The sequence below is a fragment of the Streptomyces sp. NPDC043853 genome (assembly GCF_056436025.1).
On record NZ_JBWKDJ010000001.1, the window covers coordinates 1 to 55,999 of the forward strand.

A 55,999-nucleotide genomic window follows, 5' to 3' on the forward strand; every position below is an offset into this window, starting at 1 on the left:
CACCGGCGAGAACACCATCTCCTGGCGCGACCCGAAGAAGGCCACCAAACAACCCATCCCGGGATGAAACATCGGACGAAAACGACCTCTAAGGCGGCAGTCGCGGAGGATCTTCCAGGTCTTCATGCGGGCGAAGACGTGCTCGACACGAGCCCGGACCTGCTTGTGGGACTTGTTGTGCTCCTCTTTCTAGGCAGGGAGTTCGACCTGGCCCCGCTCGCGGCGGTGCGGGATGACGAGTCCGGTGCCCGGGTGGCCGCCGTCGGCGATCGTGAGGGTCTTGCCGACTGCGGCCTTGGCGCCGGATTCCTCCCACGCCTTGCAGTCGTTGCGGTTCCCGGCGAGCGGTCGGCCGACCACGACGACCAGGCGGGTGTCGGCATCGATGACGACCTGGTGGTTGGTGGAGTACCCATAATTCTTCGACCGCTCGGCCACGGTGTGGTCCCGGGTGGGGACCAGGGTGCCGTCCACGATCAGCGCCGTGTCCTTGGCGAACCGCTTGCGGGGCTGGAGAGCGAGCATCGGCCCGAGGTGGTCGATGATCCGGTCCGCCGCCGACTTCGAGACCCCGAACAGCGGCGCGAGCTGCCGCATGGTCAGGTTCGTGCGCCAGTACGCCGCGACCAGCAGGGCCCGGTCCTCCAGAGGAAGGCTCCACGGCCGGCCCTTGCGGACCGCATCCGCGCCCTCCCGCCGCAGCACCGTCACAAGCTTGCCGAAGTTGCGCGGGCTCAGCCCGGTGAACGGGGCTATCCAGGACGGCTCCGACGCCGTGATCACACCAGCCACATCAAGATCATCCCAGTTGTGCCACTGCCCCTTGCCCTCGATCCTGTGTGCTCGACAAGCAGGGAGGGCACATGGGGCTGGTTCCCTTCCCGGGCGACGGAGACAACAGCAGTCCGGACGTCTCCTGGTCCTACAGCGGCTTTGCCGCGTTTCGGCGACGTCTGGCCGAGGCCGAGGGGTTCGTCCTCTCCGAGATGTGGGGCTTCGGCGGCGAGCGTCCGTGGAGCGAGGTGTCCACCACTCTGGAGCCGCTCCTCGATCACCCGGATGACGGCGGTGACGACCTCTCGCCTGCCGAGTGCACGTCGATTCTGGTCCGGCTGGAGGCGATCACCGACCAGTGGGCACGCGAGGGCGGCGACCAGTTCCTCCGGCAGCACATCGAGGACGCCCGCCAGCTGGCGGGCGTCCTGCGGCCCTGCATCGAGAAGGACGTCCCGCTGGCCTTCCTATGAGCCCCCGGGACCACGGACCCAATTACGGGACAACCCTTAGGCGCTGCCGCCGAAATGGCGGCCAGGAGGCGGCCCGAGCAAAGATCAGGGGCGGGCCGCCAACGACTCCCGTGACGAGGCAGTCGTTCGCCACCTCACGGCGAATGCGGGCGAACAGCCTGAGATGCGGCGCCTCTATTGCTCCAGGGCGGATATCTCTTCGAGCAAGGCGATAGCCTCCTCCTGCCGCCCCCTGACCCTCAGCTTCTCCTTCATCGATACGACGAGCAGCTGCGCCCGCCCGGGATCCAAGCGGAACATCCGCCGTGTGGCGGCGACGCATTCGGCACGAAGGGCCAGCGCTATCGCGGGCTGATCGGCGAATTCCTGATGGCTGTAGTCGATGAGTGCCACTGCCAGACGCGGTAGATAGGCCAACGGGCTCACCTCGGCGAGCAGGCGGTATGCCGCAACCCGCTTCCCGACCGGAAGTTCCTCCGATCCAAGCAGGGCGACCCGTGCACGCAGAACCGCGTCGTGATTGATGTCCGCTGAGTGATTCATGACGGAGATTCTGGAATCCCGAGACTCTCCGAACAAGGAGAAGAGACTGTGCCCTTCGCCCTACGAAAACGCCGCCGAAGCTGTCATGATGGGTATGTCTTAGCCTCCTCTCGACTTCGGCTTCTCTTATCCGGAGTTGCAAGTTCGAGAGGCCTTGAGAAAGATCCACTTTGATGATATGCTGCGTCAGCGATCGTCGTCTCGGGTCGTATGGAAATGCGAAGAGCGCTGCAGTGGCGGCCGCCATCGCGCGCACCCCATCGGCCGTCCGGCCGCCATTTCTGCGGCAGCGTGTAGCGATCGGTGGCGGCCTCGGCCGCCGGCGGGCCGCATCCGCCAATCAGCAGGAGTGCCTAGCGATTTGGGGCGCCCGGACCGGCTTGGATTACGTAGATCTGATCCACTTCGATCCGGCTTCCCGCCCGGAGGGCGGCTGGCCGGGCGGGAGCCGCTGCTCGTGCCCGCCAACGCCACAGCGCCAGGATCCGAAGGCTCCTCCTGTGCCATCCCCCGGGGGCCGCCCGACAGTCCTTGTCGTTGCGTGACGGTCGTCGGCGTCAAGGGTGGCCCGAAGGGCCATCGGCTTGCCGACGCGACCGGAGGGAGCGCCCTTGACGCCGGCGGGCGGCGCGTAATGACACTGGGACTGACGGGCAGCCCCCGGGCACCTCCCGGATTCCGCCCAGCCGGAGCAGGCTCCGTACACGCGGCCGGGGTCCCGGCTGGGCATCACCCCCACCCCGCTCCTCCCCCTCCGCCTCCCTCCCCGGCAGCGCCGAACTGCGGCTCCGCCGCACAGGGCTCCGCCCCCGATCCCCACCGGGGCCCCACCCGCCCCATCCCCGGGGCTCTCCCCCGACACGCCCGCCCCCGACCCCCTCCTTCTCCGCTCCCCGCCCCCTTTCGGCGTACCGTGGCGCGGATGACGCCCTATATCCCCTCCGCCGGCGCTTTCCCCGGACGGTACGGAGACAACGCGACCGCCGAGGCCGATCCGCGGGCCGTCGGGCCCGTTCGGACCTCCTACGCACCTGTGCACGACGGCGATCCCGACCCTGGAGAGATCGTCTGGACCTGGGTTCCCTATGAGGAGAACGACGGGCGCGGCAAGGACCGGCCCGTGCTGGTCGTGGCTCGGGAAGGAAGCGGCCCAACGCTGCTCGCCGTACAGCTGTCGAGCAAGCGGCACGACCACGACCGGGAATGGGTGGCCATCGGCTCCGGGCCTTGGGACAGCGCCGGGCGGGAATCCTGGGTGGACGTGGACCGGGTCCTGCGCGTGCACGAGACGGGCATGCGCCGGGAGGCGTGCGCACTGGACCGCCGGCGGTTCGGCCTGGTCGTCGACCGGCTGCGTCAGCTCTACGGGTGGCAGTAGGGACTGTCTCTTCGATCAGGTGGTGGTCGTTCTGGCCGGTGCCCGAGCCTTGCTCCTGGACCGACCTCCCGGCCAACTGCGCTGATAGCGTTGCCCCTTGAGCCAGGGGGGAAGGCGGCACGTGACATCGAATGCGTTTCGTATCGGCGGAGATCTGAAAGTACGGCGGCTTGGGTTCGGGGCCATGCGCTTGCCGACCGAGCCAGGCCCGGCCCGTGAGACCTCTCTCGCGGTCGCCAGGCGGGCCGTCGAGCTGGGCGTCACGCTGATCGACACTGCGTATCTGTATGGCGGGGGAGCCAACGAAGAACTCCTGGCTGAGGCCCTGCACCCTTACCCGGACGGGCTGCTGATCACCACCAAGGTTGGTGTCGCTCGATCGGGTCCCTCAGGTGAGTGGAAGCTCGACGGGCGGCCGGCTGTTCTGCGCCATCAGGTCGAACAGGCACTGGGCCGACTGCGCGTCGAGCGGATCGAGCTGCTGCAGCTGCACCGGATCGATCCGGAGACGCCGCTCGCCGACCAGCTCGGCACGCTTCGGAACCTGCGGGACGAGGGCAAGATCGGCCGGATCGGCCTGTCCGAGGTCACCGTCGACGAACTCCATCAGGCGCGGCAGATCGTCGACGTCGCGAGTGTGCAGAACCGCTACAGCGTGCTGGACCGCGAGCACGAACCTGTCCTCGCGGCCTGTGAAGCGGCAGGGACCGCGTTCCTGCCGTGGCGCCCTGTCGCCTGGGGGGAGTCTGGGGCGAGGGCTGAAATCGCCGCCGTGGCGACCGAGCTCGGTGCCACTCCCACCCAGGTTGCCCTCGCATGGCTCCTGGGCCACTCGCCGGTCATCCTCCCGATCCCGGGCACCGCCCGGGTGGACCACCTGGAGGAGAACCTTGCTGCCGAACGTCTCCACCTGACGTCAGCCCACCGCGATCGCCTCGACGGGCTGGCCGGCCTGGCATAGGGAAGCTCGAAACCCGCTTCGGCTCGTTGATCGCTCGCTCGACGGTTGACGGTGGTCCCGGCACAAGAAGTGAGCTGATCGGAGAGACACCGTCTCATACTCCGGTGTGACTTCGCGATCTCCGCGCTGGAGGGGGCGGAGAGCCGCTGCCGGTAGTGGCTGCGACGTGCCGAAGCTTGGTGGCTTCTGCGCCAGTTCGGCCAGTGCAGGAGTGCGTTCAGGGATGTGATCGGCGGGCTGAACAGTGCGCCGATCAGGCGGCGGATCTCCGGGACGGCCAGGTCGACCGGATCTCCGCTTCGGGCCGGGCGGGTCGGATCCGCACGTCTGGTCGGCCTCGCGTCGTCGACTGCCGCGGCAAGGAGCGCGAGTGCGGGCATGGCCAGGGTGACGTGCCGGTGCCAGGCTGTCCAGTTGCGGACCTGGTAGTGGTCCAAGCCGACCTGACCCTTGGCCGCCTCGAAGCACTCTTCGATGCACCAGCGAGTACCGGCGACGCGCACGAGCTCCGGCAGCGGCACGATCCGTGGCGACCAGCACAGGTAGAAGGCGAGCTCGCCGGTGGTGGGATTGCGGCGAATCAGCAGTGGCGGTGCTCGTCAGTGCCGATGTGCACCCACGCCCAGTCGTAGGAGCGGGCCCCCTCGCCCCGGAGCCGGCGCTCTGCCGGTGCCAGGCCGAGGCGGGCAGGCGAACGGCGGCCTCGTCCCCGCGGATCGCCGTGCGGCCCTGGTTGATCCGCACTCTGGTCGCGCAGGACACCGCCAGCACGTAGCCGACCCCGCGGGCCTCCAGCCCGGCCCGCAGGCCGGGCTGGAGGCGTAGGCGAGGAAGACGCCCACCTGGCTGTTCTCGATCCGCCCGGCGGTTCCGGTGTACTGCCGCTGGACACCCGCCGAACCGCGCCCCTTCTTCAGGAAGCCAGTCTCATCCACGATCAAAACACCGTCACCGGCGCCGAGATGGTCCAGGACGTAGCGGCGGACCTCGTCGCGTGCTGCACCCGCGTCCCAAGAGGCGCACCGCAGCAGCCGCTGTATCGGACGGGACGGCTATGGCCGGCGTGCTCCGTCGGCTGCGAGCAGTTCTTGCGCTCGGTCCCGGACGGCAATCCGAGCAGATAGGCGCGGGCCGCGGCCCGAGGTTCCACTCGCCCGAACAGGCCCGCAATCCGAGCCATGGCCTGATCGAACAACGCCATCGAGCGGGGTCTACGCTACGGCCCGCGGCCACCGCACGATCTTCAAGACTCCACCGCGAGGCCGGGATCGGCAGCGACCACCACTTCCCAAACCACTGCGTTGATGTCCTGGCCCTCACCGTCAGTTGTATCCGCGTGGTTCGCCGCCTGCCGTCTTGACCTGCTTGCGGTAGGCCCCCGGCGGCGATCCGAAGTGTCGTTTGAAAGCTTTGGCGAAGGCGAACTCCGACGTGTACCCCGTGTGCTGCGCGATTGTGCTCAGCGGGGCCGGCGATTGGTGCAGCAACCGCGCCGCGGTGGCCATCCGCCAGTTGGTCAGGTAGGTCAACGGCGGCTCGCCGACCACCGAGGCGAAGCGGCGGGCGAACGCCGCGCGGGACAGCCCGGCGCGGGTGCCCAGCGACTCCACGGTCCAGGGATGGCCGGGATCGTCGTGGATCGCTTTCAGGGCCGGGGCGACTGCCGGGTCGGTCAGCGCGGCCGTCCAACCCCGGGTCCGCTCCTTCGGCAGTTCGGCGTACCACGACCGGAGGATGTACAGCAGCAGCAGATCGATGAGCGCCGTGACGACCGCGTCCGAGCCCGGCTGCGGCGCGTGGAACTCGGCGCACAGCTGATCGACCGCCGAGCGCAGCACCGGGTGGCGGCCCGGAACCGCGGGAAGGTGGATGACTTCCGGTAGATCGCTGAACAGCGGATGCGGGCGATCAACGTCGATCGCGTACGCGCCGCACACCAGCACCGTGTGCGGCCCCGGTCCGTCCACGGTGACCTGGCCGATCGGCGAGGAACGGTCCACACGCTCCGGTACGAAGTCCACCGGATCGCGGCCCGGCACGTCGCACAGGGTGTGTCCGCTGCCGCGCTGCAGGAACACGATGTCGCCGGGGCCGAGCGCGAGCGGTTGGCCGTGCGGTGGCAGCAGGTGGCAGTGTCCTTCCACGACCACGTGGAATCCGGCTCCTGAGATGGGTTGGAACTTCAGGGCCCACGGGGCGTGCGCGTCGGTGCGAGTCACCATCGGGCGTCCCGTGCGCAGGACTTCGAGGGTGTCGCTCAGGATGTCCATAGCGCCACTCTAGTGCCTGCATGGCGAGACGATATGACAGGGAATCAAGATTTCAAGTCATTCACCGTCTCGATGTGGGGGCGTACGTTCTTGCCATGGCGGTTGCCGAACCCCGGCACTGCATCGACGAAGGAATGGATCCCATGTCTCTGGCCGGCAAGAAGATCGTGATCATCGGTGGAACCTCCGGCATCGGCTTCGCGGTAGCCCAACAGGCCGCGGCGGCCGGCGCGGACGTCGTGGTCGCCTCCAGCAATCAGGACCGCGTGGACGCCGCGACGAAGCGGCTGGGCGAGCCGGCCGAAGGCCGCCGCCTGGACGTCGCCGACGGCAACGCCATCGCCGCGTTCTTCGAGCAGGTCGGGGAGTTCGACCACCTCGTCTACACCGCGGGCGAATCTCTGCTGATCAAGCCGTTGGTCGACACGACCCCGCAGGAGGCCAGGGCCGTCTTCGAGCGCCGTTTTTGGGGCGCGTTCCTCTCCGCCAAGTACGCTGCACCGCGACTGCGCGACGGCGGCTCGATCACTTTCAGCTCCGGCGTCCTCGCGATCCGCCCCCTGTCCGGAACCGCGCTCACGGCAGGTATCACGGGCGGCATCGAGGCTCTGTCCCGGGCACTCGCCGTCGAACTCGCCCCTCTGCGCGTCAACGTGATCCAGCCCGGTGTGATCCGCACCGAGCTGTGGGACGGCAGTGTCGCGGACCCGGAGGCTTTCCTCCAGGGCGCCGGGTCCGAGCTGCTCACGCGGCGTGTCGGCACTGCCGAGGAAGCCGCGGCGGCCTATCTCTTCGTCTTGTCCAACGCCTACGTCACCGGCACCACGCTCGCGATAGACGGCGGCGCGGCACTGGTGTGACATAGGCGCCACGCATCCGCCGTCTGATCGGCGCACTGTTCAGCCCGCCGATCACATCCCTGAACGCACTCCTGCACTGGTCGAACTGGCGCACAAGCCACCAAGCTTCGGCACGTCGCAGCCATTGCCGGCAGCGGCTCTCCGCCCTCTCCAGCGCGGAGATCGCGAAGTCACACTGGAGTACTGACCCGCAGCCCGCAGCCCTGCGCAGGCCGAAGCGCCGGAAATTATTCGAAAGCCTGCTCGAAAACCCGCTGCACCCCCGGATCCCGGTCCAGGATTCCGAAGACCACCCGCTCGAAGACCCCCGCGAACCGCCCTCCCGCCGCCTCGCGCAGCAGGCCGGCGAAGGCTCCCGCCACTTCGGCCGGGTCGTTCCGGAACACCCCGCACCCCCAGGCCCCCAGCACCAGCTGTCGGTAGCCGTGGAGTGCGGCGGTCTCCAGGACGCGCTCCGCGCGTCGGGTGAGGGCGGCCGGGATCTCGTGGGCGCGGTCGGGCTCCTGGCGGCGGATGGTGCCCGCGTTCGGGGCCGGGGAGGTGAGGAAGGAGGCCCGGAACGGGGTCTCCAGGAGTTCGCCCCGGTCGTCCCGGAAGACGGGGACGCCGGGTGAATGAATCACCCGGTCGGTGTAGAACGTGCTGCGTTCCGCACGGTGGGTCGCGTAGTACTCCGGGGCCTCCAGCAGCGTCTCGTACAGCGCCGAGGCGCGGCACAGCGCCTCCTCCTGCGCTTTGGCCCCGCGCAGGTAGCCGCCGCCGGGATTCCGGGCCGAGGCGAAGTTCAGCACGGCCACCGGGCCCGCGGCGGCGAGCCTGCGGGCGGCGGCGGTGCTGCTCTCCCCCGTGACCTCCACCGATGTTTCGAAGGGAGCAACCAGAACCTTTTCGCCTGGAATGACCGACTCGGGCCCATATATTCTGGTTCCGGCCTTGGCTTCCGCCACGGCGGCGGCGAGGGACACCTCCCGTCCCGATCGCGTCCGGTACCGGCCGGCCGCCACAATCTCCGTGTTCTCCTGCGCGATGGCGCGCAATCTACTGCTCATGTCTCACATCCTGGTGATTGAGATTGACAGGCGGCAACGCAATTTCCTTGCGGTTCATTGCGTGTCTCTGCGTGATCGTCGCATCACAGGATTTGATCACCGGCACGGGCGGGTAGGCACGGGTGACCTCACGGTGTACGACGGGAGACGAGGATCCGGTCATGCCACAGGACGCACCCGCACCGCACGCCCAGAGCACCATCTCCGAACCCGAGGCCGAGGAGCTGATCCACGGCATCTGTTTCAAGACCGGGCCGCCCCGCCTGCTCGGTGCCGAACTCGAATGGCTCGTCCTGGACGCCGAGCAGCCCGGCAGCCCGGTGGGCCCGGACCGGCTCGGGGACGCCCTCGACGCGGTCGGCGCGCTCACCTCCCTCCGCTCCCGGTTCACCGTGGAGCCCGGTGGCCAGCTCGAACTCAGCTCGGCACCCGCCGCCTCGCTCACCGAGTGCGTGGACGGTCTGCAGGCCGACCTGGCCGCGGTCCGGTCGCTGCTCGGCGAACGCGGACTCCTCCTCCACGGCAGCGGCCGTGACCCGCGCCGCCCCCTCCGCCGGCTGCTCCGCGGGACCCCGCGCTACGAGGCCATGGAGACCTATTTCGACCGCACCGGCCCGGGCGGGCGCACCATGATGCGCGGCTCCGCCTCCGTGCAGGTGTGCGTGGACGCGGGCTACGACGAGCCCGGCCCGCTCGGCTACGGGCGGCGCTGGCGGCTGGCCCACCTGCTCGGGGCGGTCCTGGTCTCGGCGTTCGCCAACTCCCCCGCGCCGGACGGCCGGTACGCCGGCTGGCGGTGCTCCCGCCAGGGCGTGTGGGGCGATCTGGACCCCCGCCGCACCCTGGCGCCGCCGCTCGACCTGGAGCCCCGTACGGCCTGGACCGCGCACGCGCTGGACACCGAGGTGATGTGCGTACGCTCCGCGGCAGGAGCCGCAGGAGCCGCGGGAGCCGAGGGAGCCGGAGGGAAGGACGGCGGAGCCGCCTCGCCCTGGACCGTCCCGGAGGGGCTGACCTTCCGCGAGTGGCTGCGCGGCCGCGGGCCGCGGCCGGCGACGGTGGAGGACCTGGAGTACCACCTGACGACGCTGTTCCCCCCGGTCCGGCCGCGCGGGCACCTGGAGTTGCGCATGATCGACGCGCAGCCGGGAGACGACGGCTGGCTGGTGCCGACGGCCGTGGTGCACGCGCTGTTCGATGATCCGGAGGCCACCGAGACGGCCTACCGGGCGGTGAAGGGACTGGCCGACGAGTACGGTCCGCATCCCGCGCCCCGCAACCCGCTGTGGCGGACGGCCGCCCTGCGGGGCCCGGCCAGCCCCGAGCTGCGGACCGCGGCCGTCACCTGCTTCCGGGCCGCGGCCGAGGCGCTGCCGCGACTGGGTGCCTCGCGCCAGGTCCTGGACGCCGTCGGCGGTTTCACCGAGCGGTACGTCCTCCGGGGCCGCTGCCCGGCCGACGATCCCGGTCGGACGCGGCTCGCTCGGCCCGCGCGACCCACTCGGCCCGCGCAGCCCACACACAAGGCGCAGCCGACACACAAGGCGCAGCCCACGCAGAAGGGGCAGCCCACGCACAAGGCGCAGCCCACACAGCCGGTGCGGCGCGCACGGACGGCACCGACCCCGCTTCCCGGGAAGGATCCGCACCAGTGACCACCAGGAACCATCCCACCGCCGAAACGCCCGCGGCCCCCACCACCCCGGCGCCCCCGGCCCCCCACGCCTCCTTCACCCCCACCCCTCTCCGCGACCAGGCGCTCGCCGAGCTCACCGCCGCCCGGGCCCGCACCGCCGCGCTCACCGATGCCGTCACCGACGCCGAGCTGACCGCGCAGCACTCCCCCCTGATGTCCCCCCTGGTCTGGGACCTCGCGCACATCGGCAACCAGGAGGAGCTCTGGCTGCTGCGCCGGGTGGGCGGCCGTGAGCCGCTGCGGCCCGAGATCGACCCGCTCTACGACGCCTTCGCGCACCCGCGCGCCGACCGGCCGAAGCTGCCCCTGCTCGGTCCCGCCGACGCCCGCACGTACGCCGCCGAGGTGCGCGGCAGGGTCTTCGACCTGCTGGAGCGGACCCCGATGGAGGGGACCGGGCTGCTCGCCGACGGGTTCGCCTTCGGGATGATCGCGCAGCACGAACAGCAGCACGACGAAACGATGCTGATCACCCATCAGCTGCGGGCGGGTGCGCCGGTGCTCTCCGCCCCGGACCCGGCCTCCGAGGCGCCGTTCGAGCCGCCCCCGGTTCCCGAAGTCCTCGTCCCGGCGGGCCCGTTCAGCATGGGTACGTCCGCGTCCGCGGAGCCGTGGTCGCTGGACAACGAGCGGCCGGCGCACCGGCGCCAGACCGGGGCCTTCTTCATCGACACCCTTCCGGTCACCAACGCCGCGTTCCAGGCGTTCATCGAGGACGGCGGCTACGAGGAGCCGCGCTGGTGGGCCGCCGAGGGCTGGGAGCAGATCCGCAGACACGGCATCGGCGCCCCGCTGTTCTGGCACCGGGAGGCCGGCGAGTGGCTGCGGCGCCGGTTCGGGGTGACCGAGCCGGTCCCGGCGGACGAGCCGGTGCTGCACGTCAGCTGGTACGAGGCGGACGCCTGGGCCCGCTGGGCGGGGCGGCGGCTGCCGACCGAGGCCGAGTGGGAGAAGGCGGCCCGGTTCGACCCGGTGAGCGGGCGGTCGACGCGCTATCCGTGGGGGGACTCCGCGCCCACGCCGGAGCACGCCAACCTGGGTCAGCGGCACCTGCGTCCGGCGCCGGCGGGCAGTTACCCGGCGGGGTCGTCCCCGCTCGGGGTGCGGCAGTTGATCGGTGACGTGTGGGAGTGGACGGCCAGTGACTTCCTGCCGTACCCGGGCTTCCGGGCGTTCCCGTACCGGGAGTATTCGGAGGTGTTCTTCGGGCCGGCCCACAAGGTGCTGCGGGGCGGTTCCTTCGCCGTGGCTCCGGTGGCCGCCCGGGGTAGCTTCCGCAACTGGGACCTGCCGGTCCGGCGGCAGATCTTCTCCGGATTCCGCACCGCGAGGGACGTCTGATGTGCCGTCACATAGCCTACGTCGGACCGGCCGTGCGGTTGGGGAAGCTGCTCACCGACCCCGAGCATTCGCTGGTCCGGCAGGCGTGGGCGCCGCGCAGGCAGCGGCACGGCACGGTCAACGCCGACGGGTTCGGGCTGGGCTGGTACGCGGACGGGGATCCGGTGCCGGCCCGGTACCGGCGCGGGAAACCGGTGTGGGGCGATGCCGCGTTCGCGGATCTCGCCCGGGTGGTGCGCAGCGAGGCCCTGCTGGCCGCCGTACGCGATGCCACGCACCCGTCCTCGGACGGGGAGGCCGCCGCGGCGCCCTTCTCGGACGGTCCGTGGCTGTTCAGCCACAACGGGGTGCTGCGGGACTGGCCGGCGGCCCTCGCCCGGCCGGCGGGTCCGGCTGCCGGGCTGCCGCCGGCCGAGCTGTTGTCGCTGGCGGCGCGGTCGGATTCGGCGTTCGTGTGGGCGCTGGTGCTGCGCCGGCTGCGGGCCGGTGAGGGGCTGGGTGGGGCGCTGTCCGGGACGGTGCGCGAGCTGTGGGCGGCCGTGCCGGGTTCGCGGCTGAACATGCTGCTGACCGACGGGGTGTCGATCGCGGGCACGACCTGCGGGGACTCGCTGTGGTACCTGGCCGAGCCGGAGGCTCCGGGGGGCGGCCGGACGGTGGTGGCGTCCGAGCCGTACGACGACGATCCGCGCTGGTGCGAGGTGCCGGACCGGAGCGTGGTGACCGCATCGCGGAGCCGGGTGGCGGTCGATCCGCTGCCGGTGGCCCCGCTCGCCCCCTTCCAGGAGCATGAGGAGAACGGCCTGTGAACGACTTCGAGTTGACCCGCACGCTGGACGAGCACGCCGCGGAGCGGGCGTTGCGCGAGGACGTGCTGCACGGTCTGACCCGCTTCCCCAAGGTGCTGCCGCCGAAGTGGTTCTACGACGCCCGGGGCAGTGAGCTCTTCGAGGAGATCACCCGGTTGCCGGAGTACTATCCGACGCGCGCGGAGCGGGAGATCCTGCTGGAACGGGCGCAGGAGATCGCCGCGGTGACCGGTGCGCGGACGCTGGTGGAGCTGGGGTCGGGGTCTTCGGAGAAGACACGGCACCTGATCGAGGCGCTGCCCGCGCTGGAGGCGTACGTACCGGTGGACGTGAGCGAGAGTGCTCTGACGGGGGCGGCGCACGCGCTGCTGGCGGAGCATCCGGAGCTCCGGGTGCACGCGCTGCTGGCGGACTTCACCAAGCCGCTCGCGCTGCCGGACACCCCGGCCCCGCGGCTGGTGGTGTTCCTGGGCGGCACGATCGGGAACCTGCTGCCTCCGGAGCGGTCGGTGTTCCTGCGGGCGGTCCGGGCGATGTTGTCGCCGGGTGACGCGCTGCTGATGGGGACGGACCTGGTGAAGGAGGAGTCCGTGCTGGTGGCGGCGTACGACGACGCGCAGGGGGTGACGGCCGAGTTCAACCGGAACGTGCTGGCGGTGATCGACCGGGAGCTGGGCGCGGATTTCCGTCCGGGCGACTTCGACCACGTGGCGGTGTGGAACCGGGAGGAGGAGTGGATCGAGATGCGGTTGCGGGCCCGGTCGGAGCTCGCGGTGAAGATCCGGTCCCTGGACCTGGTGGTGCCGTTCGGGGCGGGTGAGGAGATCCTGACGGAGGTCTCGGCGAAGTTCCGCCACGAGGGCGTTCAGAAGGAGTTGGCGGCGGCGGGGCTGGAACTGGTCCAGTGGTGGACGGACGCGGCGGGCCGGTTCGCGCTGTCGCTGTCGGTGGCCGACGGCGCGGGTCCGGCGGCCGTGGGCAGGGGTCCGGTGGCCGGTGAGGCGGCCCGGTCGGTGTCCGGGGAGGGGTAGGGGATGAAGGGCACTCCGGCGGCGGTGCCGACCGCGGTCTGCGCGGCGGCGGTCAGGGACCGCCGGTCGGGGTGCCGTCCGGGCGGAATCCGCGGCAGCAGGGTGACCTCGGCGCGGATCCCGCGGGCCCGGAGTATGCGCCAGAGGGACGTGGTGAGGGGGTCGTCGCCGACGAAGGCGGATGCGGTGGCCGGGCGTCCGTCGGGCAGCGTGTAGGCGAGGTGGAGGGGCTGTACGGGGACCCGGGCGTCGAGGGCGGCCTGGAAGGCGGCCCGGCGGAACCGCCCCTGGGCGCGGCCGCACCAGGTGCTGCCCTCGGGGAACACGGTCACCCGGTCGCCGGCGAGCAGGGCGCGGGTGAGGGTGGCGACGGTGTCGGGGAGGGAACGGATCCGGTCGCGTTCGATGAAGAGGGTGCCGGCCCGGGCGGCGAGCCGGCCCATGACGGGCCAGCGGCCGATCTCGCTCTTGGCGAGCATCCGGCTGGGCACGGCGGCGGCGACCAGGGGAATGTCCAGCCAGGAGATGTGGTTGGCGACGAGCAGCCGGGCGCCGTCGGAACCGGTGCTGCCGTGGACGGTGACGCGGATGCCGAAGGCCCGGAGCAGTGCGGTGCACCAGGTGCGGGTGACCGCGTGGCGGGGGCGGGCCGGGAGCATCCGGACGGGTGTGGCGCCGGCGATCCCGAGGAGGAGCAGGGCGAGGGCCGCGGCGAGCCGGAGCAGGGCGCGCGGCACGGCCGCGGCCCGGCCGGTGTGCGTGGCACAGGCCGCGGGGGTGCAGGGGGCGGTGGGCAGCCAGGCGCTCATGTGGTGGGGACGAGCGAGAGGAAGTGCTTGAGGTAGCGGGGGTTGGTCCGGCGCAGGGAGAGCAGGACGTAGAGGTCGGCGCAGCCGAAGTCGGCGTCGAAGGCGGGCTCTCCGCAGACCCAGGCGCCGAGCCGTACGTAGCCGCGGAGCAGTGGGGGCAGCTCGACCCGTTCGGGGAAGGTGATCCCCTCGGGGTTCCAGGGCCGGTGCGGGGTGACCCGGTACTCCTGGGGCGCGAGGTTGCGGGCGAGGACGGTGTCGCGGGTGGCGGCGGCGAGCACACCGCCGTCGTCGAGGGGTACGGAGCAGCATCCGGCCAGCCAGTTGTGTCCGGTGCGGTCCATGTAGCGGGCCAGGCCGGCCCAGATCAGGGCGATGACGGCGCCGTTGCGGTGGGCGGGGTGGACGCAGGAGCGTCCGACCTCGACCAGGTCGGGGCGGATGGGGTCGAGGGCGGAGAGGTCGAATTCGCCGTCGGAGTAGAGGCGGCCGGCGACGGCGGCGCGCTCCGGCGGCAGCAGCCGGTAGGTGCCTACGACCTGCTCGGTCTCCTCCTCGATGACGAGGAGGTGGTCGCAGTAGGCGTCGAAGGCATCGATGTCGAGGCCCGGCTCGGGGCCTTCGAGGCGGGCGCCGAGCTCGTCGGCGAAGACCTGGTGGCGCAGCCGCTGGGCGGCGCGCACCTCGGACTCGTCGCGGGCGAGCCGGACGGTGTACCTGGGGGTGGTGGGGGCGAGCGGCTGGACTGGGGACAGGGGGGCGATGGTCATGGCGGCTCCTGGTCCGGACGCGGAGAGCCAGGCAGGCGGTCTCTGGCCTGGCTCTCCCTACTTTTTCCGTGACCGGCTGGATTCGACGTGACCTCGTAGCGGCAGTTGGATGTGCGGACGCTGAATGCCGGGGGTTGGCCCCGGTGACGGCGCCGGTGGGGGTGCCGGGGAGGGTGTCCGCGGGGGCGTCAGCGGTCTGAGCTGAGGATCTTGCCGATCGTCTCGGAGGCCGATGCGGCCGCCCGCTTGGGGTCCTGTCCGGAGAGTACGGCGGTCATGTAGGGCTTGATCGGGTTCTTGGCCTCGACCTCGGCCCAGCGGGCGGACTTGGGGGTGGCCCGGCCCTGGGCGGCTCCGGCGGTCATGGCGGTGGCGCCGTCGTTGCCCTGGACGGCGTGGGCGAGGGATGCCTTGTTCGGTACGTAGCTCATCGTCCGGGCGAGCTCGGTCTGCCACTTCTCGCTGACCAGGGCGGTGATCACGTCGATGGCGGCGGCCCGGTGGGGGGTGTTCTCCGGGATGATCAGGTCGGAGCCGCCGGTGAGGACGGCGCCGGGCCGGTCGGCGGTCTTCCCGGGGATCGGGAAGTAGCCGAGTCTGCCCTTGAGTGCGGGGTTGAGGGATTCGATCTGGGCGGCCTGTCCGGGTGGGGCGATGATCTGGGCGACCTGCCCGTGGGCGAAGACCTCGGCCTGCGGGGGCGTCTCCTCGTCGGCGGCGGCCGGGCCCTCGCCGAGGGTGTGGAGCTCCTTGTAGAAGTCCATGGCGGCCAGGGCCTGCGGGGTGTCGAGGGTTCCGGTCCACACGCCGTTGCCCTCGACGGCGATTTCGCCTCCCTCGTCCCAGATGAAGCCGGCGAGGACGTACCAGTTCCGGCCCGGCAGGTAGATGCCCTGTCGGTCGCCCTTGTCGAGCTTGCGGGTGGCGGCCAGCCATTCCTGGCGGTTGTTCGGCGGGTTCTTGATGCCGGCCTGTTCGAACAGGTCCTTGTTGTAGATGACCACCCGGTTGGCGGCGTACCAGGGGATGCCGTACTGGGCGCCGTTGATGCTGCCCGGGTCGGCGAGGCCCTTGAGCCAGTCGCGGCTGCCCCAGGACCGCAGTCCTTCGAGGGTGAGTTCGGAGAGGCCGCCGGTCTCGATGTACTGGGCGACCTGGGTGTTGCCGACCTCGATGACGTCGGCGCGTTCCGGGCCGGTGCCCTTGAGGACGGAATTGACCTTGTCGCCGATGTCGGTCCATTCCTGGATCTTCACCTCCAGGTCGACGTCCGGGTGCTCGGACTCGTAGCTGTCGGTGAACTTCTCGATGAACGCGTCCGAGGCACTGCCCTTCATCAGCCAGAGGGTCACCCGGGTGGACCCTCCGTCGGATCCGGGCAGGGCGCCGCATGCGGTCAGGGAGGTTGCCGCGACGAGGGCGGTGCACACGGCGAGGAAGCGTCTCTTCACGAAGGTCACCTTCTGGTCTGTACCAAAGCTGGCTTGAAATTGGCATAGACCACGTGACCGGATCAAGGGGCTGACGCCGGGGATTCTCTTCGCAAATATCGCGGAGCCGCCCGTACTGGGGCACGGTGGAACAAGGCATCGCTCACACCGTGGAGAACACATGTCGAACCACACCTATCGCGTGACCGAGATCGTCGGAACCTCGACCGAGGGCATCGACCAGGCCATCCGCAACGGGGTCGCCCGGGCCGGGCAGACGCTGAGGAATCTCGACTGGTTCGAGGTGGTTCAGGTGCGCGGGCACATCGAGAACGGCCAGATCGCGCACTACCAGGTGGGGCTCAAGGTCGGCTTCCGCCTCGAGGGCGAGGACTGAACGACCCGAACGACCCGAACGGGCTGAACGACCCGAACGGGCTGAACGGGCTGAACGCACGGCGCGGTTGCGCGGGCTCGGCCGCGCGAGGTGCGGCCGGGCCCGCACGCCCTCAGGTCCGGCCCGCGCCTTCCTGGGCCAGCCGCAGCTCGGGGGCCTTCTCCGCCCAGTCGGCGAGCAGCACCGGGAACCCGGCGGCCTTGGCCGCCCGGCAGACCAGTTCGTCGTCGTCGACGAGCATCCGCAGCTCGCGGCCGCGGGCGATCCGCTGCAGCGCCTCCAGCTTGGTGAGCCGGGCGGGCCTGCGGTCCGCGTTCCCGCGCATCCACAGCGGGCCCTCGGGCAGCCCGTGCCGGGTCAGCCAGTCCAGGGTGTCGGCGCGGCAGTGCTCCGGGCGCCCGGTCAGGTACACGACCTCGCACGCGGCGGCCGCCTCCAGGGCCAGGGCCACGCCGCGTTCCAGCGGCGGGTCGGCCGGGGCGGCACGGAAGAAGCCCTTCCAGTCACGGGGGCGGCGCTCCAGGTAGTGCTGCCGGTGCCCGGTGTCGGCCAGGGTGTTGTCGATGTCGAAGACGGCCATCGGCCGCCGGCTGCCGCTGGAATCGCTCATGTGTGCAGCCTAGGGCCTGGGGGTGACAACGGCCGCCCGGGATTCCCGGCCGCCTGCCCGGGAATCCCGGCCGCCGCCCGGTGTTGAGATGCGTATGACACCGATGATCCCGAAGCTGTCGATCCTCGACCGGTCCCGCGTCCGCCGCGGCTCGGACGGGCCGCAGGCGCTGCGCGACACCGTGGACCTGGCCCGGCGGGCCGAGGCGCTCGGCTACCACCGCTTCTGGGTCTCCGAGCACCACGGCGTGCCGGGCGTGGCGGGTTCGGCGCCGACCGTGCTGGCCGCCGCCGTGGCCTCGGCCACGGACCGGATCAGGGTCGGCACGGGCGGGGTGATGCTGCCGAACCACCAGCCGATGGTGGTCGCCGAGCAGTTCGGGGTGCTGGAGTCGTTGTTCCCGGGCCGGATCGACATGGGGCTGGGCCGGTCGGTGGGTTTCACCGGCGGCGTCCGGCGGGCCCTGGGGCGGGACCGGGCCGATGCCGACCGCTTCGAGGAGCAGCTGGCCGAGCTGCTCGGCTGGATCGACGGGACCCAGACGGCCCATCCCCGGGTGCACGCCCGGCCCGCCGAGGGCCTGCGCCTCCCGGCGTTCGTCCTGGCCACCGGGGAGGGCGCGGGCATCGCGGCGCGGGCCGGGCTGCCGCTGGTCGTCGGCGACCTGCGGGACCGGGACCGGGTCCTGAAGATCGTCGACGGCTACCGCCGGGAGTTCCGCCCGTCGGCGCGGTGCGAGCGGCCGTACGTGATCGCCTCGGGCACGGTCGCCGTCGCGGCCACCGAGGCGGACGCCCGGCGGCTGCTGGTGCCGGAGGCCTGGTCGGTGGCGTACTCGCGGACCCATGGCAGCTTCCCGCCCCTGGTGCCGGCTGAGGAGGTGGCGGAGCCGGCGATGTCCGCGAAGGAGCGGGAGTTCTACGAGCGGGCGCTGGCCGGGCACGTCCACGGGACGGAGGAACAGGTGGCGGCGGCGCTCGCGGAGGTGGCGGAGTCGACCGCCCCGGACGAGCTCCTGGTGACCACGTCCTCCTACGACCGCGAAGCGCTGGTGGACTCCTTCACCCGGCTCGCCCGGCTGGCCGGGCTGCCCGGATCACGCTGACCCCCGCCCCCTAAACTGGGACGAATGCAGCAGCCCGCCGACTCCTACATCCGCGTCCGGGGCGCCCGGGAGCACAACCTGCGCGCGGTGGACGTGGACATTCCGCGTGACGCGCTGACCGTGTTCACCGGGGTCTCCGGGTCCGGGAAGTCCTCGCTCGCCTTCGGCACCGTCTACGCCGAGGCGCAGCGCCGCTACTTCGAGTCGGTGGCGCCGTACGCGCGGCGGCTGATCCACCAGATCGGCGCGCCGAAGGTGGACTCGATCAGCGGGCTGCCGCCGGCCGTGTCGCTGGAGCAGCGACGGTCCGCGCCCGGGGAGCGGTCATCGGTGGGAACGGTCACCCGGCTGTCCAATTCGCTGCGGATGCTGTTCTCCCGGGCGGGCCGGTATCCGGCGGGGGCCGCGCGGCTGGATTCCGACGCGTTCTCGCCGAACACGGCCGCCGGAGCCTGCCCTTCCTGTCACGGGATCGGCCGGATCCACCGGACCAGCGAGGAACTCCTGGTGCCCGACCCCGCTCTGTCGATCCGTCAGGGTGCCATCGCTGCCTGGCCGGGTGCCTGGCAGGGGAAGAACCTGCGGGACGTGCTGGAGGCGCTGGGCCACGACGTGGACCGGCCATGGCGCGAGCTGCCCGCCGGGGAACGGGAGTGGATCCTGTTCACCGAGGAGCAGCCGGTGGTTACCGTGCACCCGGTGCGGGACGCGGACCGGATCCAACGCCCCTACCAGGGCACGTACATGAGTGCGCACCGGTGGGTGATGCGGACCTTCGCCGACAGCAAGAGCGCGACCCTGCGGGCCCGGGCGGAGAAGTTCCTCACCGACGCGCCGTGTCCGGGGTGCGGGGGTGCGCGGCTGCGGCCGGAGGCCCTCTCCGTCACCTTCGCCGGGCGGACGATCGCGGAGCTGGCGGCACTTCCGCTGACCGGTCTGGACGCCGTACTGGCCGGGTCCGAGGAGGCGGGGGGCGACCCGGCCCGGCCGCCGGGACCCACAGGACCGTCGGGGCCGGCGGCGCCGGCGGGACCGTCGGGGTCCGGCGAGGCGGCCCGGGTGCTCGCGGCCGATCTGCGGTCGCGGATCGGGGCGGTGACCGAGCTGGGGCTGGGGTACCTCAGCCTGGACCGTACGGCGCCCAGCCTGTCGGCCGGAGAGCTGCAACGGCTGCGCCTGGCCACGCAGTTGCGGTCCGGGCTGTTCGGGGTGGTGTACGTGCTGGACGAGCCCTCCGCGGGGCTGCACCCGGCCGACACCGAGGCGCTGCTCGGCGTGCTGGACGGACTGAAGGCGGCCGGGAACACCGTGTTCGTGGTGGAGCACCACCTGGACGTGGTGCGGCACGCGGACTGGCTGGTGGACGTGGGCCCGCTGGCCGGGGAGCACGGCGGGCGGGTGCTGCACAGCGGACCGCCGGCCGCGCTGGCGGAGGTGGCGGAGTCGGCGACGGCACGCCACCTGTTCGCGGCGGACGGGCGGGGGCGTGCGCGGCGGGAGCCGCGGCCGGTCCGGGACGGGGCGGGTGCGTCGGTGCGGTTGTCCGGGGTCAGCCGGAACAATCTGAGGGACCTGTCGGCGGAGTTCCCGCTCGGGGTGTTCACGGCGGTGACCGGGGTGTCCGGGTCGGGCAAGTCCACGCTGGTCGGCGGGGCGCTGGCGGACGCGGTCCGGGGACGGATCGCGGCGGACGGGGAGTTCGCGGTATGCCGGCTGGTGGCGGTGGACCAGAAGCCGATCGGGCGGACCCCGCGGTCGAACCTGGCGACGTACACGGGGCTGTTCGACGTGGTGCGGAGGCTGTTCACGGCGAGCGAGGAGGCGCGGGCGCGCGGCTGGAAGGCGGGCCGGTTCTCGTTCAACGTGCCGGGCGGGCGGTGCGAGGAGTGCCAGGGCGAGGGTTTCGTGGCGGTGGAGCTGCTGTTCCTGCCGAGCACGTACGCGCCCTGCCCGGTCTGCGCCGGGGCCCGATACAACGAGGAGACCCTGCGGGTGCGGTACCGGGGGCTGGACATCGCCGAAGTACTGGGCCTGACCGTGGAGTCGGCGGCGGAGTTCTTCGCCGATGTGCCGGCGGCGGCGCGCAGCCTGGGGGCGCTGGCCGAGATCGGGCTGGGGTACCTGCGGCTGGGGCAGCCGGCGACCGAGCTGTCGGGCGGCGAGGCGCAGCGGATCAAGCTGGCGGCGGAACTGCAGCGGCTGCGCCGGGACCACACGCTGTACCTGCTGGACGAGCCGACGACCGGGCTGCACCCGGCGGACGTGGAGGTGCTCCTGCGGCAGCTGCACGGGCTGGTGGACGCGGGCCACTCGGTGGTGGTCGTGGAGCACGACATGGCGGTGGTGGCGGGCGCGGACTGGGTGGTCGATCTGGGTCCGGGCGGTGGCGCGGCGGGTGGCCGGGTGGTGGCGGCCGGCCCGCCGGCGGAGGTGGCCCGCGCGCGGGGCAGCCGTACGGCGCCGTACCTGGCGCGCGCTCTGGCGGGGGGCGGGGGGCCGGCGGGCGGGTGACCGGGCTGCTCGGCTACGGTGCACGGCCGGACGGGCTACGGTGCCCGGCCGGACGGGCTACGGTGCACGGCCGGACCGCCCGCGCCGCGCGGTATGCCCCGCCCGACCCGGTCAGACGTCGCCGGGCAGCAGGTGCTGGCCCTGTTCCCGGAAGGTCCAGGTGCCACGGCGCCGGGTGAACAGCCAGACCAGGTCGTAGCGGTCGGGCCAGGCGGCGGGGACCCCAGGGGCGCCGGCGGCGCCCAGGGCCTGGATCAGGCGGGGGAAGCCGTGGTGTTCCCAGCAGATCAGGACCGGGGCCGGGGCGGCGAGCGCGGCCCGGGCAAGCGCCGTTTCCTTGCCCACGGCGATCCGGTCCCGGATCGGGAGGCGGAGCGCTTCGGCGAGCGGGGTCACGGTCTGCCGGGAGCGGGCGACGGGGCCGCCGCACACGAACACCGAGGCGGGCCGGGGCAGCGGGACCCGGGCCGTCGGCCCGAAGAGGGCGGGCAGGGCCTCGGCCCGGCGGCGGCCCCGTCCGGCCAGCGAGCCGGGGTCGTCCTCGCCCTCGTCGTCCTCGCCGACGTCACCCGGGTAGGGCTTCTCCGCGTGCCGGATCAGCATGACCAGCGTGTCGGCGGCCGACTGCGGCCCCGGGGCAGGCCCGTGCCGGGGTTCCTCGGCGGAGCAGCCCGTGAGGCCGGCCGCCGCCGGGAGGCCCGCGATGCCCGCCGCGAGCAGGGTTCTGCGCGTGAGTGCCTTCGGTGCCACGGGTGCCATGGGTGCCACGGGTGCCATGGGCGACACTGTCGCTCATGGCCCGGGCGCGGGTCCGGTCCGGCACGGGCCGGAGGGTGCCGGTCAGCCGATCGGCTCAGACCCCCGGGGCGGCGGCGTAGCCGGGTTCGGTCCGCGCCTCGCCGGGCAGGGCGTCACCGGGGTGCTCCGGCCGGTGCTCGTACGGCGAGGGGACCGGAAAGTACGCCTGGAGGAAGGCGGCCACGACACGGTGCTGTTCGGCCGCGCTCAGTTCGTCCCCGTCGTCGTCGGCGAGGCAGAAGGCATCGGCCCAGCGGTGGTGGACCAGCTCGGGCAGGCGGTGGACGGTGTCGTTCCAGCCGGTGCCGAAGTACTCGTGGGCGAGGTCGCCCTCCACGGCCCGGCCGGTGGCGAGGGCGAGGTGCGCGGCCAGGGTGACCGGGGCGAGGTCGGTGGCGCTGCGGAACGCGGAGCGGCCGGTGGCGGCCAGTTCCTCGGGGAAGCGCTCTTCGGCGGCGGCGCAGAGGGAGCGGCTCAGCGGATAGGGGGTGTGCGCGAGGATGCGGACGTAGGTCCGGCCGGAGGCCTCTTCGACGGCGCGGCGGGTGGCCTTCTGCGAGGCGGTGTAGACGTCGTCCTCGGAGCCGGGGACGTCCGGCGGGATGGCCCGCCAGTCGTGGAACACCTTGGGCAGTCCGGAGGGCAGGAAGTACGCGCCGGGCAGCTGGGGGCGGCCGAGGAAGATGTCGTCGTTGAAGTAGAGGAAGTGCTCGGCGAGGCCGGGGATGCGGTGCAGCTGGCTCTCGATGGCGTGGGAGTTGAAGACGGGGAGGGCGCCGGGGTCGGCGAACAGCTCCTGGTGGGTGATGACGGTGAGGCTCGGGTGGTCGGTGACCAGCCAGGCGGGTACCGGGTTGTCGGTGACCAGGAAGATCCGGCGGATCCAGGGGGCGTGGGCGGCGATGGCGCGCAGGCAGTAGCGGAGTTCGCCGCGGTCGCGGTAGCGGTGCTCGGCGTCGTCGACGGGGGCGGCAGTGCCCCCGTCCAGAGCGGCGCGGGCCTCGCTGCGGCGCCGCCTCCAGTCGGGGTCGGCGGCGTCGACCCAGGTGATCACGGCGTCGACGGGGAAGTCGACGTCGGGCGCGAAACTGCGGGCGAAGGCGTCGACGACGGGGTAGTCGCGGTCGCCGACCCGGGTGGTCGTGGTCGCCGTGAGGGAGGGGACCCACCAGCCGTACGGGGTCTCGCGGAGCGCGGCGACGCCGCCGGTGCCGTCGTTGTCGGGGTCGTAGAACTCCAGGTCGCAGCCGTGGTCGGCGCCGTAGTGGACGGTCCGGCCGGAGGTGACCACGGGCCGGTGGAGCCGGATGCCCCGCACGCGCCGGTCGGGATCGACGAGGGCGGGGCCGGTGCCGGCGGCATCCTCCTCGCTCGGGTCGGCTCCGGCGGTGGCCGGGGCGGCGTCCCCGTCGGGGCGTTCGGTCTCGGCGACCGCCTCGGGGAGCCGTTCGGCGAGGACCTCCGCGAGTTCTTTTCCGTCGCCGAGCAGGACGGCGTACACCGGCAGGCCGGCGCACGCTTCCGCCAGGGCCTTGAGGGCCGGCTCCCGGTCACCGGGGGCGACCGCGACCCGGTGCAGCAGGCCGCCGTCGGGCACCAGTCCGTACGGGAGCCCGGCCGCTTCCAGGGCTTCGGCGGCCGTGCGGAGGTTGGCCTCGCGGGCCCCTGCGGGCAGCAGGTCGTCGCGGACCAGGGCCAGTCGGCCGCGGTGGCGGACCACCCCGGTCAGCGTCTCCAGCAGTTCGTCCTCGCGGGTCCGGGCCGGGGCGGCGGGGGCCGCCGGAGCGGCCTGGTCGTCGAGCCGTTCGCGCTGGTTCGGCGCGGGCTGGCGGGGCACGCCCGGCCGGAGCGGGGTGCGGCGCAGTGCCGCCCGCGCCACGCGGCGCAGCTTCTTGGGCAGCGGAATGCGGGACAAATGGAATCACCTCATGGGGTAATCCTGTTGCTGGGCACCCGAGGTGACGGGACCTGGCAGGGCGGTCGCCTTGTTTTCACCCCAACCTTTCCTGCCGTTCAGGATTCACGCAAGTGGCCGGAGCACACCTGTACGGATCTTCACCCGGAGATCTTCGCGGGCGCTCCGTTTCGGGCGTGCTCCGGCTGGTGTGCCGAGGTCAGCGGTGGGAGGAGGGGGTGTCAGCGGCTTCCCTTGCGGACCGCGCGCAGCCATTCGCGGTTCATCGCGGCGATCGAGGGCAGGGGGATGCCCTTGGGGCAGGCGGTGGCGCATTCGCCGGTGAGGGTGCAGCCGCCGAAACCCTCGTCGTCCATGGCCGCGACCATGTCCAGGACGCGGGTCTCGCGCTCCGGGGAGCCCTGGGGCAGCACGTTGAGGTGGTTGATCTTGGCGGAGGTGAACAGCATCGCTGAGCCGTTCGGGCAAGCCGCCACGCAGGCGCCGCAGCCGATGCACTCGGCGTGCTCGAATGCGGAGTCGGCGTCGGCCTTGGGCACGGGGGTGGCGTGCGCCTCGGGCGCGGATCCGGTGGGGGCGGTGATGTAGCCGCCGGCCTGGATGATGCGGTCGAAGGAGCCGCGGTCCACGACCAGGTCCTTGACCACGGGGAAGGCGGCGGCCCGCCAGGGCTCGACGTCGATGGTGTCGCCGTCGCGGAAGGACCGCATGTGGAGCTGGCAGGTGGTGGTGCGTTCGGGGCCGTGGGCGTCGCCGTTGATGACCAGGCTGCAGGCGCCGCAGATGCCCTCGCGGCAGTCGTGGTCGAAGGCGACGGGCTCCTCACCGCGCAGGATGAGGTCCTCGTTGAGGGTGTCGAGCATCTCCAGGAAGGACATGTCGGGCGATATGCCCTCGACCTGGTACGTGACCATGGTGCCGGGGGCGTCGGCGTTCTTCTGCCGCCAGACGCGCAGGTCGATCCTCATGCGTAGCTCCGCTGGGTGGGGTGGACGTACTCGAAGACCAGGTCTTCCCTGTGCAGGACGGGGGGCCTTCCGTCGCCGCCGAACTCCCAGGCGGCGGCGTAGCCGAACTCCTCGTCGCGGCGGGCGGCCTCGCCGTCCGGGGTCTGGGACTCCTCGCGGAAGTGGCCGCCGCAGGACTCCTCGCGGTGGAGCGCGTCGAGGCACATCAGCTCGGCGAGCTCCAGGTAGTCGACGACGCGGTTGGCCTTCTCCAGCGACTGGTTGAAATCCTCGCCGCTGCCCGGCACCTTGATCCGCTGCCAGAACTCGGCGCGGATCTCGGGGATGCGGGCGAGTGCCTTGCGGAGCCCGGCGTCGGTGCGGGCCATGCCGCAGTACTCCCACATGAGCTCGCCGATCTCGCGGTGGAAGGAGTCGGGGGTGCGGTCGCCGTCGACGGCGAGCAGCTTTCCGAGGCGCGCCCGGGTCTCGTCCACGACGGAGCGCACCTCGGGGTGGGCGGCGTCGAGCGTGTCGTGGTGCGGGTTGCGGGCGAGGTAGTCGTTGATGGTGGACGGCAGGACGAAGTAGCCGTCGGCGAGTCCCTGCATCAGCGCGGAGGCGCCGAGGCGGTTGGCCCCGTGGTCGGAGAAGTTGGCCTCGCCGATGGCGAAGAGGCCCGGGACGGTGGTCTGGAGGTCGTAGTCGACCCAGAGTCCGCCCATCGTGTAGTGCACGGCGGGGTAGATCCGCATCGGGACCTCGTACGGGTTCTCCGCGGTGATCCGCTCGTACATGTCGAAGAGGTTGCCGTACTTCTCGGCGACCTTGTCCTTGCCCATGCGGCGGATGGCGTCGGCGAAGTCCAGGTACACGCCCTGGCCGCCGGGCCCGACTCCGCGGCCCTCGTCGCAGACGTTCTTGGCGGCACGGGAGGCGATGTCGCGGGGCACGAGGTTGCCGAAGGAGGGGTAGATGCGTTCCAGGTAGTAGTCGCGCTCGTCCTCGGGGATCGCGGCGGCGGGGCGGGTGTCGCCCTTGGCCTTGGGGACCCAGATCCGGCCGTCGTTGCGGAGGGACTCGCTCATCAGCGTCAGCTTGGACTGGTGGTCGCCGGTGCGCGGGATGCAGGTGGGGTGGATCTGGGTGAAGCAGGGGTTGCCGAAGTACGCGCCGCGCCGGTGCGCCCGCCAGACGGCGGTCGCGTTGGAGTTCATGGCGTTGGTGGAGAGGTAGAAGACGTTGCCGTAGCCGCCGGTGGCGAGGACGACGGCGTCCGCGAAGTGGGTGGAGATCTCGCCGGTGATCAGGTCGCGCGCGACGATGCCGCGGGCGCGGCCGTCGGTGACGACCAGGTCGAGCATCTCGGTGCGGGCGTGCATCTCCACGTTCCCGGCGGCGATTTGCCGGGACAGTGCCTGGTAGGCGCCGAGCAGGAGCTGCTGACCGGTCTGGCCGCGGGCGTAGAAGGTGCGGGAGACCTGGACGCCGCCGAAGGAGCGGGTGTCGAGCAGTCCGCCGTACTCGCGGGCGAAGGGGACTCCCTGGGCGACGCACTGGTCGATGATCTCGACGGATATCTGGGCGAGGCGGTGCACGTTGGACTCGCGGGCCCGGAAGTCGCCGCCCTTGACGGTGTCGTAGAAGAGGCGGTGGACCGAGTCCCCGTCGTTGCGGTAGTTCTTCGCGGCGTTGATGCCGCCCTGGGCGGCGATGGAGTGGGCGCGGCGCGGCGAATCGCTGTAGCAGAACTGGACCACGTGGTAGCCCTGCTCGGCGAGGGTCGCGCCGGCGGCACCGCCCGCCAGGCCGGTGCCGACGACGATCACGGTGTGCTTGCGCCGGTTGGCCGGGTTGACCAGCTTCGCCTCGAAGCGGCGGCGGTCCCAGCGGTCGGCGATGGGGCCCTTGGGGGCCTTGGTGTCGGCGAGGGGCTCGCCGACGGTGTAGTGCGCGTAGGAGGGGGTGTCGGTGGACATGGTCAGCTCACCACTCCGGTCATGACGGCGACCGGGACGGAGACGAAGCCCGCGGTCAGGACGAGGGCCAGCAGATTGGCCAGGGTTTTGAGCACCTTGTCGCGGCGGGCGTTGCCGGCGCCGAGGGTCTGCGCGGCGCTCCAGAAGCCGTGCCGGACGTGCAGGCCCATGGCGGCCATCGCGGTGAGGTAGATCGTGTTGCCGTACCAGGTGGAGAAGGAGGCGACCACGTTCTCGTACGGGTGGCCCTCCAGGGCGCGCTCGTTCACGGTGAGCGTGGTGAGGTCGAGGATGTGCCAGACGATGAAGAGGCCGAGGATCACCCCGCCCCAGCGCATGGTGCGGGTGGCGTAGCTCGCGCGGCGCCGCTTGTGGGCGTACTTCACCGGGCGGGCCTTGATGTCGCGACGGCTGAGCTGGTACGCGGAGACGGCGTGCGCGATGACGGCGGCGAGCAGCACGATCCGGGCGGTCCACAGGCCCCAGTGGCTGTGCAGGAACGGTTCGCCCATGTGGCGCAGCCAGCGGCCGTAGGCGTTGAACTCGTCCGGCCCGAAGAAGATCTTGAGATTGCCGAGCATGTGCACGACGAGGTAGCCGAGCATGATCAGCCCGGAGACCGCCATGACGGTCTTCTTGCCGAGGGTGGAGTCCCAGAGCGAGGGGACCGTCCGGGTTCCCGTCCGAGTGCGCGTTGCCAGAGCCATGCCATTGACGGTAGGGACCGAAGGCCTGAAAGGTCCAAGACATGATGACGGTCATCTTGATAGGAAGGATCTATGCAGTTTCAGCAGCTCGTCTACTTCGTGGCCGTCGCGGAGACCCGGCACTTCACCCGGGCCGCGGAACGCGTCCATGTCGCCCAGCCCTCGCTGTCGCAGCAGATCAAGGCGCTGGAGCGGGAGCTGGGCGCGGAGCTGTTCAGCCGGGCCCGGGGGAACATCGCGCTGACCGACGCGGGGGAAGCCCTGCTGCCGCTGGCCCGGCGGATCCTGGCGGACGCGGACACCGCGCGGCTTGAGGTGCAGGAGCTGGCCCGGCTGCAGCGGGGCCGGGTGCGGCTGGGGGCCACGCCGAGCCTGTGCACGGGCCTGCTCCCGGGGGTGCTGCGGGACTTCCACGCCGCGCATCCGGGGATCCAGCTGCTGATCGAGGAGAGCGGTTCGCACGACCTGGTGCGGGAGCTGGCCCGCGGCGCGCTGGACCTGGCGCTGATCGCGCTGCCGCTGCCGCCGGCCGCGCCCGCCCTGACCACAATGGAGCTGCTGACCGAGGACCTGGTGGTGATCTCCTCGGAGGCCCTCCCGGCTCCCGGGGGCGGCGGGCCGCTCACCATCCCCGCGCTCCGCGAGGAGCCGATGGTGATGTTCCGGCACGGCTACGACCTGCGGGAACTGACCGTGGCCGCCTGCCGGGCGGAGGGCTTCGAGCCGTCCTTCACGGTGGAGGGGGGCGAGATGGACGCGGTGCTCGGCTTCGTCCGGGCCGGACTGGGGCTGGCCGTGGTCCCGGCCATGGTCGCCGGGACCACCGGGCCGGGCGTCCGGGTCACCCCGCTGGCCGGGTCGCCACTGCGGCGCACCATCGCGCTCGCGCACCGCACGGACGTGGCACCGCCGCGCGCGGCGCGCGAGCTCAAGCGGATGCTGCTGGCGGGGTCAGGAGGCGGGTGAGGAGACGGGGGACGCGGCGGGGGTGGAGGCGGGGGACGAGGGCGCGGGGCTCTTCTGGGTGATCGGCGGCAGGTTGTAGACGTGGGCCGGGGTGACGATCTCGGTGATGGCCTGCCCGAAGACGGTGCTCGGCTCCTCGTTCTGCGGGCCGTACGGGATGTCGGTGTTGAGCAGCACCACCAGAGTGGCCCGCTCCTGCGGCAGGTAGATGGTGAGCGACTGGTAGCCCGGCAGTGAGCCGTTGTGGCCGATCCAGCCCTGCACGTCGAAGATGCCCAGGCCGTACCCGGCACCGGGGATCGCGGTGGGCGGGGTGGTGAGCCGCTGATTCTGCATGTCGGGGCTGACCATCCGCTTCCCGTCCGGGAAGGTCCCGGTGGCCACCGTTTTCGCCCAGATCCTCAGGTCGCGCAGGTCGGAGACCATGGCGCCGGCCGCCCAGCCCCAGGAGGGGTTCCAGTCGGTGGCGTTCTCGGTCTTTCCGGACGCGGTCTGGTTGGTGTAGCCCTGGGGATGCGGCGTGGGGAACTCAGGGCCCTTGGGGAAGCTGGTGCGGTTCATTCCGGCGGGCTTGAGGATGTGGTCGCGGATGTAGTCCCCCAGCGGCTGCCCGGACATCTTCTCGACCACCAGGCCGAGCAGGATGAGGTTGGTGTTGGAGTAGTTGAACTCCGCGTTCGGTTCGAAGATCACCGGCTCGGGTGCCGTGAAGGCGTAGTCGAGCAGCTGGCGGGGCGTGAAGTAGCGCGTCGGGTCACTGGTGAGCGCCTTGTAGAAGGGCTCCGTCTGGGTGTAGCTGAGGAGCCCGCTGCGCATGCCGGCGAGCTCCCTGAGGGTGACCCGGTCCCCGTTGGGGACGCCTTCGACGTACTTGCCTATGGGGTCGTCAAGGCCGACCTTGCCCTCCTGGGCGAGCTGGAGCACGGCCGTCACGGTGAAGGTCTTGGTCTCGCTGCCGATCCGCCAGTAGAGGTTGGGCGTCACTTCCTTGCCGGTGGCCTTGTCGGCCACTCCGAAGGCGCGTGTGTACTCACCCTTGCCGGGAGCGGAGAGACCCACGATGGCGCCGGGGACGCCGGTCTTCTTCAGCGTGTCCTGGATCGCGGCGTCCAGCCTGGCCTCCATCGCGTCGTCGAGGACCGGGAAGCCACCGGCGGGAGAGGGCTTCGCCGAGGCGGTCGGCTGCGGGGTGGGTTGCTGCGCGGCGTAGGCGGCGGCGCCGGCTGTCGGTACGGCCAGCAGGCCGGCCGCGGCGAGCCCCACGCACGCCTTCCGGCACACCATGCGATGACGCTTGTGCGAAAACCTCACGGCAGCCTCCTGCCAGACGAGGACGACGGCCCCCGTACCAGGCTAGGCGGGGCCGCACACCCCCGCACGGCGGAACGGGTGACGGCCGCACGGGGGAACGAGTGGACAGGGGACGGGAGACGGGGCGCGGAAGGTCGGGTCAGAGCCCGTCGGCAAGCATTCCGAAGGCCCGGTCGGCATCGCTGACCGCGTCGGCGTAGCACCCATCGGCGCTTCGGCCCGCCGCTATCCGGCGCCAGTTCTCGTGGCCGAGCTCGTGGCGGGTCGTCACCATGTGCACGGCGGCGAGGCGAGCGGCGAACGGTGTGTCGTACCCGGCCCCCGACCCGAGGACTTCGGCGAGGAGTTCCACCTCGCGGGCGGTGTAGTGCGCGATGCGCGAGGACAGCCCCGGCGAGGAGTACAGCAGCCGCTGGAAGGCCACCACCTCCGGGTGATCGTTGAGCCCTGTGATGGGGTCCCGTTCGCGCAGCGCCTGCAGGAAGTGGCGATGCAGGGCCTGGACCGGGGCCGTGCCCGCGGGGCGGTCGCGGACGATCCGGGCGGCCTCGTCCTGGTGATCGGCGAACCGGTCGAGGACGAGGTCCTCCTTGGTCGGGAAGTACCGGAACAGCGTCGGCTTGGAGACCTCGGCGGCGGCGGCGACGTCCGCCACCGAGACGGCCTCGAAGCCTCGCTCGAGGAACAGCTCCAGTGCGGTCGCCGCCAGCTGGCGGCGGGTGCGCAGTTTCTTGGCCTCCCGGAGCCCGGGTGCAGTCGTGTCCATGCGACGAGCGTAGCACGAATGGTGACCGGGTTAATTTTTTTACCGGGTTGCATTTTTGACCGGGGCACGCTTTCCTTGACCCAACGCCGACCGGAGGGGGAAGAAGATGACGGACACGTCAGCAGAGGTACTGGTCGTGGGGGCCGGGCCGACCGGCCTCGCCCTGGGCTGCGAGCTGGCCCGGCGCGGGGTCACCGTCCGGGTCGTCGACGGGCGGGACGAGCCGCACCGGGAGTCGCGCGGCAAGACGCTCAACGCGGGCGGCCTGGCGATACTGGAGCAGGCCGGCGTCGCCGACCGGATCAGGGCCGTCGGCGATCCGGGGCTGGTCTTCCGGAAGTACTTCGACGGCGAGCACATCGACGACACCACGGTGCCGGGAACCCTGTTCATCGGGCAGTGGCAGGTCGAGGAGGTGCTGCGCCGGCGCCTCGCGGAGCTCGGCGCCGGGGTCGAGTACGGCGCCCGGGTCTCCGGGATCGCCCAGGACGGACGGGGGGTCACGGCAAGCCTGGCGGGCGGCCGGACGGTGCGCGCCGCATGGCTGGCCGGGTGCGACGGCGGCGGCAGTACGGTGCGCGGGCTGCTCGGCATCCCCTTCGAGGGGTACATCGACGAGGAGCAGGCGATGGTGGTGGGCGACGTCCGGGCGCCGGGGCTGAGCCGCGGGTTCTGGCACCAGTGGTTCACCTCGGACGGCGGGGCCATGATGCTCTGTCCGATTCCGGGCACGGACGTCTTCCAGCTCCAGGCCTCTCCCGAACGGGACGCGGAAGGGCGGCCGCTCCCGCCGTCGACGGAGGGTTTCCGGCGGCTGTTCGACCGGCACGCCCGGATGCCGGGCGTCCGGCCGGCCGACCCGTCCTGGATGTCGGCCTGGCGGGTCAACGTCCGGATGGCCGGCCGCCTGCGGGAGGGCCGGGCCTTCCTCGCCGGGGACGCGGCGCACGTCCATCCGATAGCCGGCGGCCTCGGCATGAACACGGGCCTGCAGGACGCGGCCGCGCTGGCCCGCACCCTCAGCGGGGAGACCACCGCGGAGGCCTACGAGTCCGATCGCCTCACGGCCGCGGCACACGTCCTGACCGACAGCACCGAGCGCATGCACCGCGTCCTGGCCGGGGTGCGCACTCCCGGCACCGGCACGGAGTCCGGCCTGACGTGAGGGTCAGCCGGTGGGAGTCCACCTGTAGTCCCGGGTGCCGGGGACGTGGGTGCAGAGCAGGGCCTGGCCCTCGGGGCTGAACTCGAGGGAGAGTGCCCGGTCCGCCGTACAGCGGGAGTTGGCGCTCGGTCCGTCGGGGTTGGCGATCCCGGGGTTCACGGTCGCTCGTGACGGCCCAGCAGGCGAGCCGGACGGGGACCTGCCGCCGTGGGGCGACGGTCCCGTGCCGCCGTCGTCGGGCGAAGTCAAGGCAAGGGTCGCGGCCACCGCGAGGCCCGCCACTGCCGCTAGGGTCGCGGCGGCCGCGAGCACGGTCCTCCGGGGCGGCCGCCCGACTGTCGTGACCGTGGCGGGGGCAGTTGCGGGTGTGGGTGGAAGCGCAGGGGGCTGACACCCGGGAGGTGGGGCCGGGAGTGTGAGGCCGGGGTGTGGAGAGTCGAACTGGTCGGGGATGAGGAAGGGTTCGCCCTGCCAGGTCAGGGGCCAGTGCTCCGCACCGAGTGCGGCCCTGGCGCGGACGAGTTCCGCGCGTACGGCGCCCGCCGAGGGGCGGAGGTGCGGGTCGTCGCAGGTCATCGCGGCCACCAGGGGCGGCGGGGCGTTCAGGTCGCGGAGCACAAGGCCGGCCGCGTAAATGTCCTGCGCGGGGGAGCTGCCCGCGCCGGAGCGGACCTCGGGGGCCAGGAAGTCGGGGGTGCCGACCACGAACGCGGTGGAGGTGAGGCGGAGATGGGGGGAGATCCGGGCGACGCCGAAGTCGGCGAGGTAGGCGTGGGGGCGTGCGGTACCCGTCGCGGCGAGGAGGAGGTTCGAGGGTTTGATGTCGCGGTGGACGAGGCCGGCGTCGTGGACGGCGGACAGGGCGTCCATCAGTTGTTCGGCGATCAGCAGGGCCACCGCCGGAGGCAGGGTGCCGTAGTCGTCCAGCAGGCCGGCCAGGGTACCGCCGCGGACGAGCGGGAGCACGAGCCATGCCTCGCCGTCACGGACGAACCAGTCCACCGGGGCAAGGAGGTGCGGATGGGCGATCCGCACGGACTGTTCGCAGACCAGGCGCAGCAGGGACTCCACGTCCGAGCCGCCCGAGAACTTCACCGCGACCTCGGCGCCGTGAAGTCTGTCGATGGCCCGCCAGACCGTGCCCTGCGCTCCGGCGGCGATCGGCCCCAGCAGCACATAGCGGTCGGCGAGTATCCCCCCTGCCTCCATGGGCGGGATCCTACCGGCCGGTCAGCGCAGCACGTTGAGGCGGCGGACCAGTTCGACGGCCTCGTCGGTACGACCTGCGCCGCAGGTCCGGAGGATCTCGGCGAGGCCGGGGTGGCGCTCCTCGACCGCCTCGGCCGCGTCGAGGATGTCGACTGCGCCGGCCGTCGCCGTGAGGAGGTCGCGGAGGGCGCGGACGAACCAGCGCTCGGTGTCCGCGGACGGGCTGTCGGGAGGGAGTACGGGCGTCACCGCCGAACCGAGGGAGTCCTGGCCGGGGGTGGCTCTGGCCCGTACCTCGGCGAGCAATTCCGCGATGGCCTCGCCCGCCAGGGCTCCGCTGCGGACCTCCGGAGCGCGCTGGATCAGCGAAGACAGGCGTGCCGCGGCGTCGGGGTTGGCGATCCGCGCACGCTGGCCGCGCATCACCAGGCTCAGCATGGCCGGGGAGATGCCCAGCACCTCCGCGAGCGCGGACTGGCTGAGTCCGTATACGGCGCACAGGTCCCGGCAGATCTCACCCAGGGGCGCTCCGTACCACTGCCGCTGGAGCTCCAGATTGCGCGAGACCGCCGTGTCGTCCATGAGTCCGACGCTAGGGAGGAAGTTTTCACTTGTCAAAGCTAGTTTTCATGTGTCAATCTCGTTTTCGTCCGTAAACCCCTCATCCTCACGAGATTGGCTGCCACCATGTCCAAGAAGCGCGCCTCGGCCCTGATCGCCGCAGTCGTCATCGCCGGCTTCGGACTCACCGCGTGCGAGCAGAACGTCTCCGACAACTCCAGCAACTCTGGAAACTCCGGCAGCTCGGCCGTGAAGAGCAGTGTCCCGGCCGCGCCGGCCACCCCGGCCGTCGGCTCGTCGGCGCCGGCCGGCTCCCCCGCGGGCAACGGCGGCGCCAAGAAGCCCAAGGACCTCCCGGCCGACCTGCCGCTGCCGCAAGGCGAGTTGACCTCGGTCACCGGTGAGCCCGGGTCCTACATCCTCACCTACACCACTCCCGACGCGGCTGCCGCCGCCACGGCGTACGGGTCCGCCCTGGAGGCCGCCGGGTTCACCGTGGTCCGCGACGCGGACGGGGTGACGGCCTCCAAGAGCGGTGCCGACGTGGTCGTCACCACCACCGCGACCACCGTTCAGGTCGCGCTCTCGGTCGGGTGACGGGCCCGACCCGGCCATGATCCGCCCGAAAGGCCGTCACACCTGAGGCACGGCGTCCGAGAGGGAGAGGGCGTGGATGCGGTCCGGGGCGCCGGGGCGGGCGTAGTACCAGCCCTGGGCCGTGTCGCAGCCGAGGTCCCGCAGCTGGGTGGCCTGCGCCCGGGTCTCCACGCCCTCGACGGTCACGGCCAGTTCCAGGCTGTGGGCCAGGGCGACGATCCCCTCGACGATCTTCACGTCCACCGGGTCGGCGGGCTGCTGCTGCATGCCCTGGGTGAAGGAGCGGTCCAGCTTCAGCACGCTGACCGGGAGCCGGCGCAGGTTCGCCAGGTTCGAGTAGCCGGTGCCGAAGTCGTCGAGGGCGATGTCCACGCCCAGCTCTGCGAGCCGGTGCAGCGGTTCGAGGAGCTCGTCGTCCGCTCCGATCAGGGCCGATTCGGTGACCTCCAGGCAGAGCGCGCCCGGCGCCAGCCCCGAGTTCTCCAGCACGGCCACCGTGTCCGCCACCAGACCGGGGTGGTGGAGCTGGGTCGGCGACAGGTTGACGTTGATCCGCAGCGGGCCGCCGCGCTCGCGCTGCCAGGTGCGGGCCTGCCGGACGGCCTCCTCCAGCACCCAGCGGCCCAGCGGCACGATCAGGCCGGTCCGCTCGGCCAGCGGGATGAACCGGTCCGGGCCCAGCACCCCGTACTGCGGGTGGGACCAGCGGACCAGGGCCTCCGCGCCGTGCACGCTGCCGTCGTGCAGGTGCACCAGCGGCTGGTACTCGATGAAGAACTCGCCCCGCTCCAGGGCGGCGGGCAGCGCGTTGGTCAGCCCGTGCCGGGTGATGGCGCGGGCGTCGGCCTCCGCGTCGGCGAACTCGAAGCGGTTGCCGCCCGCGGCCTTGGCCCGGTACATGGTGATGTCCGCGCTGCGCAGCACCTCGGCCGGGGTGCGCTCGCCGGCCGCGCCCTCGACGATGCCGATGCTGCCGCGCACGCTCAGCTCCCGGCCTTCCAGCCGGATCGGTGCCGAGAGCGCGTGGAGGATCCGCACCGCGAGGTCCGTGACGTTCCGCTCGGTGTCGGGGCCGACGGTGAGGGCCACGAACTCGTCGCCGCCCAGCCGGGCGACGACCTCGGCGGGTCCGGTGGCGCAGCTCTGCAGCCGGTCCGCGACCTCCACCAGCAGCCGGTCGCCCGCGGAGTGGCCGAGGCTGTCGTTGACCGCCTTGAACCCGTCCAGGTCGAGGTAGCACAGGCCGAAGCGGGTGCCCTCCGGGGCGCTCAGCGCCTTCTCCAGCCGTTCGAAGAACAGGGTCCGGTTGGGGAGCCCGGTGAGCGCGTCGTGCGTGGCCTCGTAGCGGAGGCGGAGGTTGAGCAGCCGGCGCTCGGTGGTGTCCTCCATCAGCGCCAGCTGGTACTGCGGCCGGCCCTCCGCGTCGCGCAGCAGGGAGACGGTCAGATTGGTCCACAGGACGGTGCCGTCGTGCCGGTAGTAGGGCTTCTCGGCCCGGTAGTGCTCCCGTTCGCCACGGACCAGTTCCCCGTGCATCTTCCAGACGTGCGGGGCGTCGTCGGGATGGCCCCACTCGCTGACGTTGCGGCCCCGGACGTGCCCCTCCAGGCCGCCGAACATCCGCAGCAGGGTGTCGTTGACCTCCAGGACGTTGCCGTCCAGGTCGGCGATTCCGATGCCGATGGCGGCGCCCTCGAAGACCGCGCGGAACCGGGCCTCGCTGGCGTGCAGGGCCTGCTGGGCGTCCGAGCTGGCGGTGATGGCGGAGCGGGCGATGGCCTCCTGCTCGCTGAGGGTGCGCTCGCGCAGGGCGCGGGCGAAGCCCGCCGCGATGCCGTGCTGGAGGCGGGCGCAGCGGGCCCGGTACTCCTCCGCCTCCTCGGCGCGGGTGCCGTGCGGCCCGCAGTAGAGGACGAGGTACGCCTCGACCACGCCGAGGGTGCCGGACAGGGCCTCTGGGTCGGTGCAGTGCAGGCCGACGAGTTCGGAGCCGACCTGCTGGCCGGCCGCCGGGTCGAACGGGCGGGCGTGCAGGGCCGAGGTGAGGGTGCGGGCGAGCGGGAGGAGGCGCTGTTCGAGCTCGGGCCGGGTGAGCGAGGTGGCCGTGAGCGGGAAGATGGCGCGGCTCCAGATGGTGGCGAACCGCGCGACCCGGTCCTCGGCCCCGTCCGGCGCTACGCCTGCCGCGCCGCCCGGCAGGACGGCGGCGGCAGCCGGGCCGCCCCGTCGGCCGGGACGGCCCGGCTCGGCCGTGCCCGGGGTGTGGGCCGGGGTTCTCAACGCTTGTGTCCCACGCCGCCGAAGCCGGAGAACGCGTACGGGTCCTCCTGCGGGTCCCCGCCCTCGGGGCCGCCGAAGCCGTCCGGGCGCCACCGGGGCATCGCCACCAGGCCCGGTTCGACCAGCTCGAAACCGTCGAAGAAGCGGCGGACCTGCTCCCGGGTGCGCATGACCAGCGGGTTGCGGATGTCCTTGTAGACGCCGACGGTGCCGGCGGCCTGCTCCTCGGGGACCGGGATGCCCTCGAAGGAGGCGTGGGTGAGCACCAGCAGGCTGCCCGGGGCGAGCGCGTCGCGCAGCTCGGCGACGGCGGCGTACGGCTCGTCCGCGTCCTCCAGGAAGTGGAGGACGGCGACCAGCAGCAGGGCCACCGGCCGGTTCAGGTCGAGCAGTCCGGTCACCTCCGGGCTGTTGAGGACGTCCTGGGGCTTGCGCAGGTCGGCGGCGACCACACCGGTGCGCTCGTCGCCGTCGAGGACGGCGCGGCTGTGCGCGACCGCGACCGGGTCGTGGTCGACGTAGACGACGCGGGCCTCGGGGACGGCGGCCTGTGCCACCTCGTGGACGTTGCCGAAGGTCGGGATGCCGGAGCCGATGTCCAGGAACTGGGTGATGCCCTCGCCGACGGCGTGGCGGACGGCCCGGCGCATGAACGCCCGGTTCGCCTGCATGATCTTCGGCAGCCCAGGGATGAATTCCATGGCGCGGCGGGCCGCCTGCCGGTCCACCTCGAAATTGTGCGAGCCGCCCAGGTAGTAATCGTAGATGCGGGACACGCTCGGCACCGATATGTCGATACCTGGCGGGGCCCAGGCGGGGCGCTCCATCGGGTCTCCAAGGCGTCGGCCATGGTCTGGACCATGGTCTGGTTCCACGTGGGGGTCGGACAGCTGTCCGAGCCGAATGTACTGATCATTTCCCAACAGGGCGAGCAAAAGCGGAAATTGGTGATCCGTTCTTCGTCACACGTCAAAGGCCCCGGCGGCCCCTTCCGATCCGATGCTGCAAGGATTGACCGAAACCGACAAATACCTTTTGCGGAATGACCGGTGAACGGTCAGGAGCCGAAGGATAGTTGGCTCAAACCTCAACGGTCCCAACATCGCCCGTTCAGGCGAACCCCGGCTGCGCCGGGCGTGCCCCGATACCCGCGGGCCCATGCTCCCCGGGTGAAGAGAGCTTCAGCCAGGCGCCTGCTCGCGGTCCCGGTCCTGCTGTGGGCGGCCCTGTCGACCGCCCCGGCGGTGGCCGATAGCTGTGCCTACGCGTCGATCGGCCCGACGGGACCGGGCGGCGGGACGGCGCTCGTCGCGGCCGCCGGATCGGGGGGCCACGGCGGCGGCCGGGGAGGCGGACACGGTGGCGGACATCACGGCGGCCCCCACTGCAAACCCCCCGGCAAGCACGACGGGAAGCACGGACAACACCACGGACGTCCGCACGGCGGACACCACTGCCCGCCGCCGCCCCCGCCCCCCTGCCCCACCCCGCCCCCGAAGCCCACTCCCCCGCCGCCGAAGCCCACCCCGAAGCCCACCCCCACCCCGAAGCCGACCCCCACGCCCCGGCCGAAGCCGCCGCCCGCACCCGCACCGAAACCGAAGCCCGCGCCCGAACCGCCCCCGAAGCCCGCACCGGTGTACCGGGCACCGCAGCCTCCCCCACCGCCGCCGCCCCGGCCGCGCGCGGCGCCGAAACCGCCGCCGCCCGTGGTGCTCCCGCCGCCCGCGCCCGCCGCGGTGGCCCGGCCCGCCTACCGCCCCCCGGCCCGGAAGAGGCCGGAAACGAACCGGATCTCCCCGGTGACCTTCACCCTGCTCGCCACGGCCCCCGCGGTGCTCGCACTCGCCGCCCTGCGGCCGCGCTGATTGGAGTTCGCTTGTCGGAATGGCTCGTGCTGTCCCTCGCGATGGCCGCGGCCTGTGCCGTGGTGCTGTCCATCGCCTTCATCAACCACCGGCGGATCGGGGACGACGACGATCCGAACGAAACCCCGGACGTCATCGAGTACATGACGATGATGATCGGCGTGATCTACGCGATCGTGCTCGGCCTCGCCATAGCCGGCGTCTGGGAAGCCCGCGGCGGCGCCCAGGAATACGTACGCCAGGAGGCCCAGGCCCTGCACGAGGTCAGCGCCCGCGCCGAGGTCTACCCGCCCGAGGTCCGGGCCCGGATCCGGGCCGATGTCGACGCCTACGTCACGCATGTGGTCACCACCGAGTGGAAGGCCATGGCCGACTCCGGTGAACTCAGCGACAAGGGCACCGCACTGCTGGAGCGCATCCGCCGCGACGTCACCGACTACCAGCCGCAGACCGACCACGAGGGCCAGGCCTACCAGCCCCTGGTCGACCAGGTGGCCATGGCCGACGACGCCCGGTCCAGCCGGGCCGACAGCGCCGGAGCCACCATGCCCGGAGTGGTGTGGTTCGGCCTGATCATCGGCGCCCTGGTGACCGTCGGAATGATCTTCGCGCTGCAGATCCGGCGCTCGTTCCGGGAAATGCTGCTGGCCGGCCTGTTCAGCGCGCTGATCGCCTTCCTGCTGTTCCTCATCTGGGACTTCGACGCCCCCTACGGCCGGGGCATCGCCGCCACCTTCGAGCCCTTCCTCCAGCAGTTCCCGCATCTGGAGCTGGGCGACTGACCCCGTTCTCGCCCTTCACACCTCCCGTGCCCGCGCCCCAAACCGGACCGGGGCATTCCTTCCCCGGTTCGGCGGACAACGATGACCCGTTCGCCCGGCCCTGATCGCGGGTGCACCGGGACCCGCCTAGCGTGACGGGCAACGAGGTGCAGCACGCCCCCCACGGCGGAAACGTTCCGCGGCTGTGCCCCGGGATCCGGAGACCAGCCATGGGTGCGATACGTACCGCCGCCACCGCTGCCACCGCACTGCTCACCGCCGGCGCCGGCGCCGCCGTCCTGTGGGGCCTGCCCGCCGCCGGCGCGACGGCCGCTCCCGAAGCGGCCGTTCCCGGCCCGGCGGCGCCCGCCCAGACCACCCCGTTCGACTTCCGCATCGCCCCCGCGACGGTCGCACCGGGCGGCACCCTGCTGCTCACGGTCACGAACTGCGACGCCGCCTTCGCCGTCGCCTCCTCCGGCGTCTTCGACTCCGTGAGCATCCCGCGCGGCCAGAGCGCCCGGGTGACCGTGGACCGCGACGCCCGCCGCGGAGCCCAGTACTCGGTGGCCTTCACGTGCAACAACGTGACCCGATCCGGCGACCTCACCATCGCGGGCGGCACGAGTGCCCCGACGGCCCGCTCCACGTCCACCGTCCGGGCCACTCCGTCCGCCGTGGCACCCGCCGTTCCCCCGGTGGTTCCCCCGGCCGTTCCCCGGACTGTTCCTCCGGCCGTTCCTCCCGCCGTGCCCTCTGCCGTTCCGCCCGCCGTTCCTCCGGCGGTGGTTCCCCCGGCAGTCCCACCGGCGTACATCCCGTCCGCGCCCCGCACCACCCCGGCCACCGTCTCCGCCACCACCCCCGGCACCGGCGCCTCGCTCGGCGTCCGCGGCGGACTCGGCGGCAGCGTCACCGGCTCCGGCACCGCCGAGATCACCGCCGGCGCCGCGCTGCTCGTGGCCGCGGCCGGCGGTACGGCGTACGTCCTGCTGCGCCGTCGCGCCGCCGCCCGCAAGCACTGACGCTCCGGGCATCACTCGCCGGGCATCACCGCTACGGGCCCTGCCGCTCCGGGCACTGCCGCTCCGCGCGGGCGTTTGCCGACGCAAGCCGGCCCGGACCGGGCGGGCCCGCACAGGGCGCCGCCCCGGGTCCTGGCCGGAACCCGGGGCGGTCGGCGGATCGGGCACAGACCGGGGAGGTCCAGTCCGGTCAGGCCCGCCCGCGGGCCGGGCGGCGACGGCGCATCAGGTGGACGCCCGCGCCTAGAGCGGAAGTGCCGACGAGCCCTGCGCCGATGGCGGTCTCGGTGGCCGACGGGCCGAACGATCCGCCGATGCCGCCCTGGGCACCCCTGCCGGCGAGCACCTGGAAGCGGTGCGTGGCGATGAGGCTGCTGTCGTTGCACTTGACCTGCAGCGTGTGGGTGCCGGGTGTCGCGTGGTTGAAGATCCGGACATTGGCGAATCCGACCGTGCCGGGAGAGAGGTTGGCCGGCGAGAAGGTTCCCGGCGAGGAGACCGTCCCGCCGTTGCCGCAGCCGGTCGCGCTCACCTGCATCGTGGAGCCCTGGTGCACGGAGAAGGGGTTGACCGCGACATTGCTGGGCCCCTGGCCGCCGATGCCCGTGCCCGGCGGGTCCGCGGCGGCGAACGGGGCGCTGAGTCCGACGGCGGCGAAGGCGGCCGCCGTCACGGTAAGAGCGCGAAAGGCACGCATGGTGGAACCTCCAGCGGGAAGCGCCCCGGAGCGGTGGCCCGGGATGATCGACGAGAACGCCTCCCTGGAGGCAACCCTCGGGCCGCCCCGCAACCAGCGCATGTCCGGCTTTGGGCCGCAAGGTTGAGCGACACGCCGAGCAGCGCGCGGGTCCGGTGACGGATCCGCAGGTCACGCCCCGTCAGACGTTTATGTGACGATTACCCGGACGGGCGCACCCCTTCCGGGCCCACCACCCGTTCGCCCCTCCCCCCTCGCCGTACCGCCCGTGTGCGCTTAGCGTGCGTGAACATGGGCGTCGGGGAGAAGCAGCTCGAACCAGCACGACGGCGCCGGGGAGGGACGTCGAACGCGGGCCGGGACCCCCGCGTCGGAAAGGGAACCATGTTCATGGAGGAAGAGCCGCCGCGGAGGCGGCGCTCCCCCTGGGGTGTCATCGCCCTGGTCTTGCTCAGCGGCCTGGCCATGATGCGGAACGGATCGAGCATCGCCGACGGGCCGCCGCAGCCCACCGCGGCCTCCGCGGTCAAGGTGACGGCGGACCAGCTCCCGGCGGACGCACCGCGGGCACCGCTGGGGATGCAGCTGCTGGACCACTCGTCGGTGCAGCGGATCCGCATCCCGTCCATCAGCGTGGACGCGCCGGTGATGACCGTCGGGCTGGACGCGCAGGGCTGGATCGACGCGCCGCCGGCGGAGGACAACAACCTGGCCGGCTGGTACCTGAACGGCATCTCGCCGGGCCAGCAGGGATCGTCGGTGATCGTCGGCCACGTCGACAACGCCCGTGGACCGGCGGTGTTCTACGGGCTGGGTTCGGTCCGCAAGGGCAGCCGCATCGAGGTGCAGCGGTACGACGGGCGCACGGCGGTGTTCGAGGTGTACGGCGTGGAGGTGTTCGCCAAGGACGCCTTCCCCGGCTCCCGGGTCTACGGGGACACCGGGCACGCCGAACTCCGGGTGATCACCTGCGGCGGCGGCTACTCCAAGGCGAAGGGCTACGACGGCAACGTGGTGGTCTTCGCGCGGATGGTGGAGGCCCGCTAGGTGATCAATTCCAAGGGATGCCTGCGGAGGGTGTGGGGTGGACGGCGGCCGAAGCCACCGCCAGACGGCCAGGCGGTGGGCTGCCGGCCCTGGTCGTCGAGGTGGCGGCGGGCGGTCAGGCGTCAGGGTCGACTTCGGGGTGCGTGAACCGCACGGGCTTGCCCAGCGACCGGGCGTAGGCGATTTCGGCTCGGGTGCTGTCTCCGATGTAGTCGCCGACTACGAGCACCTCATCAGCGAGCCGGATCTTCGCCCGGTGCAGATCGTCGAGTCGGACCTTCAGCGCCACAGCCTCCACAGGATCGGACCAGAGTTCGTGCGGCGACTTCATGTCACAGCCCGGTTTGACGACAATCCTTCCGGCTTTGGTCTCCCGCAGATCGGCCTCGTTCATCTCGGTCATGAAGCGGGTGGAGCCGCAGATCACGACGATGCGCGGGAGGCTCAACAGCTTCTTCGCGTCGGCGAGCTTCTCCTCGGGGGTGAGGAGTTGCGGGTATGACACTGGTTCCTCCTGGTGCTGTGGTCCAAGGGGTGCCTGCGGAGACGAGAACGAGGGTGCCCAAGATCGTTTTGTGACGAACGACGTGGACACCCTCGCGACAGCACTCTAGGCGACGACCGACCCCATGCCGAAGGAGCATCCCGACCTGGCGCCGTGGCGCCCGCCCGTCGTCGCTCCACACCGAGGTGGTCGGTCCCGCGGGCCGTGGGCGGGAGCGCCCGCCCACGGCCCGTGCGCGCCCCGGAGGCACCCGAAGGCACCAGGAGGTCAGCGCGGCGCCACCGGAAGGGTCATCCGGTAGCCCCGGGCGAGGAGTTGGGGAAGGTAGGCCTGCAGGGCGTGGACGCTCTGCGAGCGGTTGCCGCCCGCGTCGTGGTTGAGCACGATCACGCCGGGGCCTGCGCCCCGCAGCACCCGCGAGATGATGGTGCCGGTGCCCGGCTCCTGCCAGTCCAACGTGTCCACGGTCCAGGCCAGCGGCTCCATGCCGAGCTCCGCGCCGATCTCGAACGCCGCCCGGTTCCAGGCCCCGAACGGTGCCCGGAACCACAGGGGCGGCTCCCCGGTGATCTGCTCCACGAGGTCGCTGGTGCGGCTGATCTCCTCGGCGAGGGCGGGGCGGGACAGCTTGGGGATGAGCGGATGGGTCCAGGTGTGGTTGCCGATGACGTGCCCCTCGGCGACCATCCGGCGTACCAGGTCCCGGTGGACGGTCGCCATCTCCCCGCAGACGAAGAACATGGCCCGCTGCCCGTGGCGGGCGAGGGTGTCCAGGATGCCCGGGGTGTACCGGGGGTCGGGCCCGTCGTCGAAGGTGAGCACCATCGAGCTGCCCGTGCTCGGGGTGACGGGCAGCTCCAGGATGGGTCTGCTGCGGACGGAGAGGGGGTTGCGCCGGTAGCGCGGCGGGGCCTCGCTGAGGCTGGGCTTGAGCCGGTACGTCGACGGGGGCGGCCCCTGGGCCCGGAGGCCGGGCGCGCCACCGGCCCCGGCCGCCGCTCCCCCGGTGCCCGCGCCCGGTCCCGCGCCGGGGCCGGCGGCACCGCCGGGGCCGGGTGGTCCCGCGCCCTCCGGTGCGCCGGGCGGAATGGCCCGCCGTTCGCCGACCAGCCCGACGGCGACCGCGACCCCGATGAACACGGCGGCGCGCAGGACGAACCGCCTCCCCGTGGACAGCTCATCGTTCTTCATTAGTACTACGTATCAACGAGACAGTCGGAGATGTCGAGAGTCGCGTACGCGCCGCCGCCCCCTCACCCGGTCGGCCTAAGTCCGTCCCGCGCCACGCCCGGGACGGACGGCACCATGTGAGGCATGAACGGGAACTTCCGCACCCAGGTACTCGACATCACCACCGGCACCGGCGAGCGCGTGCACGATCTGACCACCGCGTGCGCCGCCTTCCTCGACTCCGCCGCCCGGGGCCGCGACGGGCTGCTCAACGTGTTCGTCCCGCACGCCACCGCGGGCATCGCGGTGATCGAGACGGGCGCGGGCAGCGACGACGACCTGCTGGCGGCGCTGACCGAGCTGCTGCCCTGCGACGACCGCTGGCAGCACCGGCACGGCAGCCGGGGACACGGCCGGGACCACGTCCTGCCCGCTCTGGTCGCCCCGCACGCCACCCTGCCGGTGATCGGCGGCGAACTCGCCCTCGGCACCTGGCAGTCGGTCTGCCTGGTGGACACCAACAAGGACAACCCGCACCGCCAGGTCCGCCTGTCCTTCCTGGGCTGACGTCCCTCCCCCGGCCGCGGCCGCCTCCGCCGCGGCTCAGCCGCGGCGGACCAGCGGGAAGGGCAGGGTTTCGCGGATGGTCAGGCCCGTGAGGAACATGACGAGGCGGTCCACTCCGATGCCCAGGCCGCCGGTCGGGGGCATGGCGTATTCCAGGGCGTCCAGGAAGTCGTTGTCGAGTTCCATCGCCTCGGGGTCGCCGCCGGCCGCCAGCAGCGACTGGGCCGTGAGGCGGCGCCGCTGTTCCACCGGGTCGGTCAGTTCCGAGTAGGCGGTGCCCAGTTCGGTGCCGAAGGCGACGAGGTCCCAGCGTTCGGCGAGCCTGGGGTCCCTGCGGTGCTGGCGGGTCAGCGGGGAGACGTCGGTGGGGAAGTCCTTGTAGAAGGTGGGGAGCTGGGTCTTCTCCTCGACCAGCCGCTCGTACATCTCCAGCACCACGTCGCCCCGGGTGTCCTCCGGGATGTGCGGGACCCCGGCCCGGTCGCACAGGCGGCGCAGCACGTGCTCCTCGGTGTCCGCGTCGACCTCCTCGCCGAGGGCCTCGCTGACCGCCCCGTAGAGGGTCTTCACGGGCCAGGCGCCGGAGATGTCGTGCTCGGTCAGCCGGCCGTCGGGGCCTGCCTTGCGGGCGACCGGGGAGCCGAAGGCGGCGGTGGCGGCGCCCTGGATCAGCTCCCGCGTCAGGTCGAGCATCACGTCGTAGTCGGCGAACGCCTGGTACGCCTCCAGCATCGTGAACTCGGGGTTGTGCTTGTAGGAGACGCCCTCGTTGCGGAAGGTGCGGCCCATCTCGAAGACCTTCTCCATACCGCCGACGCACAGCCGCTTGAGGTACAGCTCGGGGGCGATGCGCAGGTACAGGTCCAGGTCGTAGGCGTTGATGTGGGTGCGGAACGGGCGGGCGTTGGCGCCGCCGTGGATCTGCTGGAGCATCGGTGTCTCGACCTCCAGGTAGCCGCGGTCCAGGAGTCCCTGGCGGAGCGCCTGCACCGCCGTGGACCGGGCCCGGACCACGTCGCGGGCCTCCGGGCTGGCGACCAGGTCGAGGTAGCGGCGGCGCACCCGGGCCTCCGGGTCGGCCAGACCCTTCCGCTTGTCCGGCAGCGGGCGCAGACACTTGCCGGTGAGCTGCCAGGAGGAGACGACCACGGACAGCTCGCCGTTCCGGCTGGTCCCGACCTCGCCGGTGGCCAGGACGTGGTCGCCGAAGTCGACCTGGGAGGTGAAGGAGGCCACGGCCGCCGGGCCGGACTCGTCCTGGGTGAACATCAGCTGGACGTCCCCGGACCAGTCCCGGAGCACGGCGAAGACCACGCCGCCCAGGTCGCGCACCACCATGACCCGGCCCGCGACGGTGGTCCGCTCGCCGGTCCGGGTGCCGGCCGGGTGGCCGGGGTGGGCCGCGCGCAGGGCGGCCGCGGTGTGGGTGCGCTGCGGGATGCCGACCGGGTAGGGGTCGGTGCCGGCCGCGATGAGCCGGTCGAGTTTGGCGTGCCGTACCCGGACCTGGTCGGGCAGCCGTTCGCCGGGGGCGCCCGGCTCCCCTTCGGCCGTGTCCAGGCCGAGGGCGGCGATGGGCGGCAGGCCTTCGGTGGTCGCGGGGGCGGTGACGCCCTTGGGGTGGCCCCTGCCCCACATCCCGCGCAGGCTCGGTACGGAGACGAAGCCCTCGGCGATGCCGGAGGCCAGCGAGACCCGGGCCAGTGAGCCGGCGTCCTGGTAGCAGAGGAAGCGCGGGTACCACTCCGGGCCGTACTTCACGTTGGAGCGGTACAGCGCCTCCAGCTGCCACCAGCGGGAGAAGAACAGCAGCAGCCTGCGCCACAGCCGGAGGACCGGGCCGGCGCCGATCCGGCCGCCCTCCTCGAAGACCGACCGGAACACGGCGAAGTTGAGGGAGATCCGGCGGACGCCCAGCCGGGGCGCGGCGGCGCAGAGCTCGGCGACCATGAACTCCATCACCCCGTTGGGGGCGGACCGGTCGCGGCGCATCAGGTCCAGGGAGATCCCGTCCCGGCCCCAGGGGACGAAGGAGAGCAGGGCGATCAGCCCGCCGTCCTCGTCCAGGGCCTCGACGAGCAGGCAGTCCCCGTCGGCGGGGTCCCCGAGCCGGTCCAGGGCCATGGAGAAGCCGCGTTCGGTCTCGGTGTCGCGCCAGTGGTCCGCGCGGTCGATGATCCGCCGCATCTCCTCGTCGGTGAGCGCGGTGTGGCGGCGGATGCGGACGGTGGCGCCGGTGCGCCGGACCCGGTTGACGGCCTGGCGGGTGACCCGCATGTCGCGGCCGTCGAGGTCGAAGCGGGCGACCTGGAGGATGGCCTCGTCGCCGAGCTGGAGCGCGCCGAGGCCGGACCGCGCGTACGCGGTGGCGCCCTCCTCGGAGGCGCCCATCACCGCAGGCTGCCAGCCGTACCGGCGGGCGACGGCCAGCCAGGCGTCGATGGCCGGACTCCAGGCGACCGGGTCGCCGACCGGGTCACCGCTGGCCAGGCAGACGCCCGCCTCCACGCGGTAGGTGACGGCCGCCTTGCCGTTGGGGGCGAAGACCACGGCCTTGTCGCGGCGGGTGGCGAAGTAGCCCAGGGAGTCGTTGCGTCCGTACGCGCCGAGCAGGGCCCGGATCCGGGGCTCCTCGTCGCCGTGCAGGGCGGCGGTCAGCCGCTGCGAACGGAAGAGGGTGGCGGCCGCGTTCAGCAGGGCGAGGGCGCCGAACAGGCCGAGCAGGAAGTAGAGCCAGCGGGGCGGGCGGCCGTCGAACTGGCGGGCGGAGAAGAGTCCGCCGAAGACCTGCTTGGCCGCCCAGTCCAGCCACTGGTCGCGCGGGAGGGTGCCGGGGAACAGGGCGACCAGGCCCCAGCCGAGGAGGACCGCGGCGAGCAGGCCGAGGCCGAGCACGAGCAGGGCCCGCCAGAGGGCCCCGGGGCGGGAGGCGGCGTAGAACTCCCGGCGGGCGAGGACGAGGACGGCCATCGCGGCGATGCCGATGACCCCGGAGGGGACGGATTCCACCAGGGGATATGCGCCGTCCAGCAGGATCAGCAGGTCGGTGAGGATCAGCAGGGCCAGATAGGTGATGACGATCCACCAGGCGACCTTCTTGCGGGTGCCGAGGGCGGCGGCGAGCAGGAACAGGAAGACGGCGTAGGCGAGGTTCGCGCTGACCGGCACCAGGGTGAGGTCGATGAACCGCACCAGCGGGCGGAGCAGGCGGCGCAGGGTCGGGGAGAGCGCCAGCAGGGCGCAGAGCAGGCCCAGTGCCCCGAAGAACGCGGCGAAGCCGTCGGGGACCCGGCCCGGGAAGGCGTTCCGGGTCCCGTGGGCCTCGTGGAGGGGAGCTGCGCTGACGCTCATGTCTCGCAGGGTAATTTTCGGGGCCCGGCCGCGCTTCCCGGAGGGCCGGTCCCCCGCCGGCCGTTAACGGCGGCCCCGGCGCGGGCCGGCCTCACCCGGAGGGCGTCCCCTAGCGGCCCATGGTCAGGCCCTGCTTGGCGGCGCCCCGGCTGAGGACGGCTTCCGTGATGGCCTCCTGGGCGGTCTCGTAGTCCGCGCGGTCCGGGTCCGCCGCCAGGCCCGCCGGGAGGTTGATCACGCGGCCGGCGTCGCGGTCCATCCACTGCGGGATGAACTCGGCACGGGTGACCTGCCAGCGCTGCCCCGCCGCGGTCGGCGGCTCGAAGCGGAAGCGGGCGAGGGAACCGTAGTTCCCTCGCGGGTCGAAATCGCCCGAGTGGTTGAACATGGTGCCGGCGACCTGGTCGCCCATGCCGTAGACGATCCAGGTCCCGTTGACCTTCTCGTACGCCTGCGGAATGTGCGCGTGGGTGCCGAGGATGAGGTCGACGTCCGGCCGGCCGCCGCTCGTGGAGGCGGTCAGGGCGCGGCCCAGGGCGAGCTGCTGCTCGTCCGGTTCGGTCTGCCATTCGGTGCCCCAGTGCAGGCTGACCAGGACCACGTCGGCGCCGGCCCGGCGGGCCGCGCGCGCGTCGGCGACGATCTTGTCCTGTTCCATCAGGCCGACCGCCCACGGCATGCCCTCCGGCATCGGGCTGCCGTTGGTGCCGAAGGTGTACGCGAGGTGCGCGACCCGTGCCCCGCCCGCCCGGTACACCGCTGCCGGGGCTGCCGCCTCGGCCGCGGTACGGGCCGAACCGGCGTGCTTCAGGCCGACCTTGTCGAACCGGTCCAGGGTGCGGCGCAGGCCGTCCGCGCCGTCGTCCAGTGTGTGGTTGGACGCGGTGGAGCAGCCGTCGTACCCGGTGTCCTTGAGGCCGTCGGCCACCTGTGGCGGGGAGACGAAGGCCGGGTAGCCGCTGAACGGGCCGTCCTCGTCGCCGTACACGGTCTCCATGTGGCACAGGGCCAGGTCGGCCTTGGCGACGGCCGGCTCGACCGAGGCGAACATCGGCGCGAAGTCGTAGCCGTCGCCGCCCGCGTCGGCCCGGGCACGGTTGATGACCGAGAGGTGCGGGAGGACGTCGCCGCTGGCGACCAGCGTGAAGCCCTGGGGCGTGGGGGTGCCCGGGGCGCCGGAGGGCATCGCGGGGCCGGATGGGCGGCGGGTGGAGTCGGGCGCGAGGCGGCCCGTGGCCGGGTCCCCGTCCGCGGAACAGCCGGCGGCGGCAGCCGCCAGCAGGAGCGCGGACAGGACGGCGGCGGCCCGCCGGGTGCACGTGGTCATCGGCCCAGCTCCCTCGTGTGCTGACACATCTGCCGGTATGACGATCCGATCATCTGAAATCCACAGAAGACGGCGCGCAAAGTCAAGGACCGGGGCCGCGGAGCGGGTGCGCCTCACCCTTCGGGCGGGGATCCGTCCCACCCGTCGGGCCGGCACGGCTCCCCGCCGGCCGGGGCCCGCCCCACCCGTTCGCCGAACCGTTCGACCGTTCGTCGTGGAAGGCTGCCGTCCACCGGGCCGCCCGGGTGGTTGGGCGCACCGGCCCCGCCCGGCGGTTCCCGGGCGGCTCCGCGCAGGTCAGGGTGGGCATGTCGAGCCGCACGGAACCCGGAAGGAGCCACCCGGTGACACCCTCTGCCACCGTCCGGCACACGGACGCCCAGTCCTTGACCGAACTCCAGCGCGAGCACGGCCGAGCCCTGTTCGGTTTCCTCCTCGGGCTCACCCAGGGGGACACCCAGCGCGCCGAGGACCTGGTCCAGGAAACCCTCGTCCGGGCCTGGCAGCATCCGGAAGCCCTGGAGAGCGGGCACGCGTCGATGCGGCCCTGGCTTTTCACCGTGGGCCGGCGGCTCGCCATCGACGCCCGCCGGGCGCGCCTGTCCCGGCCCCAGGAGATCGGCCAGGAGGATCTGGAGCAGGCACCGGCGCCGGTCGACGGGGTGACCGGGGCGGTCACCGCCCTCGACGTCCGGCGGGCCGTGGGAAGCCTGGGGCGGGAGCACCGCGAGGTGCTGGTGCAGGTCTACTTCCGGGACCGGTCCGTCGCCGAGGCCGCCCGCGAGCTGGGCATCCCCGCCGGCACCGTCAAGTCCCGTACGTACTACGCGCTGCGCGCCCTGCGGAAGGACCTCCAGGGGTACGGGCTCGGCGCCTGACGCCGGCCCCCGCCGGACCGGTCGGAACACCGGGCGAGCGATGCGGACCGGCCGTCACCTGTCCGCAAGGTGTCTCGAATCCATCGGAAACGGCACCGGAACGTTCAAGTTTGGTAAACAACCCCCGGTCCGGGAGCCGCTCCGGCAAGGCTCGACGCGTACGACGCACGGCACGACACCCGGGAGAAGGTGGAAACGGTGCAGCCCGAGGGGATGAACGGCACCAGTGACGGCGGGCTCGCGGTGCCCATGGCCTGGCTCTACGCGGAATACATCGCGGACGAGCTGCTGCGCACGGGCCGGCTGATCCCGGTCGGCACGCTGGAGTTCCGGGCCGGGCGGGACACCCTCGCCCTGACGATCTACCTCTCCGACGCGGCCGGCGAGCTCTCCGGCATCCGGGTGGTGTCCCAGCTCGACGAATGGCTCTCGCTGACCGCGTACGGGCACCCCTGGCGGGACTGGGTGCACACCAGGTTCCTCCAACTGGGCGAGGCGGCCCGGGAGGAGGGCCGCGGCGAGGACCCTGACCTGGAGCTGGCCCGGGCGGCCTGGCACTGGCTGGACCGCACGGAGCTGTTCGCCACCGACCTCGACCCGGCCCGGCCCGCGGAGTTCCCCGAGACCGGCGACCCGCCCGGCCTCGACGAGAACGAGCGGGTCTGGACCCCCGCCTGGCAACTCGGCCTCCCTCTCGGCCATTTGGCCATGCACCTCTTCTGAGGACGGGCGAGTTCACGTCGAAGTGCGGTACGTGACGCAGTGCCCGTTCCGGTGAACGGGCCGGGCTCGGATTCGGGTTCGGGTTCGGTGAGGATGCCTCGTGTGACCAGGCGTTTCGGCTTGGACCGGATGCCTTCGGTGTTCTTCGGGCGGATCGGCAGGTCGCGGGCCCGCATCGGCCGGCCGGCGTCGGTGAGGGCGGCGAGAGCGGTGAAGCGGGTGGGAGGAAGGGTTCAACAGCCGACCCCGCCGACGCGGCCGGGCGTCGGCGGGGTCGGCTTCGGGCGGGTCAGGCGGTCAGGCCGCCGTCGACGGTCCAGTCGCTGCCTGTGACGTAGCGGGCGGCCGGCGAGGCGAGGAACGAGACGGTCGCGGCGATGTCGTCGGGGGTCGCGTAGTAGCCGAGGGCGGTTCGGGGGGTGACGACGTCGGCGAATTCGCCGTCGGCGGGGTTCATGTCGGTATCGACGGGGCCGGGCAGGACGTTGTTGACGGTGATGCCGCGCGGGCCGAGGTCCCGGGCCAGGCCGCGGGTGAGCCCGGACACGGCGGCCTTGGAGGCCGAGTAGAGCGAAAGACCCGGGAAGGGCGATATATCTCCGTTGACGCTGCCGATGTTGATGACCCGGGAGCCCGTGGTGAAGTGGGGTTCGGCGGCCTTGACGGCGGCGAAGATCGCCCGGACGTTCACCGAGAACATCTCGTCGAAGTCGTCGAGGGTCAGATCGGACAGCGGCGCAAAGCGGCCGACCCCGGCGTTGTTGACGAGGATGTCGAGAGAGCCGAAGGTCTCGACGGTGGCCGTCACGGCCGCTTGCAGGGAAGTGGCGTCGGAGCTGTCGGCCGGTAACGCGACGACCCGCGGGCCGAGCTCACCGGCGAGCTCCTCCGCCTTCTCCTTCGAGGAGTTGTAGGTGAAGGCGACGGCAGCACCGTCTGCCGCCAGCTGACGGACGATCGCCGCTCCGATTCCCCGAGAACCACCGGTGACCAAGGCCGTCTTCCCCGCGAGCTGCTGAGTCATGATCTGCTCCTCCATCAAACCGAACCGTTCTGCCATGCGTTCAGCGGGGCACAACCCCAGCCACGTGCAGCGTTATTCCGTGGGCACGGAAGAACATCGATCAGAGACGGGGGCCTTGGCGGGCCGCCCCCACCCGACGCCCACCTCCGCACGGGGCCGGCCGACTCCGCCACGGTCCACTCCATCAGTCGACGACAAAGCGATCAGACACTCACAAACCGCACTCTCGGATCGCGTTCATCGGTGCACGGTTCCGGCCGGGAGGCAACCCCGGCCCGGTTCCCGCCATCCTCCGGGAGCGAAGGCAGGCGACGGCCGACCACCGCCGCCGCCCGACACAACCCGAACCGAGGAAGACCACCTTGATACGTGTCACACACGTGGTGACCGCGGCCACGGCGGTGCTCGCCCTTGCCTCGGCGGCACCCGCCCCGGCATTCGCGCAGCCCTCCCCCGCGCCCGCCGGCCGGCCGGACGCCGCCGGACCGACACCGGCGACCGGCGCCACCACAGACCTCCCGCCGGGCTGGCGGATCACCGGCACGGGGGCCGGACGCCGCCTGCAGTGGACCGCCGACCGCCGCGTCCCCATGGGTGACGCCCGGGTCGAGTTCCGCTCCGGGGACCAGCTGCTCGGCCTCCCCACGGCCGGACCCGACGGCCGGACCTTCACCCTCGACGCCGCCGGACTGCGCATCGGCCCCGGAAACGACCTGCGGGTGCTGGCCGGCGGCCGTCGCCTCGACGCCGCCGCTCCCACCCCGGACCCGGCCGGCTCCGAGCAGTTCCGGCCGGACGCCCCGTCCGAGGCCCCGCCCGCGGCCGGCCCCGTCGACCCCGGGCTGCCGGGACGGCACCGCACCGTCAGCGGCGAGTACACCCTGCCGTCGGTGAAACTCCCCGGCCTCGCCGCCCCGGTGGAGATGCGCGGCACCGTCGTCGGCCCCGCCGACGCCCCCGCCGGACGTCCGCTGGTGCTCTTCCTGCACGGCCGCCACAGCACCTGCTTCAACACCAGGGGCGAGACCAGCGGGGACTGGCCGTGCAAGAGCGGCTGGCAGCCGATCCCCAGCCAGAACGGCTACCTGCAGGCCCAGAAACTGCTCGCCTCGCAGGGCTACGTCACCGTGTCCGTCGCCGCCAACGGCATCAACGGTCAGGACGGCGGCCTGGAGGACGCCGGCGCGCAGGCCCGCTCCTCACTGGTGCGCCGTCACCTCGCCCAGTGGGCGAACTGGGCGGGGAACCCGGCCTCGGCCCCCGCGGCCGTCAAGGCCACCGCCCGCGCGGACCTGTCCAAGGTCATGCTCGTCGGCCACTCGCGCGGCGGTGAGGGGGTCAACCGGGCCGCCATGGACAGCCTGTACCGGCCCCCGGCCGACCAGGACGGCCAAGTGGGCCCGGTGAACTGGAACATCCGCGGCAACGTGCTCATCGGCCCGACCCTCTTCGGCCAGAACCCGGTTCCCGACGTACCCTCCACCACCCTCCTGCCGGGCTGCGACGGGGACGTCTCCGACCTCCAGGGCCAGCAGTTCCTCGACGCCGCCCGCGGGACCGGCAACGGCACCGCCCTGCACAGCGCCGTCTACGTGGTCGGCGCCAACCACAACTACTTCAACACCGAGTGGACCCCCGGCCAGGCCAAGGCCCCGGCGGACGACGACTTCTGGCCCGGGGAGACCCCCGACCCGCTCTGCTCGCCCGGCAAGGGCACCCGGCTGACGGCCGCGCAGCAGCAGACCGCGGGCGCCGCGTACATCGCCGCCTCCGCGCGACTGTTCGTCGCCGGTGACGACGCGGTCCGTCCGCTGCTCGACGGAACCGGCAGGCGCGTTCCGTCCGCCGGCCCGGCGAAGGTGCTCACCCACGCCGTCGGCGGCCACCGCACCCCGCTGGTCCTGCCCGGCCCGTCCGTGGCCGTCACCGGCGGGCGGCTCTGCGCCCAGGTCGACACGGACCCCAAGCGGGCCTGTCTGCCTGCCGACACCGCCGGTTCCTCCCCGCACTTCGCCCGCTGGGAAGTCTCCAGCGAGCCGGGCCGGGACGCCGTCGCCCTGCGCTGGACGGCGCCCGGCGCGCCCGTGACCGTACGGCCGGCCGAGCCGGTGTCCCTGGCCGGGTCCAAGGAGCTCGCGCTGCGCCTGATCGTGCCGCCGAACAGCACCGGCACCCAGCTGGACGTGGCCCTCACCGATGGCTCCGGGCGCCGCGCGGTGCTCGGCCGGACCACCGTCGACGGGCTGCCGGGAACCGCCCGGACCGCCTCCTACTGGGCCCGTGAACTGCGGCTTCCGCTGGCCGCGGCCACCCGTGCCGGGCTGGACCTGAAGACGGTCCGGAGCCTGGAGCTGATCCCGCGCAGCCGCTCCGGACGGGCCTGGCTGGTGGACGCCTGGGGCTGGAGCCCCGGCACCCCGGCCGCGCGGGCCGCCGCGCTCCCGCGCGTGGACGTCGGCCGCCTGGTGGTGGCCGAGGGCGACTCCGGCTCCCGTACGTACCGGGTGCCGGTGAAGGTGTCCGGCAAGGGCAGCGGGCAGGTGCGGGTGTTCGTCCGGGCGGCGGACGGGGAGGGGAAGACCACCTCCAAGGTCGTCACCGTACGGCCGGGCGACCGGACCGTCGACGTGCCCTTCACCGTGCACGGCAACACCCGCTACGGCTGGGACAGCACCCAGGACGTGGTCGTGAAGTCCGCGGGCGGCGCCCTGGTCGGGTCCCACTCGGGCGGGGTGACCGCCCGCAACGACGACCCGATGCCCACGGTGAAGGCCGTCCCGGTCGCCGCGTCGGTCACCGAGGGCCGCGCGCTGACCTGGCGGGTCACCCTGTCGCAGGTCGCGGACGCCGACGTCCAGGGCCAGTTCCAGCTGCTGCCCGTCCCGAAGGGACCGGAACTGTCCACCGCGGACGTGGACCCGGGGTGGCTCAAGGAGTGGTTCGGCGCCGTTCCCAGCCCGGCCCGGCCGCTGTCCGCGGTGGCCGCCGAACAGCCCCTGGGGGCGACCGTCCCCGCGGGCAGCCTCGGCGTGGAGGTGTCGGTGCCCACCGTCGCCGACCGGGTGCGCGAGCCCGTGGAGCAGCTGCGGGCCCGTCTGGTCACCTACGACGCCGACTGGCAGCCGGTCCGCGGCCCGCTGCTGACGGGCACCGTCAAGGACGCCTCCTAGACCGGAGGGTTCGCCGTCCGGGGCCCCTGGTGACGGGCCCCGGCGGCCACCCGAGCCCCCGTACGTGACCCGCAGACTGCAAACGTCCAGCGCGTACTTCCTCGAGGAGTTCGCCGTCTTCTGCTGCCTCACCCGCCGCGACCTGCCCGTCATGGTCTACCCCGGACAGTTCAGCACGCTCGCCGAAATCGCGGCCGGGCACCACCTCCGGGCCCCAGCGAACTCCGCGACCTGGCCCTCGTCTCCCTTCGCGTCCAGGGCCGGTAGCAGCCCCCTCGACGGGACCTCAGGACGAGGAGTCCTTGGGGTCGGCCACCAGGTTGCTGAAGTCGGCTTCGTTGCGCTCGGCACGGCGCACGTACCAGCGGGCGATCAGCCACATCAGGGGGTACACGGCCACCCCGAGGGCCGCCCACACCAGGCCGCCGGACCCGCCTCCGGGCAGCGCGAGCAGCAGCGGCAGGGTGCCGACCATCAGGGCCAGCGCCGCCAGCGCGCCGAGCGCGGCACGCAGCTGGCTCCGCATCAGCGCCCGTACGTAGGTGGCGCCCAGGGTGGTCTGCTCGGAGATCTCCGAGCGGGCCGGCGCATGGGCGGGCGGCCGGCGGCGGGCCGCCCTGGGCACCCCGGTGACCACTTCCCGGCGCGGTGCCGCCCCGGGCCGCTGTTCCTCCGCCATGCCGAGGAAGTGTACGGGCGTGCCGGGCTATTTGAGCAGCCGGGAGAGGCGGCGGTCGGCGAGCGGTTTGCCGCCGGTCTGGCAGGTGGGGCAGTACTGGAGCGCCGAGTCGGCGAAGGACACCTCGCGGATCGTGTCCCCGCAGACCGGGCAGGGCTCGCCGGCCCGGCCGTGGACCCGCATCCCGGTCTTCTTCTCGGCCTTCAGCCGCCCCGCGGCCAGGCCGCGCGAGCGTTCGACGGCGTCCCGGAGGGTGTCCTGCACGGCCTCGTGGAGGCCTGTGATCTGGTCCTCGTCGAGGGCGGAGGCGAGTTTGAACGGGGAGAGCCGGGCCGCGTGCAGGACCTCGTCGCTGTAGGCGTTGCCGATGCCGGCGATGACGCTCTGGTCGCGGAGCACCCCCTTGACCTGGCGGTGTTCGCCGCGCAGGAGTGCGGCGAAGGCGTCCCGGTCGAAGCCTGCGGCGAGGGGGTCGGGCCCGAGGCGGGCGATGCCGGGCACCTCCTGCGGGTCGTGGACGACGTACACGGCCAGCCGCTTCTGGGTGCCCGCCTCGGTGAGGTCGAAGCCCGAGCCGTCGTCGAGGACGACCCGCAGGGCGAGCGGGCTCTTCCCGCCGGGCCTGGGCGGGCGGTCCGGCGTCTCGTCCCGCCAGTGCAGCCAGCCGGCCCGGGCCAGGTGGGTGACCAGGTACAGGTCCCCGATGCGGAGGGCGAGGAACTTGCCGTGCCGGGTGACGGGACCCGCCGTGCCGCCTTCCAGGGCGCCGAGCGGCGGGTCGTAGGTCTTGAGCACGCTGATGGCCAGGGGGAGCACCTTGACGACCTGCCGGCCGGTGAGGTGCTCGCCGAGGAAGTCCTTGAGGGCCTCCACCTCGGGCAGCTCGGGCATGCCACCAGCCTGCCGCCGCCCGGCACGGACCGCCATCGGGGGCCCGGGGCCGGTCCGGCAGGCCCCGTGCATGCCGGACCCCGCCGGTGCATGCCGGGCCCCGCCGGTGCACGGCCGGTGCACCCCAGGCCCGGTGCACGCCAAGGCACGGCTCAGGTCATGGCTCAGGTCATGGCTCAGGTCATGGCTCAGGTCATGGCGAACTCGCACCAGACGCACTTGCCGCCACCGCGCGGCTCGACGCCCCATACGTCCGCCAGCCGGTCCACCAGCATCAGTCCGCGGCCCGAGACTCCCG

Annotated in this window: 48 protein-coding genes and 3 pseudogenes (1 of these 51 cut by a window edge); 22 read left to right on the forward strand and 29 right to left on the reverse strand. The window is 72.5% G+C overall.

All coding sequences use genetic code 11. The annotated features are described in order from the left end of the window. Positions 1–84: 84 nt before the first annotated feature. Positions 85–792: pseudogene (locus AC067U_RS00005) on the reverse strand (transposase); the annotation flags it as partial. Between the two features lie 71 nt (positions 793–863). On the opposite strand from AC067U_RS00005, the gene AC067U_RS00010 reads away from it, so the two are divergent. Then, positions 864–1,247, forward strand: a complete 384-nt coding sequence (locus tag AC067U_RS00010; protein WP_478827309.1) for a hypothetical protein — start codon at positions 864–866, stop codon at positions 1,245–1,247. A 174-nt stretch (positions 1,248–1,421) separates the two neighbouring features. Here AC067U_RS00010 and AC067U_RS00015 read toward each other — a convergent pair whose 3' ends face one another. Beyond that, positions 1,422–1,790 (reverse strand): hypothetical protein, encoded by a 369-nt coding sequence (locus AC067U_RS00015; RefSeq protein ID WP_478827310.1) that lies wholly within the window; start codon positions 1,788–1,790, stop codon positions 1,422–1,424. Positions 1,791–2,712: 922 nt separating this feature from the next. On the opposite strand from AC067U_RS00015, the gene AC067U_RS00020 reads away from it, so the two are divergent. Both AC067U_RS00020 and AC067U_RS00025 read left to right on the forward strand, forming a co-directional pair. Then, positions 2,713–3,168 (forward strand): type II toxin-antitoxin system PemK/MazF family toxin, encoded by a 456-nt coding sequence (locus AC067U_RS00020; RefSeq protein WP_478827311.1) that lies wholly within the window; start codon positions 2,713–2,715, stop codon positions 3,166–3,168. 121 nt (positions 3,169–3,289) lie between these two features. Beyond that, positions 3,290–4,129 carry an aldo/keto reductase gene (locus tag AC067U_RS00025; RefSeq protein ID WP_478827312.1) on the forward strand — a complete coding sequence of 280 codons (840 nt, stop codon included), beginning with the start codon at positions 3,290–3,292 and terminating at the stop codon, positions 4,127–4,129. Between the two features lie 338 nt (positions 4,130–4,467). Here the strand turns inward: AC067U_RS00025 and AC067U_RS00030 are convergent. Both AC067U_RS00030 and AC067U_RS00035 read right to left on the reverse strand, forming a co-directional pair. Continuing rightward, a pseudogene (locus AC067U_RS00030) lies at positions 4,468–5,330 on the reverse strand (IS701 family transposase); the annotation flags it as partial. Between the two features lie 121 nt (positions 5,331–5,451). Continuing rightward, a complete protein-coding gene (locus AC067U_RS00035) occupies positions 5,452–6,399 on the reverse strand; it encodes an AraC family transcriptional regulator (RefSeq protein WP_478827313.1) in 948 nt (315 codons plus the stop codon). Between the two features lie 143 nt (positions 6,400–6,542). On the opposite strand from AC067U_RS00035, the gene AC067U_RS00040 reads away from it, so the two are divergent. Beyond that, positions 6,543–7,259, forward strand: a complete 717-nt coding sequence (locus AC067U_RS00040) for an SDR family oxidoreductase (RefSeq protein WP_478827314.1) — start codon at positions 6,543–6,545, stop codon at positions 7,257–7,259. 227 nt (positions 7,260–7,486) lie between these two features. Here AC067U_RS00040 and AC067U_RS00045 read toward each other — a convergent pair whose 3' ends face one another. Further along, the gene (locus AC067U_RS00045; RefSeq protein ID WP_478827315.1) at positions 7,487–8,308 is read right to left on the reverse strand and encodes a TIGR02452 family protein; all 822 of its coding nucleotides are present in this window, start codon (positions 8,306–8,308) and stop codon (positions 7,487–7,489) included. Positions 8,309–8,469: 161 nt separating this feature from the next. Between AC067U_RS00045 and egtA the strand changes: the two genes are divergently transcribed. From egtA to egtD, 4 genes are read left to right on the forward strand one after another with little or no spacing between them, the layout of a single operon-like run. Then, the gene (gene egtA / locus AC067U_RS00050; RefSeq protein ID WP_478827316.1) at positions 8,470–9,963 is read left to right on the forward strand and encodes an ergothioneine biosynthesis glutamate--cysteine ligase EgtA; all 1,494 of its coding nucleotides are present in this window, start codon (positions 8,470–8,472) and stop codon (positions 9,961–9,963) included. Beyond that, positions 9,960–11,345: an ergothioneine biosynthesis protein EgtB gene (gene egtB / locus AC067U_RS00055; protein WP_478827317.1), complete on the forward strand. Its 1,386-nt coding sequence runs from the start codon at positions 9,960–9,962 to the stop codon at positions 11,343–11,345. The genes egtA and egtB overlap by 4 nt, the downstream gene beginning before the upstream one ends. Continuing rightward, positions 11,345–12,154: an ergothioneine biosynthesis protein EgtC gene (gene egtC / locus AC067U_RS00060; RefSeq protein WP_478827318.1), complete on the forward strand. Its 810-nt coding sequence runs from the start codon at positions 11,345–11,347 to the stop codon at positions 12,152–12,154. The genes egtB and egtC overlap by 1 nt, the downstream gene beginning before the upstream one ends. Next, a complete protein-coding gene (egtD, locus tag AC067U_RS00065; RefSeq protein ID WP_478827319.1) occupies positions 12,151–13,185 on the forward strand; it encodes an L-histidine N(alpha)-methyltransferase in 1,035 nt (344 codons plus the stop codon). The genes egtC and egtD overlap by 4 nt, the downstream gene beginning before the upstream one ends. A 284-nt stretch (positions 13,186–13,469) precedes the next feature. On the opposite strand, the pseudogene AC067U_RS00070 reads toward egtD, so the two are convergent. The 3 genes and pseudogenes from AC067U_RS00070 to AC067U_RS00080 form a co-directional block, all read right to left on the reverse strand. Beyond that, positions 13,470–13,994: pseudogene (locus AC067U_RS00070) on the reverse strand (lysophospholipid acyltransferase family protein); the annotation flags it as partial. After that, the gene (locus AC067U_RS00075; RefSeq protein WP_478827320.1) at positions 13,991–14,764 is read right to left on the reverse strand and encodes a GNAT family N-acetyltransferase; all 774 of its coding nucleotides are present in this window, start codon (positions 14,762–14,764) and stop codon (positions 13,991–13,993) included. The pseudogene AC067U_RS00070 and the gene AC067U_RS00075, both read right to left, overlap by 4 nt. Positions 14,765–14,952: 188 nt before the next feature. Then, a complete protein-coding gene (locus tag AC067U_RS00080) occupies positions 14,953–16,215 on the reverse strand; it encodes an extracellular solute-binding protein (RefSeq protein WP_478827321.1) in 1,263 nt (420 codons plus the stop codon). A gap of 160 nt (positions 16,216–16,375) precedes the next feature. Between AC067U_RS00080 and AC067U_RS00085 the strand changes: the two genes are divergently transcribed. Next, positions 16,376–16,591: a dodecin gene (locus tag AC067U_RS00085; RefSeq protein WP_393571736.1), complete on the forward strand. Its 216-nt coding sequence runs from the start codon at positions 16,376–16,378 to the stop codon at positions 16,589–16,591. 112 nt (positions 16,592–16,703) lie between these two features. On the opposite strand, the gene AC067U_RS00090 is transcribed toward AC067U_RS00085, so the two are convergent. Beyond that, entirely contained in the window at positions 16,704–17,201 is a 498-nt protein-coding gene (locus AC067U_RS00090; RefSeq protein WP_478827322.1) for a phosphatase domain-containing protein, read from the reverse strand. Between the two features lie 103 nt (positions 17,202–17,304). Here AC067U_RS00090 and AC067U_RS00095 point away from each other — a divergent pair, with 103 nt between their 5' ends. Together AC067U_RS00095 and AC067U_RS00100 are read left to right on the forward strand one after the other, a co-directional pair. After that, a complete protein-coding gene (locus AC067U_RS00095) occupies positions 17,305–18,306 on the forward strand; it encodes an LLM class flavin-dependent oxidoreductase (RefSeq protein WP_478828237.1) in 1,002 nt (333 codons plus the stop codon). Between the two features lie 24 nt (positions 18,307–18,330). After that, on the forward strand, positions 18,331–20,817 hold the full coding sequence (locus tag AC067U_RS00100; protein WP_478827323.1) for an excinuclease ABC subunit UvrA: 2,487 nt from the start codon (positions 18,331–18,333) through the stop codon (positions 20,815–20,817). A 111-nt stretch (positions 20,818–20,928) separates the two neighbouring features. On the opposite strand, the gene AC067U_RS00105 is transcribed toward AC067U_RS00100, so the two are convergent. The 5 genes from AC067U_RS00105 to AC067U_RS00125 form a co-directional block, all read right to left on the reverse strand. Beyond that, positions 20,929–21,594 (reverse strand): histidine phosphatase family protein, encoded by a 666-nt coding sequence (locus AC067U_RS00105; RefSeq protein ID WP_478827324.1) that lies wholly within the window; start codon positions 21,592–21,594, stop codon positions 20,929–20,931. Positions 21,595–21,670: 76 nt separating this feature from the next. Continuing rightward, positions 21,671–23,530 (reverse strand): stealth conserved region 3 domain-containing protein, encoded by a 1,860-nt coding sequence (locus AC067U_RS00110; protein WP_478827325.1) that lies wholly within the window; start codon positions 23,528–23,530, stop codon positions 21,671–21,673. 221 nt (positions 23,531–23,751) lie between these two features. Continuing rightward, on the reverse strand, positions 23,752–24,498 hold the full coding sequence (locus AC067U_RS00115; protein ID WP_478827326.1) for a succinate dehydrogenase/fumarate reductase iron-sulfur subunit: 747 nt from the start codon (positions 24,496–24,498) through the stop codon (positions 23,752–23,754). Then, positions 24,495–26,456, reverse strand: coding sequence for a fumarate reductase/succinate dehydrogenase flavoprotein subunit (locus AC067U_RS00120; protein ID WP_478827327.1), 1,962 nt, complete (start codon positions 26,454–26,456; stop codon positions 24,495–24,497). Before AC067U_RS00120 ends, AC067U_RS00115 begins: the two co-directional genes overlap by 4 nt. A gap of 2 nt (positions 26,457–26,458) precedes the next feature. After that, the gene (locus tag AC067U_RS00125) at positions 26,459–27,163 is read right to left on the reverse strand and encodes a succinate dehydrogenase cytochrome b subunit (RefSeq protein WP_478827328.1); all 705 of its coding nucleotides are present in this window, start codon (positions 27,161–27,163) and stop codon (positions 26,459–26,461) included. A 72-nt stretch (positions 27,164–27,235) separates the two neighbouring features. Between AC067U_RS00125 and AC067U_RS00130 the strand changes: the two genes are divergently transcribed. After that, the gene (locus AC067U_RS00130) at positions 27,236–28,129 is read left to right on the forward strand and encodes a LysR family transcriptional regulator (RefSeq protein ID WP_478827329.1); all 894 of its coding nucleotides are present in this window, start codon (positions 27,236–27,238) and stop codon (positions 28,127–28,129) included. On the opposite strand, the gene AC067U_RS00135 is transcribed toward AC067U_RS00130, so the two are convergent. Next, on the reverse strand, positions 28,115–29,413 hold the full coding sequence (locus AC067U_RS00135) for a serine hydrolase domain-containing protein (protein WP_478828238.1): 1,299 nt from the start codon (positions 29,411–29,413) through the stop codon (positions 28,115–28,117). The two genes, AC067U_RS00130 and AC067U_RS00135, sit on opposite strands and share 15 nt — an antisense overlap. 166 nt (positions 29,414–29,579) lie before the next feature. Further along, complete coding sequence (locus AC067U_RS00140; RefSeq protein ID WP_478827330.1) at positions 29,580–30,206, reverse strand: TetR/AcrR family transcriptional regulator; 627 nt, start codon at positions 30,204–30,206, stop codon at positions 29,580–29,582. 106 nt (positions 30,207–30,312) lie between these two features. Here AC067U_RS00140 and AC067U_RS00145 point away from each other — a divergent pair, with 106 nt between their 5' ends. Then, a complete protein-coding gene (locus tag AC067U_RS00145) occupies positions 30,313–31,371 on the forward strand; it encodes an FAD-dependent monooxygenase (RefSeq protein ID WP_478827331.1) in 1,059 nt (352 codons plus the stop codon). Positions 31,372–31,374: 3 nt separating this feature from the next. Here AC067U_RS00145 and AC067U_RS00150 read toward each other — a convergent pair whose 3' ends face one another. Continuing rightward, on the reverse strand, positions 31,375–32,580 hold the full coding sequence (locus AC067U_RS00150) for a serine/threonine-protein kinase (RefSeq protein ID WP_478827332.1): 1,206 nt from the start codon (positions 32,578–32,580) through the stop codon (positions 31,375–31,377). Positions 32,581–32,601: 21 nt separating this feature from the next. Then, a complete protein-coding gene (locus AC067U_RS00155) occupies positions 32,602–33,162 on the reverse strand; it encodes a DNA-binding protein (RefSeq protein ID WP_478827333.1) in 561 nt (186 codons plus the stop codon). Positions 33,163–33,267: 105 nt separating this feature from the next. Here AC067U_RS00155 and AC067U_RS00160 point away from each other — a divergent pair, with 105 nt between their 5' ends. After that, positions 33,268–33,738, forward strand: a complete 471-nt coding sequence (locus tag AC067U_RS00160; RefSeq protein ID WP_478827334.1) for a hypothetical protein — start codon at positions 33,268–33,270, stop codon at positions 33,736–33,738. Between the two features lie 36 nt (positions 33,739–33,774). Here the strand turns inward: AC067U_RS00160 and AC067U_RS00165 are convergent, their stop codons facing one another. Further along, positions 33,775–35,937, reverse strand: a complete 2,163-nt coding sequence (locus tag AC067U_RS00165) for a putative bifunctional diguanylate cyclase/phosphodiesterase (RefSeq protein ID WP_478828239.1) — start codon at positions 35,935–35,937, stop codon at positions 33,775–33,777. A 77-nt stretch (positions 35,938–36,014) separates the two neighbouring features. Further along, a complete protein-coding gene (locus AC067U_RS00170) occupies positions 36,015–36,845 on the reverse strand; it encodes an SAM-dependent methyltransferase (protein WP_478827335.1) in 831 nt (276 codons plus the stop codon). Positions 36,846–37,727: 882 nt separating this feature from the next. On the opposite strand from AC067U_RS00170, the gene AC067U_RS00175 reads away from it, so the two are divergent. From AC067U_RS00175 to AC067U_RS00185, 3 genes are all read left to right on the forward strand, one after another. Beyond that, entirely contained in the window at positions 37,728–37,886 is a 159-nt protein-coding gene (locus AC067U_RS00175) for a hypothetical protein (RefSeq protein ID WP_478827336.1), read from the forward strand. 11 nt (positions 37,887–37,897) lie between these two features. Continuing rightward, the gene (locus AC067U_RS00180) at positions 37,898–38,668 is read left to right on the forward strand and encodes a bestrophin-like domain (protein WP_478827337.1); all 771 of its coding nucleotides are present in this window, start codon (positions 37,898–37,900) and stop codon (positions 38,666–38,668) included. 209 nt (positions 38,669–38,877) lie between these two features. Beyond that, positions 38,878–39,672 (forward strand): hypothetical protein, encoded by a 795-nt coding sequence (locus tag AC067U_RS00185; RefSeq protein WP_478827338.1) that lies wholly within the window; start codon positions 38,878–38,880, stop codon positions 39,670–39,672. Between the two features lie 190 nt (positions 39,673–39,862). Here AC067U_RS00185 and AC067U_RS00190 read toward each other — a convergent pair whose 3' ends face one another. Beyond that, positions 39,863–40,369 carry a hypothetical protein gene (locus tag AC067U_RS00190; RefSeq protein ID WP_478827339.1) on the reverse strand — a complete coding sequence of 169 codons (507 nt, stop codon included), beginning with the start codon at positions 40,367–40,369 and terminating at the stop codon, positions 39,863–39,865. 390 nt (positions 40,370–40,759) lie between these two features. On the opposite strand from AC067U_RS00190, the gene AC067U_RS00195 reads away from it, so the two are divergent. After that, entirely contained in the window at positions 40,760–41,416 is a 657-nt protein-coding gene (locus AC067U_RS00195; RefSeq protein WP_478827340.1) for a class F sortase, read from the forward strand. 115 nt (positions 41,417–41,531) lie between these two features. Here AC067U_RS00195 and AC067U_RS00200 read toward each other — a convergent pair whose 3' ends face one another. Next, positions 41,532–41,921 (reverse strand): hypothetical protein, encoded by a 390-nt coding sequence (locus AC067U_RS00200; protein WP_478827341.1) that lies wholly within the window; start codon positions 41,919–41,921, stop codon positions 41,532–41,534. Between the two features lie 267 nt (positions 41,922–42,188). Further along, on the reverse strand, positions 42,189–43,112 hold the full coding sequence (locus AC067U_RS00205; protein WP_478827342.1) for a polysaccharide deacetylase family protein: 924 nt from the start codon (positions 43,110–43,112) through the stop codon (positions 42,189–42,191). Between the two features lie 123 nt (positions 43,113–43,235). Here AC067U_RS00205 and AC067U_RS00210 point away from each other — a divergent pair, with 123 nt between their 5' ends. Further along, entirely contained in the window at positions 43,236–43,658 is a 423-nt protein-coding gene (locus AC067U_RS00210; RefSeq protein WP_478827343.1) for a secondary thiamine-phosphate synthase enzyme YjbQ, read from the forward strand. 36 nt (positions 43,659–43,694) lie between these two features. Here the strand turns inward: AC067U_RS00210 and lysX are convergent, their stop codons facing one another. Together lysX and AC067U_RS00220 are read right to left on the reverse strand one after the other, a co-directional pair. Further along, entirely contained in the window at positions 43,695–47,009 is a 3,315-nt protein-coding gene (lysX, locus tag AC067U_RS00215) for a bifunctional lysylphosphatidylglycerol synthetase/lysine--tRNA ligase LysX (RefSeq protein WP_478827344.1), read from the reverse strand. 109 nt (positions 47,010–47,118) lie between these two features. Continuing rightward, positions 47,119–48,336 carry a CapA family protein gene (locus AC067U_RS00220; RefSeq protein ID WP_478827345.1) on the reverse strand — a complete coding sequence of 406 codons (1,218 nt, stop codon included), beginning with the start codon at positions 48,334–48,336 and terminating at the stop codon, positions 47,119–47,121. Between the two features lie 308 nt (positions 48,337–48,644). Between AC067U_RS00220 and AC067U_RS00225 the strand changes: the two genes are divergently transcribed. Next, positions 48,645–49,214 (forward strand): sigma-70 family RNA polymerase sigma factor, encoded by a 570-nt coding sequence (locus tag AC067U_RS00225; RefSeq protein WP_478827346.1) that lies wholly within the window; start codon positions 48,645–48,647, stop codon positions 49,212–49,214. 213 nt (positions 49,215–49,427) lie between these two features. After that, on the forward strand, positions 49,428–49,937 hold the full coding sequence (locus AC067U_RS00230; RefSeq protein WP_478828240.1) for a hypothetical protein: 510 nt from the start codon (positions 49,428–49,430) through the stop codon (positions 49,935–49,937). A 289-nt stretch (positions 49,938–50,226) separates the two neighbouring features. On the opposite strand, the gene AC067U_RS00235 is transcribed toward AC067U_RS00230, so the two are convergent. Continuing rightward, a complete protein-coding gene (locus AC067U_RS00235) occupies positions 50,227–50,961 on the reverse strand; it encodes an SDR family NAD(P)-dependent oxidoreductase (RefSeq protein WP_478827347.1) in 735 nt (244 codons plus the stop codon). A 362-nt stretch (positions 50,962–51,323) separates the two neighbouring features. On the opposite strand from AC067U_RS00235, the gene AC067U_RS00240 reads away from it, so the two are divergent. Next, positions 51,324–54,131, forward strand: coding sequence for an alpha/beta hydrolase (locus AC067U_RS00240; protein WP_478827348.1), 2,808 nt, complete (start codon positions 51,324–51,326; stop codon positions 54,129–54,131). A gap of 286 nt (positions 54,132–54,417) precedes the next feature. Here AC067U_RS00240 and AC067U_RS00245 read toward each other — a convergent pair whose 3' ends face one another. From AC067U_RS00245 to AC067U_RS00255, 3 genes are all read right to left on the reverse strand, one after another. Further along, complete coding sequence (locus AC067U_RS00245) at positions 54,418–54,810, reverse strand: hypothetical protein (RefSeq protein WP_478827349.1); 393 nt, start codon at positions 54,808–54,810, stop codon at positions 54,418–54,420. 27 nt (positions 54,811–54,837) lie between these two features. Continuing rightward, positions 54,838–55,701 carry an Fpg/Nei family DNA glycosylase gene (locus AC067U_RS00250; RefSeq protein WP_478827350.1) on the reverse strand — a complete coding sequence of 288 codons (864 nt, stop codon included), beginning with the start codon at positions 55,699–55,701 and terminating at the stop codon, positions 54,838–54,840. Between the two features lie 188 nt (positions 55,702–55,889). Further along, a protein-coding gene (locus AC067U_RS00255) for a SpoIIE family protein phosphatase (protein WP_478827351.1) crosses the window boundary here: on the reverse strand, positions 55,890–55,999 show its 3' portion. 1,954 nt of this gene lie beyond the right edge of the window; only the last 110 of its 2,064 coding nucleotides appear in the window; its start codon lies beyond the right edge, outside the window; the stop codon is at positions 55,890–55,892.

What these genes read in the sequence shown, in the direction of transcription:
- AC067U_RS00010 (WP_478827309.1), top strand. Translation starts at nt 864, where the DNA reads ATGGGGCTGGTTCCCTTCCCGGGCGACGGAGACAACAGCAGTCCGGAC.
- AC067U_RS00015 (WP_478827310.1), bottom strand. Translation starts at nt 1,790, where the DNA reads ATGAATCACTCAGCGGACATCAATCACGACGCGGTTCTGCGTGCACGG.
- AC067U_RS00020 (WP_478827311.1), top strand. Translation starts at nt 2,713, where the DNA reads ATGACGCCCTATATCCCCTCCGCCGGCGCTTTCCCCGGACGGTACGGA.
- AC067U_RS00035 (WP_478827313.1), bottom strand. Translation starts at nt 6,399, where the DNA reads ATGGACATCCTGAGCGACACCCTCGAAGTCCTGCGCACGGGACGCCCG.
- AC067U_RS00040 (WP_478827314.1), top strand. Translation starts at nt 6,543, where the DNA reads ATGTCTCTGGCCGGCAAGAAGATCGTGATCATCGGTGGAACCTCCGGC.
- AC067U_RS00045 (WP_478827315.1), bottom strand. Translation starts at nt 8,308, where the DNA reads ATGAGCAGTAGATTGCGCGCCATCGCGCAGGAGAACACGGAGATTGTG.
- egtA (WP_478827316.1), top strand. Translation starts at nt 8,470, where the DNA reads ATGCCACAGGACGCACCCGCACCGCACGCCCAGAGCACCATCTCCGAA.
- egtC (WP_478827318.1), top strand. Translation starts at nt 11,345, where the DNA reads ATGTGCCGTCACATAGCCTACGTCGGACCGGCCGTGCGGTTGGGGAAG.
- AC067U_RS00075 (WP_478827320.1), bottom strand. Translation starts at nt 14,764, where the DNA reads ATGACCATCGCCCCCCTGTCCCCAGTCCAGCCGCTCGCCCCCACCACC.
- AC067U_RS00085 (WP_393571736.1), top strand. Translation starts at nt 16,376, where the DNA reads ATGTCGAACCACACCTATCGCGTGACCGAGATCGTCGGAACCTCGACC.
- AC067U_RS00090 (WP_478827322.1), bottom strand. Translation starts at nt 17,201, where the DNA reads ATGAGCGATTCCAGCGGCAGCCGGCGGCCGATGGCCGTCTTCGACATC.
- AC067U_RS00095 (WP_478828237.1), top strand. Translation starts at nt 17,305, where the DNA reads ATGATCCCGAAGCTGTCGATCCTCGACCGGTCCCGCGTCCGCCGCGGC.
- AC067U_RS00100 (WP_478827323.1), top strand. Translation starts at nt 18,331, where the DNA reads ATGCAGCAGCCCGCCGACTCCTACATCCGCGTCCGGGGCGCCCGGGAG.
- AC067U_RS00105 (WP_478827324.1), bottom strand. Translation starts at nt 21,594, where the DNA reads ATGGCACCCGTGGCACCCATGGCACCCGTGGCACCGAAGGCACTCACG.
- AC067U_RS00115 (WP_478827326.1), bottom strand. Translation starts at nt 24,498, where the DNA reads ATGAGGATCGACCTGCGCGTCTGGCGGCAGAAGAACGCCGACGCCCCC.
- AC067U_RS00120 (WP_478827327.1), bottom strand. Translation starts at nt 26,456, where the DNA reads ATGTCCACCGACACCCCCTCCTACGCGCACTACACCGTCGGCGAGCCC.
- AC067U_RS00125 (WP_478827328.1), bottom strand. Translation starts at nt 27,163, where the DNA reads ATGGCTCTGGCAACGCGCACTCGGACGGGAACCCGGACGGTCCCCTCG.
- AC067U_RS00130 (WP_478827329.1), top strand. Translation starts at nt 27,236, where the DNA reads ATGCAGTTTCAGCAGCTCGTCTACTTCGTGGCCGTCGCGGAGACCCGG.
- AC067U_RS00135 (WP_478828238.1), bottom strand. Translation starts at nt 29,413, where the DNA reads ATGGTGTGCCGGAAGGCGTGCGTGGGGCTCGCCGCGGCCGGCCTGCTG.
- AC067U_RS00140 (WP_478827330.1), bottom strand. Translation starts at nt 30,206, where the DNA reads ATGGACACGACTGCACCCGGGCTCCGGGAGGCCAAGAAACTGCGCACC.
- AC067U_RS00145 (WP_478827331.1), top strand. Translation starts at nt 30,313, where the DNA reads ATGACGGACACGTCAGCAGAGGTACTGGTCGTGGGGGCCGGGCCGACC.
- AC067U_RS00150 (WP_478827332.1), bottom strand. Translation starts at nt 32,580, where the DNA reads ATGGAGGCAGGGGGGATACTCGCCGACCGCTATGTGCTGCTGGGGCCG.
- AC067U_RS00155 (WP_478827333.1), bottom strand. Translation starts at nt 33,162, where the DNA reads ATGGACGACACGGCGGTCTCGCGCAATCTGGAGCTCCAGCGGCAGTGG.
- AC067U_RS00160 (WP_478827334.1), top strand. Translation starts at nt 33,268, where the DNA reads ATGTCCAAGAAGCGCGCCTCGGCCCTGATCGCCGCAGTCGTCATCGCC.
- AC067U_RS00170 (WP_478827335.1), bottom strand. Translation starts at nt 36,845, where the DNA reads ATGGAGCGCCCCGCCTGGGCCCCGCCAGGTATCGACATATCGGTGCCG.
- AC067U_RS00185 (WP_478827338.1), top strand. Translation starts at nt 38,878, where the DNA reads ATGGGTGCGATACGTACCGCCGCCACCGCTGCCACCGCACTGCTCACC.
- AC067U_RS00190 (WP_478827339.1), bottom strand. Translation starts at nt 40,369, where the DNA reads ATGCGTGCCTTTCGCGCTCTTACCGTGACGGCGGCCGCCTTCGCCGCC.
- AC067U_RS00195 (WP_478827340.1), top strand. Translation starts at nt 40,760, where the DNA reads ATGGAGGAAGAGCCGCCGCGGAGGCGGCGCTCCCCCTGGGGTGTCATC.
- AC067U_RS00205 (WP_478827342.1), bottom strand. Translation starts at nt 43,112, where the DNA reads ATGAAGAACGATGAGCTGTCCACGGGGAGGCGGTTCGTCCTGCGCGCC.
- AC067U_RS00210 (WP_478827343.1), top strand. Translation starts at nt 43,236, where the DNA reads ATGAACGGGAACTTCCGCACCCAGGTACTCGACATCACCACCGGCACC.
- lysX (WP_478827344.1), bottom strand. Translation starts at nt 47,009, where the DNA reads ATGAGCGTCAGCGCAGCTCCCCTCCACGAGGCCCACGGGACCCGGAAC.
- AC067U_RS00220 (WP_478827345.1), bottom strand. Translation starts at nt 48,336, where the DNA reads ATGACCACGTGCACCCGGCGGGCCGCCGCCGTCCTGTCCGCGCTCCTG.
- AC067U_RS00225 (WP_478827346.1), top strand. Translation starts at nt 48,645, where the DNA reads ATGTCGAGCCGCACGGAACCCGGAAGGAGCCACCCGGTGACACCCTCT.
- AC067U_RS00230 (WP_478828240.1), top strand. Translation starts at nt 49,428, where the DNA reads ATGAACGGCACCAGTGACGGCGGGCTCGCGGTGCCCATGGCCTGGCTC.
- AC067U_RS00235 (WP_478827347.1), bottom strand. Translation starts at nt 50,961, where the DNA reads ATGACTCAGCAGCTCGCGGGGAAGACGGCCTTGGTCACCGGTGGTTCT.
- AC067U_RS00245 (WP_478827349.1), bottom strand. Translation starts at nt 54,810, where the DNA reads ATGGCGGAGGAACAGCGGCCCGGGGCGGCACCGCGCCGGGAAGTGGTC.
- AC067U_RS00250 (WP_478827350.1), bottom strand. Translation starts at nt 55,701, where the DNA reads ATGCCCGAGCTGCCCGAGGTGGAGGCCCTCAAGGACTTCCTCGGCGAG.